We start from the raw sequence: 56,320 nt of genomic DNA on the forward strand, positions 1-56,320 counted from the left end.
GAACTTACTCCTGGGCGCTGGGCTAGGGCTCAAGGCCGAGCACTATGCCCAGGCCCTGGCGTGCAACGCCGAAGGCCTGTGGTACGAGGTCCATCCGGAAAACTACATGGTCGGCGGCCCGCGCCTGGCCTGGCTGCAGCGCATGGCCGAGCGCCATCCGCTGTCGCTGCATGGCGTGGCACTGTCACTGGCAGCGGACGCCGAGCCGGATGCCGCCCACCTGCGCCGCTTGCGCACGCTGATCGACCAGGTAAAGCCGGCGCTGGTGTCCGAGCACCTGGCCTGGTCCACCTGGCGCGGCCAGTACCACCCCGACCTGCTGCCGTTTCCCCGCAGCCGCGAAGCGCTAACGCGCATCAGCGACAATATCCTGCGCACCCAGGAGGCACTGGGACGGTCAATCGCCCTGGAAAACCCCAGCCACTACCTGCAGGTGCAAGGGCATGACTGGGACGAGATCGATTTTCTCGACGAGCTGGTGCGCCGCACTGGGTGCACCCTGCTGCTGGACGTCAACAACGTGCATGTCAGCGCACACAACCTAGGTTTCGACGCCGCAGCCTATCTCGACCGCTTCCCTGCCCAGGCCATCAGCGAAGTGCACCTGGCCGGGCACAGCCACGACACGCAGGGCGCGCTTCTGATCGACTCGCACGATGCCGCGATTGCCGAACCTGTATGGGCGCTGTTTCGCCGCTTGATTGCGCGTATCGGCCCACGCCCGACGCTGATTGAGCGCGACGGCAACCTGCCGGCGTTCGATGACTTGCTTGGCGAACGCGGCATCGCCCAAACCACCCTCACGTCTTCGGGAGCCTTGCCATGAACATGCCCCTCGGCCAGTTCCAGGACGCCTTCATCGACGCGCTCTACCAGCGCCCTGCCCCGGCGCTGCAAAGCCTGACCGGGCAAGCGGCGTTCGCGGTCTACCGCAATACCGTGCTGGCCGGTTGCGTCGACGCGCTGCGGGCCAACTTCCCCAGCGTCGAGACCTTGGTCGGCGCCGATTGGATGCAGGAGGCCGCGACCGCCTACGCCCAGCAGTCCCCCCCGGACGATGCCCGGCTGATCCACTACGGTGCGGGCTTTGCGGCGTTTCTGGAACAGTTGCAGGCTAGCCATGGGCTGCCCTACCTGGCCGATGTGGCACGCCTGGACTTCTACTGGAGTGAAGCGTTCAGCGCTACCGAAGACCCTTGCCTGGCGCTCACCGACTTGGCTGGCATGACCGCCAGCGACTTGATGCACAGCTACCTGGCCCCACGCCAGAGCGTGCGCTGGCAGTGGTTCGATCCGCACCCGGTGCTCAGCCTGTGGCGCTGCAGCCGTGAAGGCCTGCCGTGGTCGGGCGCGCAACCGTGGGTGGCCGAAGGCGTGCTGCTCAGCGGCGGCCTCGACGGCGTCAGCCATCAGCCACTGGAAGCCGGTGGTTGCGCCTTTCTGGATGCCTGCGCGGCAGGCCATACGCTGGAAACCGCTTCGCAATGCGCCCAGCAACGCCAACCCGACCTGGACTTCGGCGACCTGCTCGGCCGACTGATGCAAGCCCGGGTCTTTCGCCCACTCTCATTCGGATGAAGGAATGGCCATGGACACCCTGCGCCCCACTGCCCCGGCAATCAGCCTGCGCCAACGCTGGAACAGCCTGGCCGAACGCCTGCAATTACTGCTCAACGACACCGTGCTGTGCCTGGTCGCGCGCCTGGGTATCGCCTCGGTGTTTTTCATGTCTGGCCGGACCAAGGTCGAGGGCCTTCTGAGCATCACGCCCAGTACCTATGAGTTGTTCCAGAGCGAGTATGCGCTGCCACTGGTCTCACCCTGGCTCGCGGCCCACCTGGCGACCTATGCCGAGCACCTGTTCCCGCTGCTGCTGGTGCTTGGCCTGTTTACGCGGCTTTCGGCGCTGGCCCTGCTGGGCATGACCACGGTGATCGAGGTGTTCGTCTACCCGGACGCCTGGCCTACGCACCTGTCCTGGGCGGGCCTGCTGCTGTTGCTGGTGGCCAAGGGCGCTGGCGCGCTGTCACTGGACCGCGTATTGCGGCTGCGCTGAACGCCGCCTGTTTAGGCTCTGTACGAAACGTTTTGTGGGAGCGGGCTTGCCCCGCGAATGGGGCTACGCGGTGTATGGCACCGGCTTCGCCGGTGTTCGCGGGGCAAGCCCGCTCCCACGTGCGTCAATGTTTAGAAATTGCGCAACAAAGCCTAAGATCTAGGGCAACCCGACACACTGGCACGCACGGCGCTGGCGAGCTTCTGCAGGTTGGCCTGCTGGGCGCCAACCAGGCTGCCGACGCTGTTTTGCGCGGGGGTCTGCACGGAGGTGCGGCAGGTCATCTCGTCCTGCCCAGGGCGCTTCAGCCGCCACACCGCCTCCAGCAGTGCGTACTGGCCAGGGACCGAGTCAAAGCGCTGCACATCCACCCTAAGCAGGGCGCGGGGCGTGCCGCCGACCGGCCCGCCTAGCTGGTCCTGCAAGGCGCTGCGGAACTCATCGACCAGGTTGGCGCCCCACCACTCGGTTTCCAGGATTACCAAGCTGCTCGTGCCCTGGCGGATCACCAACTGCGGGCGGTCCACCTGCGGCGGCATGCTGACCCGCTCGACCAGGATCTTCTCGCCCGCCGCGTGGCTGGGCTGCGCAGCGACCAACGTGTGGTAGTTATTGGGCGCGCTGCGACAGCCCGCGGTCAGCACCACCAGCGTGGCCAGCAACAGGGTAGGCAACGTGCGCATCGGCTCTCACTCCTTGGGCGTGGTCAGGGTTGCACGTCGTCCGCGCCTGCCGCTTTTGGCCGGCCGCGAATGAGCGATTCGGGATGACGGCCGAGGTAATCCGCCAGGTCCCTCAGCGAACGGGACATACGCTCCAGCTCCTGCAGCGTGTCACCGAGTTTTTCCCGCTGCGGCGAGTTCTCGGAGATCGCTGAATTGGCCGTGCGCAGGGTTTTCTGCAGTTCATCCAGTGTGGTCGTCAGCCCAGGCAGGGTTTGCCCATCGACGCGCTTGGCCGCGCTGCGCAGTTCGCGCAGCGTGCCGTCTAGATTTCCGGCAATGCTTTCGAGCGGCAGCTTGCCGATGCGCTCGACCACACCCTGCAACTGCTCCTGGAGTTTTTCCAGGCTGCCGGGCACGGTGGGGATGACGATCGGGTCGGCGCTCATGTCGAAGGCGACCTTCGGCGCCTCGGGGTAGAAGTCCAGCGAGATGTACATCTGCCCGGTGATCAGGTTGCCACTGCGCGCCTGGGCACGCAGGCCGTGCTCGACGAACGTGCCGATCAGTTGCCGGGCACCGGCGGCGTCGCCTTCGGTGTGCTTGAACACCTTGAGCATTTTCTGGTGCACCGGCCCCAGGCGTTTCGGGTAGATCGCCGCATCGACCACCACAGGGAAGATCTGTTTCTTCGGGTCGTAATCCAACGTAATCGACGTCACCCTGCCAAATTCAACCCCTTTGAACTCCACCGGCGCGCCCACCGTCAGCCCGCGCATCGACTGGTCGAAGCGCAGGCGCAAGTACTGCGGGCTGCCCGTTGGCGGTGCGAGGGCCGCATCGCGGTCGGCGAACAGCTCGAACGCCTGCTGGTCGGCGGCGGGCTCGGCTGCAACGGCATATTCGGGCGTGCCGAAGGCCAAGCCGCCCATAAGGATCGACGACAACGACTGCGTCTCGACCTTCAGCCCGTTGGCGCCAATCTGCATGTCGATGCCGCTGGCGTTCCAGAACCGCGTATCGAGGGTGACGAAGGCGTCGTAGGGGGCCTGCACGAAAACGTCGATGTCCACGCCCCTGCCATCGGACTGCAGCGCGTAGGACACCACCTCGCCCACCTGGATCCGGCGAAAATAGATCGATGAGCCGATATCCAGGGAGCCGAGGTCATTGGCGCTGATCACGAAGCGCTTGCCCTTCTCGCCATAGGTGATGGCCGGCGGTGATTCCAGGCCGACGAAGGTCTTCGCGGGCTTTTTCGACTCGCCGGCATCGGCGCCGATGAAACTGCCCGACAGCAAGGTGTCGACCCCAGATATGCCACCGGCGCCGATACGCGGGCGCACCACCCAGTAGCGGGCGCTTTCGGTGGCAAACGACTCCGCCTCTTTCGACAGCTCCACCTTGGCCACCACGCTCTTGTGGTCCGCCGCCAACTCCACCGAGGTGACTTCGCCGATCACCACGCTGCGGTAGCGCACCTGGGTCTTGTGCGCCACCAGCCCCTCGCCGCTGCGAAAGGAAATCGAGATCACTGGCCCCTGTTCCATCCAATTGCGCACCACCAGCGAGGCGCCCACCAGCAGTGCCAAAATCGGCACGATCCACACCAGCGAGACACTGAAGCGGCGTGTGCGTACCTGCGCTTGGCCGGGCCCAGCACGGTTCTCAGTCTCCAGCGCCATCGTGGTGCTCCCCGTGGTGTGGTTGGTCGTCCCAGATCAGGCGTGGGTCGAAGCTCATGGCCGAGAGCATGGTCAGTACCACCACCAGGCCGAAGAACAGGATGCCAGGCCGCGGCTCGATGGTGCCCAGCCCGCGCAGTTGCACCAGCGCGGCCACCAACGCCACCACCATGACGTCGAGCATCGACCAGTAGCCGATCAGCTCGACGAAGCGAAACAGTTGCGAACGCTGGCGGCGCGCCCACTGGCTGCGGCGCTGGGCAGTGAACAGCAGCAGGCCAAGGGACACGAACTTGATGCCCGGCACACCGATACTGGCGATAAAGATGATCAGGGCGATGTCCCAGGCGCCCGCCTCCCAGAACTCCAGCACCCCGCCAACGATGGTGCTGTCGCTGCCCTGGCCGAGCATCTCGGTGCGCATCACCGGCAGCGCATTGGCCGGCACGTAGAAGATCAGCGCGGCAAACAGAAATGCCCAGCCCCGGGCGATCGGGTTGGCCTTGCGCCGGTGCAGCGGCGCGCCGCAGCGGTCGCACTGGTGCAGGCCTTGGCGCAGGTCGCAGGCCTGGCCGCAGCCGTGGCACAGGCACAGGTGCAGTTGGTCGGCCAGCGCCGGGGCGCTCATACCTGCACCCACAAGTCGCGAATATCGCGGCCGGCAATGAAGATCATCAACACGCTCAACGCCGCCAGCGCGATCAGCCCAATCCCCGGGATCACCTCGAGCAGCCCCGCCAGCTTGATCACCGCCACCATGGCGCCCAGCAAGCACACCTCCAGCATGCTCCAGGGCCGCAACCCCTCCAGCGCCCGCATGCAGGCGGCAAAGCCCGGCGCGCGGCGCCTGCCCAGGGCAAACCCTAGCACCCAGCACAACAGGGCAATCTGCAACACCGGGGCGAAGATGATCGACAGCGCCAATACCAGGGCGATAAAGGTGATGCTGCCGTGGCTGAGGATCTGCACCGAATCCCACAAGGTGGCCGAATTGCTCAAGCCGCTCATGCTGATGGTCATCACCGGGTAGGCGTTGGCGAAGACCAGCAGTACCCCGCCGGTGATGCACAACGCCAGACGCTGCTGCACATTCAGTGGGTTGTGGCGATAAAGCACGCCGCCGCAGCGCTGGCAGCAGGCACTTTGATGACGGTGCAATGGCGTGCGCCGGTACACGGCGTCGCAGTACTCGCAAATGATTACATCATCCGCCTGGGCCATGCGTGCCCCCCGAATTGGCGCTTACCTGGCAGATAGCGTAGACAACGGGTCGGCAATCTGCTCAAGCACCTTGCTCAGGCGAAATTTGCTTGCTGGGGATCTTGGCAGCTATTACGCGCCGCACATTCGAACTCGGCTTCGGCGCGCGTCGAAAAGCTCAGGCTGAGGCGGACTTTTTCTTGCGTATCGTAAAGGTCATAGCCCTCCCCCAAGGCACTGGGAAAACCAATGCGCCGAGGGAAGATCTCTTTATGGCGAGGTACCGCGGGAACCACAACGAAGCGCATGTGCATAATCAGCCCTCTCCGGCAGTTCTTTAGTATTAGTCTGCATATGGGAAAGACTCAAGCTGGCTCATGCAAAGAATGTGGTTAAACCCAAAAAGCTTAGGATTATTGGAGCCATAAATACCGGGCCGGCGGTTGTTCAGGCGTTTTGTCAGAATCCCCAACAATAAATGCACCAGCCAAGATTGCCTCGAAGTCACAACTGAACACAGACCTTCCTGTGTGTGAACAGAGGTATGCAGTCATGGCGAACAATCAAGACTGGGGTGCAAACCAAGGCGGCAACGCCAATACCGGTGCCGGCGATGCCGGTCAGAAAGGCGGCCAAGGTGCCGGGGGCGACATGCCCGACAAACAGAAAGGCGGCCAGCAACCAGGACAGAAACCTGAAGACAAGATGAACAAGGACTGGGACCGCTCAACTGACACGGGGCGCCAAGGTGGGCAGCCCGGCACTGACCAAGCCAACCGCCAAGACCCCGCCGACAAGGGCCGCATGGGTGGCCAGGCCGACCAAGGGGATGCTCAGCAACGGGATGAAGACCGCTGATGCCTTTGGCCCCGGGGTGGCAATACGGCCCTGGGGCTAAAGTTTGAAACGCACATGGATCGTGCTTTTTGCTTGCGCACGGTCAACCGTGATCGCCTGGTTGCCATAACCCGAATAGCTTTTAACCAAGCGCATACCCAGGCCGGTACCCGTTGGTTTTGGGTAGGACTCCGGAAAACCCTCGCCCTCGTCGGTGACGGTGATCAGCGCATGATCCCCTTGGCCACTCACGCTGACTTCCACCGTGCCTTTGCCATACTTCAAGGCGTTGGTGATGAGTTCGGAAATCACCAAACCCAGTGGCGCCATCCGTTCGGCGGGTAGGATGAACGTGTCCGCGTTGAGCAAGATTCTGCGCTCGGCCAAGGCTTTGCCCAAATCCCCCAATAACGCCGCAAGGTAGTCACAGGCCCGCACGGCTTGGGCCTCGGCGTTCTGATAAAGGCGTTCATGCACGCTGGCGATAGTCAACACCCGAGTCGCCGCCGTCTCAAGCTGCAGCTTTACCGCTTCATCCTGGGCCATGTTTGCCTGCAGCAACAGCAACGTGTTGACCAGGTGCAGGCTGTTTTTGACCCGGTGATGGATTTCTTCCAGGTACAGGTCGCTTTTGCTCAGCTTGATGTTCTGCGCGTCGATCAACGACAGCAACTGGGCTTCATGATGACGTCGCTCGGTGATGTCGCGTGAAACAGCGATCATCTTTTGAAAGTCCCCTTGCTCGCCAAAAATCGGCGCAACCGTCACGTCCCACCACTTAGGCTCCTGTTGCTGGGTTGGGCAAAAAGCCTCGAACCGGGTCGACTCGCCGCCTGTGACTTTACTGATCGCTTCCAGCACCAGGTTTCGGGATTCGTCAGGCCATAGCTGCGGCCACGCCACACCGCGAACCTGGGCCAAGTCGCCGATGTGCATCAGGCACATGCCGGCATCGTTCATGAATTCTATGTCGCCGCTCGCGGACAGGATCTTCACGCAATCGGGGCTGGCGTTGAGCACGCTCTCCGAATAAGGGTCGGACGAATGCATCTCCGAGCTTGCAGAAATTCGCTCGACCGCCATGGAGATGACGTTGGAGATGCCCTCCAGGAACACCAGGTCGCTTTCGATGAAGTCTTCGCCATTGCTGCTGTCGGCTTCGAGCACGCCGAACGGGGCGGATGGCCCGCGAATGGGTACGTTGATCGCACGCTCGATGCCGTATTTTTTAAGCAGTGAGGGGGTTCTGAAGCGTTGCTCCTGGCCCAGGTGGTTGGACAGCACCGGCCGGTAGGTGGAAATGGCATAGCCTGCGGGGCTGGCGATGTCCCCGCCCACCGTGGCATGCCCGATGTCAGCTTCATCCCAACCCACACCATGGGACAGCAAAAACTCGTCGCTGTCCGCTATGGGCGTGAGCACCTTGGCGAATGGCGTCTCCATGCCCTTGGCCACGACATCGCACGCCAGCGTCAGCAGCGCATCCAGGTTAGACGACTTCAGTGACATGACGCCGTACTCGACGACCAGTTCGTGCTGCCGCCGCAGCCTGGCATGCGACTTCTGCAGCGCGGCGCGAATGGTTTCGTCGGGAGATTGATGCTGCATGGGGACTATTTCCAGAAACGAGATAAAGATGCACGCTGAAGCGCTTTCGCCAGTGCGTCAGCACTGTGGTTTACACCGCGCATTGCCCTGATGCAACAACGAAATCAGTCTAACCCCGCCGCTCATGCACGCCGAACACATGGCAGGTCATCTGTTCAACTCACCAAGATGGCCTGATGGTGTTCGATAGAGGGTATGGATACCTCCTCTCGGCGGGCGGCAAGCCACGCCCGCATGCGCTCAGTATCGAAAATCTGACCCTCCTCCATCATCACTAGAATGAGTGATTGAGACATTCTGTAACACCCGCATTGCGAGCAGCGTCGCTCTTCCCACCCGAGCGGGCATTCGACGGAATCAGCATGTCCAGCGCAAATCAGACAACTCATGAAGCCCCCTTATGCTCTTTTTGGCGTGGGAAGTTGTTTACAGGTCGACAGGATGGGTCGCATAACGGTTAAGCATGAGATTTTCATGCCAACTTTAAATTCCCTTTATGTCATGACCGCGCATCGAGGTGTTCGACTTGTGCTAGCCAAGGTTAAGCCGCACCTTGTCGAGCAGATCACCGATCTGGAACGGTTTGATCAACAGGTCCATCCCAGTGTCCAGAAACGCCTGCCGATCCAGCGCGGTCTCGGCATAACCGGTCATGAACAAAACCGGCAGCCCTGGGCGGTAAGTACGCGCCATGTCGGCCAGTTCGCGGCCACTCATGCCCGGCAGCCCGACATCGGTCAGCAACAACTCGATGTCGGCATCTTCGCGCAGGTGGTCCAGCGCTTGCTCGATGGTTTCGGCCAGGGTGCAGCGATAACCCGCGTCAGCAAGCACTTCTGCCACCGACAGGCGCACAGAGGCCATGTCTTCGACCACCAGCACATGCTCGCCAGCGCCGCGCTGGTCCAATTGTGGCACCTGTGCCTCACAGGTGACCTGGTGGCTGCTGGCCGGCAACATCAACGTCACCTCGGTCCCCTGCCCTGGCACGCTGCAGATCGACACATGCCCACCCGACTGGCGGGCGAAGCCATAGATGGTCGATAGCCCAAGCCCGGTCCCTTGGCCTACCGGCTTGGTGGTGAAGAACGGGTCGAACACCCGCTCCAGCACCTCCGGTTCGATGCCGCCGCCATCATCGCGCACGCTCACCGCCACATAGGGGCCGTCCTGCAGGTAAGGGTTGCCATGCGACCAGCTCGCCGCGGTGTTGACCCAGATATGCCCGCCTTTGGCCAGGGCATCGCGGGCGTTGATCACCAGGTTGAGCACCGCGCTCTCTAGCTGGATCGGGTCGACCAGGGCGATGGTCGGCTCGCTGGAAAGCTCCAATACCAGCACGATCCGTTCGCCGATAGTGCGGGTGATCAGCTCTTCCAGCGAGCGCACGCGCTCGTTGATGTCCACCGGGCGGGTGTCCAGCGGCTGCTGACGGGCAAATGCCAGCAGCCGGTGGGTCAGCGAAGCGGCGCTCATGGCTGAACTGAGCGCGGCGTCTGCGTAACTCGGGATCTTTTCCAGACGGTTCTGCGCCACCCGTTTGCGGATCAGCTCCAGGCTGGTGATGATGCCGGTCAGCAGGTTGTTGAAATCGTGGGCGATCCCTCCTGTCAGGCTGCCCAAAGCGTCCATCTTTTGTAACTGCAGCAGTTGCGCCTCGGTCTGCGCCCGCTGGGCCATTTCTCGCGCCAGCTGGGTGTTGGCGTCATCCAGGCGTGCCAGGTGCGAGCGTTCGCGGTGGCGGTGTTCGGTGACGTCCTCGACGAACACCAGGCAGAACCCTGGCGCTCGGTAGGGCGAAAGCTGCCACTCGGTGTCCCGTGGCTGGCCGTGCACGCTCATGCCCAGCGTGCCACGCCAGCGCTGGCCAGCGGCCAGGTGCTGGCGCAAGGCGGCGATAGCGGTTTGCTGACCGTCGACAAAGCACTCCTGCAGCGCCTTGGGGTTACGGTTGTCTTGGGTCAGCTGGGCGAATGCATGGTTGCACTCATGCACCTTGAGCTCGGCATCGAGCACGGCGATGGGTGCCGAGACATTGGTGAAAATTTCCCGAAAGTTGGCCTCGCTTGCACGCAGCGCCCGCTCGGTATCGCGCACCCGCATCAGGGTCCGCAGGGTCGCCACCAGCACATCCGGGTCCACTGGATGCACCAAGTAAGCGTCGGCACCGGCGTCGAGCCCGGTAATGATGTCACCGGTCTGGATCGACGCCGCCGACACGTGAATCACCGGCAGCAGTGCAGTCTCAGGGTCCGCGCGCAGCAACCGGACGATATCGAAACCGCTCATGTCCGGCAGGTTGACGTCGAGGATCAGCCCGTCTATCTGCTCGCTGCCGATCATGGCCAGCCCTTCGCCACCGGTGCCCGCCTCCAGCACCTGGTAGCCATGCTGGGCCAGGCGGCGACGCAGCGCATAACGCGTGGCGACGTTGTCGTCGACAATTAGCAGGCGAATGTCAGGGTTCATCAACGCTCTCCTGGGCCAGCGCCAGCGGGATGACGACAAAGAACGACGACCCTTCGCCCGGCACACTGTCCACCCCTACTTCACCGCCCAGCAAGGCCGCGAAGCGCTTGCACAGTGACAAGCCGAGGCCAGTGCCGCGCAGGCGTTTCTGCAGCGGCGAGTCGATTTGGGCGAAGTCTTCGAACAGCCCGCCCAGCAGCTCAGGTGCGATGCCGATGCCCGTGTCGGTCACAGCAAAACGAATCTGGTCGTTGCCCTGCAAGTGCGCCGACACCCGCACTTCGCCACGGGTGGTGAACTTCAGCGCGTTGGAGATGAAGTTGCGCAGGATCTGCGCCAGCTTCTTGTCATCGGTATACATCTTCGGCAGCCCGTGTGGCTCTTCGAAGATGAGGTCTACCGAGCCCATGTCGACGATCGGGCGGAACATCCCGCGCAAGGCAGCGAACAGGTCGAGCATGTCGAACCAGGCCGGCGAAATGGTGATGCGACCGGCTTCGATCTTGGCCAGGTCGAGCAAGTCGTCGACCATGTCGCTGAGTTCGCGCGTGGCGTTGCTGACGAAGGCCACCTGCAATTGCTGCTCCTTGCTCAGCGGCCCGTCCACTTCGTCGGCCAACAGGCTAGTGATGCTCAGGATCGAGCCCAGCGGCGTGCGGAACTCGTGGCTCATGTAGGACAGGAAGCGGCTTTTAAGGTCCGACGCCTGGCGCAACTGTTCGGCCTGGGTATCGAGCTCGGCATACAGCGCCAGCACACCCTGGTTGGTTTCTTCCAGCTCAGCGCGCAGGGCTTGGTTTTCGGCTTGCAGGTGTGCCATGCAGGCAGCCTGCTCGGCCCGGTTGTCGTCAGGCATGCACCGTCTCCAGATCGAGGACCAGCACGGTCACATCGTCCCGCCCACGGCAGAAGTCGCGGTGCAATACCGCCGCGATCACGGCCGGGTGGCGAAGCACGAGGCCCGGGTAAGCTTGAAGGTTCCAACGGGACTGTAGGCCGTCACTGAACATGATCAACAGGTTTCCCCTCACGTGAGCGTAGTCGAACACTTGCCCCTTGCGGTACTGCCCTCCAACGATGCCGGGGTGCGAGGCCAGGCCCCGCGGGCGTTCGCCGCCGACCAGGGTGGCGCCGATGTTGCCGATACCGATGAACGCCACACTGTCACGCGCGCCCTCGTACTGGGCAATCGCGACGGCCCCGCCGCGCGTGCCGGCCATGGCCTGGTGCAGCTCGCCCAGCAGCTGCTGGGGCGCGCTGAAGGGGCTTTGGGCAAAAGCCTGCGCGCCCGCCTTGGCGGCGCGTTCCGCTTCTTCGCCATGGCCCAGGCCGTCGATCAACAAGGCACTCACGCGCTGCTCGCCGAGGGTCACGTGCCACGTATCGCCACAGGCTGGGTCGTCATGCAATGAATGCTGGCTGACGCCCAGGCGAATGTCCTTGGGCGTGCCGTCTTGTTTATAGACCCGCGCCAGTACCACTGCGCCTTGTGCGTCTGTGTGCACATCGAACACCTGTGCCAGACGGCTCACAGCGCCCAGGCCGATACCTTGGGTGCCCCCGGTGGAATAGCCATCGACCAGGCAGTTGGCCAGGTCGAAGCCATGGCCGCGGTCCACCGCCAGCAACTCGATGCCAGGCTGGTCGCCATGGGCAAGCACGCGCAGGTGCAGTTCGCCGCGTGCGGCGTGCTTGAGCACATTGCTGGCAAGTTCGGTGGCGACGAGGGCTGCCCGGCCTGCATCAGCGGCGTCGAAGCCCTGCTGTTCGGCAAGTTTCTGCACCACACGTCGGGCGTGCCCGACCTGGCTGGCATCGTCGAGGCGCAGCACCTGGGTCAGGCTTGCGCTCAGGCTCATATCCATCGGGTGATCATTACCCGGGTACCTTGCCCGGGCGCGGTGTCCAGCTCGAATTCGTCGACCAGGCGTCGTGCGCCGGTCAGGCCAAGGCCCAGGCCGCCGCCCGAGGTCCAGCCATCGGTCAGGGCCAGTTTGATGTCGGCAATGCCCGGCCCTTCGTCACGGAACACCAGGCGTACGCCGACGCGGCCGGCCTCTTCGATGACCTCCCAGTCCATGTCACCGCCCCCGCCGTACACCACCGTGTTGCGGGCCAGTTCACTGACGGCGGTGACCAGTTTGGTCAAGTCGACCAGGCGCATGCCGCAATCGCTGGCGATTTTTCGCGTCAATTGGCGGGCCAGCACCACGTCCTGCTCGATGCGTACCGGCTGGCTGCCACGCTCACGAAGGCTCATGAGTGGCCTACCCGCTTGCGCAACAGGTGCATGCCGCGGTCGACATTGAGCGCAGTGCTGACACCCGGCAGTGTCAGCCCTAACTCCACCAGGGTGATCGCCACCGCTGGCTGCATGCCGACCAGCACGGTCTCGGCATCCATGATGCGCGACAGCCCCGAGATAGTGGCAATCATGCGGCCGATGAACGAGTCGACCATGTCCAGTGCCGAGATGTCGATCAGCACGCCACGGGCCGAGGTGTGTTCGATGCGATCGGTCAGGTCGTCCTGCAGGCGCAGCGCCAGTTGGTCATGCATATCGACCTGGATGGTCACCAGCAGGAATTCGCCCATTTGCAAGATGGGGATTCGTTCCATGGGCTCAGCCCCGCTCGCCAGCAGCGGTACCCAGGCGCGCCAGCGCCAGCTTCAGGGCATCGGCGAGGTTGGATTTGGTGGTCAGCGTGCCCAGGTCCAGGCCCAGGTGCACGATGGTTTGCGCAATTTGCGGGCGCACGCCGCTGATAATGCAGTCGGCGCCCATGAGGCGGATGGCGGTCACGGTCTTGAGCAGGTGCTGGGCCACCAAGGTATCGACTGTTGGCACGCCCGTGATGTCGATAATGGCGATCTCGGAGCCTGTGTCGACGATGCGTTGCAACAGCGACTCCATCACGGTCTGGCTGCGATGGGAGTCCAGGGTGCCAATCAGTGGCAACGCCAGGACGCCTTCCCACAACTTGACCACGGGGGTCGACAGCTCCAGCAACTCTTCCTGCTGACGCTTGATCACGGCTTCGCGATTCTTCTGGTAAGTGCGGATGGTGTGCAGGCCGAAGGCATCGAACAGCGACGAAATCTCCCACAGCTGCTCGGCCAGCAGCGCGGGCTGCTCGCGGTAATGGGTTTGCAGCAAGTTGAACAGCGGGCCCTTCAGCGCAAAGATGAAGAATGCCGTCTGATGGGACTCTTGGCCCACCTGGGCGCGGCTGGCAGACAGCTTCTCGAGGAAGCGGCGTGTCTCTTCCCAGCCTTCGGCAGCAATGTTGGTGCCGCTTTCATTGCGCAAGCCATCGACCACCAACTGGAGGAACTCACGGGTTTCCTGGCGCAGGTCCTGTTCGCGGATATTACGCGTCGCCCCGTTGGCTTCGAGTGAGGCGTGCCACTCACTCAGCAGCTGCGCCTGATTGCTGACAATCGCTTCCAACGTACTGTTTTGCAGTGCTGCCATGTCGAGTTAGCTCCGTAAAATGCGTGGCCGGTGCCCCATAATTCGTACCGGCTCCGAGAAGTGACATTTGCCGAGGGAAATAGTTGTGGCGACTGGCAATTAATTGCATTGCGCCATCGCACGTGCCGCTAACTCTAGGCCAAGATTGCCTGGCGCGTTGCGAATCGAAGCCCGCCTACACCGGCAACTCGGTGGTGAGCTTGATTTTCTCCATGGGCACTTCGGTCTTGACGTTTTGCACCACGCTCAGGCTGGTCAAGTGAGCGATCTGGAAGCGGCGATAGGCCTCAAGGTCCGCTGCTACCACCCGCAACAGCAAGTCGCAGTCACCCGCCATGACGTGGCACTCCACCACTTCGGGCAGCAGCCGCACTGCCTCGACGAACTCATCGGTGGTGTCCTGGTCCTGGCGCTTGAGCCACACCCGCACAAACAAGGTCAGGCCCAGCGCTACCTTGGCCGGGTCCACCAGCGCCACATAGCGCTCGATAACGCCGGCTTCTTCCAGCAGGCGCACCCGCCGCAGGCACGGTGAGGGCGATAACCCCACCTGTTTGGCCAGCTCCTGGTTCTGTAGTCGGCCGTCGCGTTGCAGCGCCCGCAGGATACGTCGATCGATGGCGTCGAGCTTGATTGGCATTGAAAACCTTTGATTGGAATATTTCGGCAGCAGATGCCAAATACTCACGCCAGTAGAGCCACTACGCAACCCTATTTCAGCGATTCATTGGAATAATCCCTCCCACTGGAGGTGACCATGAATGCCCTTGAATCCGTAGTTGAAGATCCCCCTGCAACGCCAGACCGCGAATGCTCCGCTGCCGCGACCACCGAATCGCCACCCCAATCGAGCCCGCGCACCGGCTCCACTTCGAGGGGGTGTCAGTGGGTGGCCTGGGTCAGCTTCATCACGCTCGGCGCGTTGATCGGGCCGCTGCTGGGTGACCTGCACCCCTACGGCTTGGACACGGCATTAGCCGCCGTCTTGCTGGTACTGCTCAAGGGCCTGTGGAATGGGGTGCACGCCGCCCTGCCCTGGCTGTTCAGCCTGGTGACTGCAGGGCTGTTCTACCTGCTGATTCCCGGTGGCGGGTACGTGCTGGCGGGCACGCTGGCCGGCCTGGTCAGCGCGTACCTGTGGGCCAAGCCATCCACCCAGGTGCTCAACGCCGCCCCTGGCTGCGTGCTGGTTGCCGTGATCGCACCCGCCTTCGTTTCTGGCCACCCCGCAGACCTCATCGCCCTGGCACTTACCGCTTATGCCGCTTCACGGTTTTCAATCTTGCCAGTGATGCTGTTCGCCCTCGCCGTGACCGCTGCGATACGTGCGCTACTGCCCGCCTGACGCCAGCACGCCGGCAGCCGGCAAGCTGTCGAGAAACGCGGCAATCTGTTGGCTGCCACGCACGTGCACGACAGGCACCTGCGGCCCTTTCGCCAGGCGCTGCGCCTCGATGCCTGGGCGGTAGCCGCGATCGAAGTTCCACACGAAGTTCAGGAAAGTCAGGAACGCCCGGTCGAGTTTCTCTGTGCAACCGGCGGGTAGGTCTGGACGGGGCCGGTTCATGACGCTGCGCAGGATCACCCGGGTGAAACAGGTAAGCCGGGGCGTATCGAGCCAGATGACCAGGTCGGCACGGGGCAGGCGCAGGTCGAATGTGCGCCGGGCGTAGTTGCCTTCACACACCCAGCTGTCCCCTGCTGTCGCCTCGCCGACCCGCTGGCGGAACTGCTCGGCGTCCGGTTCGACCCAGCCGGGCTCCCAGAACAGGGTATCCAGGTGAACCACCGGCACCCCGAGCCGCTTGCCCACGGCACGAGCAAGGGTGGATTTACCACTGCCGGCATTTCCCAGAATCACAATCCGTTGCATGGCGGCTTCCTGTCGCGAAAAAAGCCGGCAATTGTGCAGGTTCTGGAGGGGCAGTCCAATCCCTACACAAAAATAGACTTCATTGGTTTAGCCGGCTTCCATAGGACAGCACATAACTTAGTGGTTTAGCAGGGACCTGTGGGAGCTACTGTCTTGTAGTGCTTGTTCCGGCCTCATCGCTGGCAAGCCAGCTCCCACAGGTCCGGCGCTAGACTTGGAGGCTACATAGTTCGGGTGGGAGCTGGCTTGCCAGCGATCACCGGCGAAGCCGGTGCCATGCACCGCGGTGCCTGCGTCGCCGGCAAGCCGGCTCCCACAGGATTGGGGGCTTGCTACAGACTGTTCCCCTACACCCCCATGTGCATCTCGCGAATCAGCTTCTTGTTGATCTTGCCGATGCTGGTCTTGGGGATGTCAGTAACGAAGTGCACCTGCCGGGGGATCGCCCACTTGTTGATCTGGCCCCGATCGACGAACTGTTTGAGGTGCGCCTCGAGCATCGGCTGGTCAAGGCTGTCACCCGGCGCGCGGACCACCAGGGCAATCGGCCGCTCACCCCACTGTTCATCGGGAATGCCGACCACCGCCACGGCGCTGACCGCCTGGTGCTGGCTGATCAGGTTTTCCAGGGTCAGCGAGCTGATCCATTCGCCGCCGGTCTTGATCACGTCCTTGATGCGGTCCTTGATCTCCAGCACGCCGTGGCGGTCGATCGAGCCCATGTCACCGGTGTGCAACCAGCCGTCCTGCCACAGCTCGGCGCCTTTCTGCGGTTCGTGCAGGTAGCCCTGGGTCAACCAGGGCGAGCGCACCACGATTTCCCCCAGCGACTCACCGTCGTGGGGCATGTCGTTGCCTTGCGCATCGACGATACGCAAGTCGACCATCGCCACCGGGGCGCCGGTCCTGATGCGCTGCGCGACCTGCTCGCCCATGGGCAAGGCCAGGTCTTGTTCGCGCAAGTGGGTCAGGGTCAGCAGCGGGCAGGTCTCCGACATGCCGTAGCCACTGTAGATCAGCATGCCGCGCTCGCTGGCCTGTCGGGCCAGGCCGTGGGTCAGCGCGCTGCCACCGAGCAGAATCTTCCAGCGGCTGAAATCGGTGTGCCGGCCTTGCTCGCAGTCCAGCATCATCTGCAACAGGGTCGGCACACAGTGCGAGAACGTCACCCCCTCGTCGCGGTACAGCCGGACCAGCGTGTTCGGCTCGTAGCGCCCCGGGTACACCTGCTTGACCCCCAGCACCGTGGCCACGTACGGCACACCCCAGGCGTGCACATGGAACATCGGCGTGATCGGCATGTACACGTCGCTCGAACGTAACAGCGGCTGGCCGTCGTAAGCGGCAAAGGTGCCCAGTTCGTTGAGGGTGTGCAGCACCAACTGACGGTGGGAGAAATACACCCCCTTGGGGTTGCCCGTGGTGCCGGTGGTGTAGAACAAGGTGGCCACCGAGTGCTCGTCGAAATCGTCGAACTCGGCCTGGCAACTGGCGCTGGCCAGCAGCGCCTCGTACTCGCCCAGCACTGGCAGCGTGGTGGCCGTGGCCTGTTCGTCGGTCAGTTGCAGGTAACCTCGCACTGTGCCCAGCTGGCCCTGAATCTGCTCCAGCAGCGGCACGAAGTCGTCGTGCACCAGCACCAGGTCGTCTTGCGCATGGTTCATGGTGTAGGCGACCTGCTCCGGCGATAGCCGCACGTTCACTGTGTGCAGCACGGCGCCTAGCATCGGCACGGCAAAAAAGCACTCCAGCGAGCGGTGGCTGTCCCAGTCCAGCAGCGCCACGGTGTCGCCCGCCTGCACCCCGGCAGCACGCAACACATTGGCCAGGCGCCGAACCCGCTGGTCGAGGTCGCGGTAGGTGTAGCGCAGCCTGTCGGCGTAGACGATCTCCTGCTCAGGATGCTGCCGTACCCCCGACATCAGCAGGCGCTTGATCAGCAAGGGATAGGCATAGGCACCGGCTGCCGGCGGCATTATTTTTGTCTTGGCCATGAAGGTAGATTCCAGTTTCCGTGTTCGTTTCAACTAATAGGGCGCTCAAGCGCTCATCCGTGTGTGCGCCCGGGGTTCGCTCACCTGCTCACCCGGCGGCGCGGTAGGCGCGCAGGGTTGGGGAGCAGCGGCGACAAAGCGTTTGTCCGGCAGCAGGAAGTACGACAGCGCGGGGATCAGCACCAGGGCGCCGAGCATGTTCCACAGGAACATGAAGGTCAGCAGGATGCCCATGTCGGCCTGGAACTTGATCGGCGACCACGCCCAGCCGACCACCCCCGCCGCCAGCGTAATGCCGACCAGCCCCACCACCCGGCCGGTGAAGGCCACGGCGTTCTGGTAGGCCTCGCCCAGCGAACGACCTTGGCGTTGGTAATGCAGCTGCACGCTGAGCAGGTACAAGGCGTAATCCACACCAATGCCGACGCCCAGGGCGATAACCGGCAACGTGGCCACTTTCACGCCAATGCCCATCACCACCATCAAGGCCTCGCACAGCACCGAGGTCAGCACCAGCGGCAACAGCGCCACCAGGGTCGCCCGCCAGCTGCGGAAGGTGATCAGGCAGAACAGCGTCACCGCCAGGTAGACGAACAGCAACATGGTGCGGTTGGCTTCACGGACCACAATGTTGGTTGCCGCCTCGATGCCGGCACTGCCGGCCGCGAGCATGAACTGGCGGTCGGGGCTGCTGTTATCGCGGGCAAAGCGGTCGGCGATGGCCACCACGTCGTCCAGGGTCTGGGCCTTGTGGTCTTTGAGGTAGGCGATCACCGGCATCATCGAGCAGTCGGTGTTGAACAGCTCCGGCGCATTGACCGACGCTTGCTGGGCGGCGTAGTTGAGCATGTCTTGGTTGCGTTGCAGGCTGCTCATCTTCGGGTTGCCCTCGAATGAACCCGCCGTGATCTGGCGCACGGCATTCACCAGCGACACCGTGGTCTGCACGCCCGGGTACTGCTGCAGCTCCCAGGCCAGGCGGTCGGCGAGCATCAGCGTCTGGTAGCTGAGGCAGCCTTCCGGCGGGGTCTTGATCATCACCGCGAACAGGTCGCTGGACAGCGTGTAATGCTGGGTGATGTAAGCGTTGTCGCGGTTGTAGCGGGAATCGGCGCGCAACTCTGGCGCCCCGCTGTCGAGGTCACCGATCTTCAACTGCAGGCTCACCCAGAACCCACCCACGCCCATCAGCGTGGCCACCAGCACGGCGCCCGTGGCCCACTTGCGCGTGGTGAAACGGTCGAGCGCATCCCACAGTTTGCCGAAGCCGCGGTGCTCGGCAGCGCGCTGGTCGATGCACAGCGCCCGTGCGGCGGCCTTGCGGCCCACGCCGACGTAGGACAACGCCACCGGTATCAACAGCAACGAGGTGAAGATCAGCACCGCGACACCAATACTGGCGGTGATTGCCAGGTCCTTGATCACCGGGATGTCGATCAGCATCAGCACGGCAAAGCCCACGGCGTCGGCCAGCAACGCAGTGACCCCGGCCACGAACAGGCGGCGGAATGTGTAACGCGCGGCGACCTGCCGGTGCGTGCCACGGCCAATGTCCTGCATGATGCCGTTCATCTTCTGCGCCGCATGGGACACGCCGATGGCGAAAATCAGGAACGGCACCAGGATCGAATAAGGGTCGATGGCATAGCCCAGCCAGCCGACAATACCCAGTTGCCACACCACCGCCGTGAGCGAACAGAACACCACCAGCAAGGTACTGCGCACACAGCGGGTGTACAGGAAGATGATCACCAGCGACGTGAGCACCGCCAGAGCAAAGAACATCATCACTTGGACCAGCCCGTCGCTCAGGTCGCCCATTAGCTTGGCAAACCCGATGACCCGCACCTTGTACTTGCCATGGCCCTCTTCGCCGGCCTTGCGCGCCGTGCTGTCCCCGGCGTACTCGTACTTGTCGCGCAGCTGCTGCTCGAGCATCTGCGAGAACTGCCGGTAATCAATGCCGCGGCCGGTGGCCAGGTCGTGGTCGAGCAGTGGCACCACCAGCATGCTCGATTTGAAATCGGTCGCCACCAGGCTACCGACGATGCCAGCGCGGTTGATGTTCTGGCGCAGTTGATCGATGTCGGCGGGCTTGCCCTGGTAATCGTCGGGCATCACCGGGCCACCCTGGAAGCCTTCCTCGGTGACTTCGGTCCAGCGCACCCCTGGGCTCCACAACGACTTCATCCAGGCGCGGTCTACGCCCTGGGCCAGAAACAGCTCGTCGTTGATCTGCTTGAGCACGTTCAGGTATTCAGGGTCGTAGATATCGCCCTGGGTGTTCTCCACCACAACCCGCACCGCGTTGCCCAAACCGCGCAGCGACTTGCGGTTGTCGAGGTAATTCTGGATGTAAGGCTGGCTCTGCGGGATCATTTTTTCGAAGCTGGGACGCAGCTCCAGGCGGGTCAGCGCCAGATACCCCAACACCCCCGTGACCAGCACCATGAACAGCATGAACAGCGGGCGGTAGTTGAAGACCATGCGCTCCAGCACGTTGCCGGAACGCGGGTCGAAATCCCTCAGGTCGCGGATGACCGGCAGGGTGTCTTGCTTGATGTTGGCCATCACTGGGTTCTCTTGGAATGCTTGGAGGCTTATCGGGCGGGCAGCACGCGTACACCGCGCTCGCCTACCAGCACGGTGGCATTTGCGCCGGTCTGCAGGGCGCCGGCCACCGGTGCCGGCGGCACCTGCGGTTGCACGGCAAAGCTCAGGCCGCCGTCGCGGCTGCGCAGCACCTGCCCGCCCTGGCTGAACAGCCAGTAGTCACCGTGGCTGTCGAGGCTGGCGGCGGTGATGCTCTGGGTCACCCCGGTGTCCACCTTGGCCCAGCTCTGGCCGCCATCTAGGCTGCGTGCCACATGGCCGCGCAGGCCATAGGCGAGCACCTCGCCAGGCTTGCCGAACACGCCAAACCAGGTACCTGGGTAGGGGCTGGGCAAGGCGACGAAGCGCTGCTGGCCGGCATCCCACTTCAGCAGCAGGCCCTGTTCGCCAACCAGGTACAGCGCATCGCCGACGGCGCGGATCGCATTCAGGTGAAAGCCTTGCGGGTTGTCGGTGCGGTCTTGCATCGGCACCCAGGTGCTGCCGCCGTCGTCAGTGCGCAGGATCAGGTTGAACACCCCCACCGCGTAGCCGTGGCGGGCGTCGGCGAACCACACACCGAGCAACGGCTTGTCGGCGCCCTCCTGCTCCAGGCGCTGGCCCTCGGCAGCGAACTGCGCCCATTGCGCGTCCTCGGGATGGGCCTTGGCCAAGGCCTGGTAATGGGCCGCCACCAAAGCGCCAATCTGCCGGCCATCGAGCTGTACCGCCCAGTTGGCGCCGCCGTCACGGCTGTGCAGGATCACCCCATCGTTGCCCACCGCCCAACCTTCCAGCGCAGTGGGGAACACCAAAGCATTAAGGTCGGCACTGACCGGCACGTTGGCCTGGTGCCAATCCTGGCCCTGGTTGTCGGAATACACGATATGGCCACGCGGCCCTACCGCGACCAGCCGCTCACCGGCCAGTGCTACATCGCGCAGCGCACTGTGTACCACCAACGCACTGGTTTTGGCCGGCAAGTCCAATACATCGACATAGGCCGCCTGGGCCCCACCGCAAGCGCCGCCCAAAGTGAGCGCGACGGCCAGCGCCCACGGCGTAAACGTGTTCAAAGTAGCCATGCCACATCCTCTGCAAACCCTGCCGGCGGCCACCTGTGGCCAGCCGGCAGGCTGATCGTCGGGGTCAGCGAATACCGGCGCCGGCCAGGGCTTCCGGCGACCACTGCGCCTTGGACAGAGGGGCGATGTACTCGATACCGCCGTGCGGGCCAATCAGGCCATTGACGTTGTAGCTGCCACCCACCAGGTCGTAGACCACATGCGGGTTGTTGTTGGGGATCTGCACGTCGTAGCTCTGCGTGAAGAAGCTGAACGAGCCGCGATACAACTGGCCACGGGCGTCGTACTGGTCGGAGGCCAGGGCGAACCAGCTGTCCTCGTCGAGGTAGAAGCGGCGCTTGGCATAGATGTGCCGCGCATTGCCCTTGAGCGTGCCTTCCACTACCCACACGCGGTGCTTCTCCCAACGCACCTGGTCAGGCGCCAGGTGGTTCGGCGTGGTCAGGGTTTTCGGGTCGTGGATGTAGGTCAGCCGGTAGGTGTTGTACGGCACGTACATCTCGCGCTTGCCTACCAGGTGCCAGTCGTAGCGGTCCAACGCGCCGTTGAACACGTACACGTCATCGAACGTACCCGAGCCGGCGGTGCCCGGGTTGGGGGTGTCGTAGGCCAGGTTCGGCGCCAGCTTCACTCGGCGCTGCCCCGGCAGGTACTGCCAGGCGCGACGTTCTTGCACCAGCGGGTTGGCGGCGTCCTTGAGCATCATCGACTCACCGGCACGGCGCGCCGGGCCTTCGAAGTACAGCTTGGTCTGGAAGTAGATGTCCTTGGCTTCGATGACCTTGTTCAGGTCTTCGTAGATCGGGTAGGCGTTATAGGCCAGGCCCGTGGTCGCCAGGGCCGCGACACCGGCAGCGTCGACGTTCCAGGAGTCGTACTTGGCCTTCTGCGCCACGCCCTGGTAGCGCAGCAGGTGGTTCCACATCGCCTCGGCACCCGATTGCGGCACTGGGAACGGCACGCCGGGAAGGACATTTTCGATGGCCAAGCCGTCCTGCAGGGACTTGGCATTGGCGGCGTTCTTCAGGGTGTTGTCGAGCAGTGCCTTGGGCAACGCGGCAGTGCGGTGGCTGGGGTAGACGTCGATGTGGAAGGTGGGGAAGCGCTTGGCCAGCTCCACCGTGGTGGCGGTCAGCGCGTCCTTGTACTGGTCGACGTTCTTGCCGTCGATCACCAGCAGCGGCTTTTCAGTGGCAAAGGGGTCGGGGCGCAGGGTATCGCCTTGCTTGAAGCCCGCGGGCGGGGTGTTCAGGCCGCCCTGGTAGGCCGGGATCGAACCGTCGGCGTTGCCCGCCTTGTCAGCACCCACCGCGGTCAGGTCCTTGCCCAGCCGGGCGACATCCTGGGCCGGGGCGGCCGCTTGGGCGCCCCCGGCGATAACGACCGCAAGCGAGGCCGACAGCAGGCTATTGAGATACTTCATCAGGTTTCTCCGCTTGTTGTTGTAATGGAGTTTCAGAAGGTGGTCTTGAACGAGGCAGTGACCATGCCGCGGTCCTTGAGCAGCGGCGCCAGGCCGGCCTGCGACGTGATCTGCCCGGGGATGCACTGGTAGCGCCCGTTGGTGCCTGGGGTGTTGTTGTCGGTACCGCTCGAGCAGGTATCGAACTTGCCGAAGGAGTCGACGTACTTCAGGTCGAATTTGTATTTTTGGTAGACATCGGCGGCGATCCCCACCGAGTAGCTGCCAGAGTCCTCGTTACCGCCCAGCTGGATGGCCGAGTTGCCCTTGAGGCCGACGTTGTAGGACAGCGGCATCGACACATCGACCCCCGGCAGCGCCTGGAACCAGGTCGGGGTGAAGTTGACCGCCAGGGTGTAGGCGTTGGTGGTGACCTTGTCGACGCCGTGGTAGGTGGAGTCGCCCTTGAAGGTCTGCTCACCCTTGTCGACGCTGACCAGGTGGGTCATCGCGCCCTCCACGGCCAACGACGATGCATTCCACAGCGGCGTGGCACCAAACGACACCAGGCCATTGAGCACCACATGGAAGGTTTTACCGCGGGCCAGCCCGGTTTCACCGTGGCCTGGCACCTCGCCGATCAGGTTGGTGCCGCCGGCGGTGCCGGCCAAGGCCTCGTACAGTGGCCCGTTGATGGTGCTGAAGTTGCTGATCAGCGGCATGTTCTCGCGGTAGTTGACGTCCAACCCCACGCTGACCGGGCCGACGCTCTTCGCCAGGCTGATGCCGTAGATGTCGATATCGTCGGCGTAAGCGGCCATGTAGCTGCTGCCGGCCAGGCTGCCGGTGTGCAGGTTGGGGGCGTTGATCAGCACGGCCGGGGTCGGGTCGGAGGTGTTGCGGTAGTAGAAGCCCAGGGTGCCGTCGAGCCATTCCGGGCTCCACTTGGCCATCAAGCCGAAGTCACCCGTGTTGTGGGGGCGAATGTCATGCCCGCGCGGCGCGCCGTAGAAGGCACCGGCACCGCCGACGGCATTGGGCACCGGCAACCAGAAGATCTCACCGCCATCGCCCAGCATGTCATAGGCACCCATGTAGGTACCGCCTTCGGGCAGGCGCGAGTTCTCGAACTCGAGGAAGTACTGCGCCGCCAGGGTCAGTTCAGGGTTGACCGTGTAGCTCAGCGACAACTGCTTGCGCGGCAGGAACAGTTCTTTGGTTTCGGTACCCGGCACGTTGTACAGCTTGGCCAGGTCCAGGGCCGACTGGCCATAGTTGATGCCGTTGGCGGCGTTGAACAGGGTCTCGCCCCAGTACACCGAGTGCCAGCCCAGCTTGCCGCTCAGCATCGACTCGTCGCCGATTTCGGTGTTGTAGAACACGAAGGCATCCAGAAACTCGCCCGACGGCCCGTTGTAGTAACGGTCGCTGTAACGGCTCAGGCCATGGTGGCGTGCCGGGCCACCGGCCAGCACGGTACCCGCCGGCAAGCCACCGGCCGGGCGTGCCAGCACCAGGTTGCCAGCGTTACCCGCTTGGCCGGGGAACGGGTTGGAATTGGACCCCACGTCGTCATAGGCATGGTCGTACCAGCTGGCCGCGCTGACGCGCATGCCCATGGTGTTCTGATAGACCACATCCAGCTCGGTGAGCAGGTCGAGGCGCTGGGTGACCGCGCTACCGACGCTGAAATTCTTGTCGCCGTCATTGAGGTTGGCGGTGCGGGCGATCTTGGCGTTTTCGCCTTCGACCCGCTGGCCATAGCTGAGCTTGGCGGTGTTGTCGAAGCGCACGCTCCAGTCGGGGTTGGCGATGTCCAGCTGGAATGCCTGGGCAGCCGGCGCACCGGCGACCAGCAGCAACGTAGCCATCACGTTACGGCGGGGAAGGCAGAAGAGAACGTTTTTATTGTTGTTCATGCGATGTCTCTGCGTGGGGGTTAGGCGCGGCTCAGCGATCGAGTTGCTGTATCAGGGCCTCGGCTTGGGGCCACGGGCCGTAGCCCGAGGCAGGGTTGAGGTGGCCAACGGCACCGAGTTCGACCAGCGCGCTGCCCCACTGCGTGGCCAGGCCGGCGACTGCGCTCAGGCTGGCCAGGTGGTCGTTGCTGCTGGCGGCTACCAGGCTGGGGAACGGCAGCGGGCCGCCTGGCAATGGCGCCCAACCGTGGGCGCGCAGGGAATCCGGGGTGGGATAGCCTTGTGGCCAATCGCTGTGCAGGTCTGGCGGTGCGGCCAGCAAGGCGCCCTTGATCGGCCGCTGATAGCGCGCCGCCCAGTGCGCCACCATCAGCACGCCGGCGCTGTGCGCGACCAGGATCACCGGGCCCTCGATTTGCGCCAGCTCACGCTCGATCGCTTCGACCCGTGCCGTGCAACTCAGCTTGTCGGTTTCCAGTGGCGGCACCGCACGCACCTTGGCCAGGCGCGCCTGCAACAGGGTCTGCCAGTGTTCAGGTACATGGTCGCGCAGACCGGGAACGATCAGCACGGTGGCGGCGGTTTGCAGTTTTTCCATGTCAGGGCCCTTGCTCTGTTCACTCGGTCGATTGCCGACTGCTTGAGGGCCAGAGTAATGAGTCGGTCCGGCACACGCTTTACATTGCGCGTCACGGATTTTTCAGTTGATGACACGGCCGACGCGGCCGCCCGCAGCCCCCTCGCCACGGGCGACCAACGGCAGGAAAATGGCTTTGCATCTGATGACACAGGCGCTATAAGTGACTACCCGCCAGCGCAGCGGGATGCCCATCAAGAACACGTGGAAAACAACAATATGACCGTGCTCGCCCGAGCGGCTTCGCTCACCAATTACCTGGAAGTTTCCCGCCACCTGGGCCTCAACGGCCATGGCCTGCTGGCCCAGGCTGGCCTCAGTGCGTCCTTGCTCGAAGCGCCTGATCAGCGCATCCCGGTGGCTGCCGCCATCAGCGTACTTGAAGAATCGGCGCGGCTGAGCGGCTGCGAAGCCTTCGGCCTGCGCATGGCCGAACTGCGCCAGTTGTCGGATTTTGGTGAGGTCAGCCTGCTGATCAGCCACCAGCATTCGCTGCGCGATGCGCTGCAGGTGATCGTGCAGTACCGCCATGTGCTCAACAATGCGCTGGCGATCCACATCGAAGAAACCGGCAAGACGGTGATCATCCGCCAGGAGGTCATCACCGAGCAGCCGATACACAGCCGCCAGGCCATCGAGCTGGCCATCGGTGTGATGCACCGCTTCTGCTCAGCGCTGCTGGGCGCCCACTGGCACCCGATCAGCGTCAACTTCACCCATGCCGCCCCTGCCGACGTGGCCATCCACCGGCGCATTTTTGGCTGCAAGCTTGAGTTCAACAGCGACTTCAACGGCATCGTCTGCTCGGCCTCCGACCTGGACACGGCCAACCCGCAGGCCAACGAAGCCATGGCGCGGCTCGCCCAGCGCTACGTGTGTACGCTGCAGGATGACGGCAACCCCTCCCTGGTGCACGAGGTGCGCAAGTCGATCTTTTTGCTGATGCCCATGGGCCGCGCCACCATCGAACACATCGCCCAGACCCAAGGCATGAACGTGCGCACCTTGCAGCGCCGGCTGGAAGAAGAAGGCGCCACCTTCAGCGAGCTGGTCAACGGCGTGCGCCGCGACCTGGTGCTGCGCTACCTGGAAAGCCCCGGCTATTCGCTGGGGCGTATCGCCGACATGCTCGGCTATTCCATGCACAGTTCGTTCACCCGCTGGTTCATCAGCCAGTTCGGCCAGCCACCGGCCACCTGGCGTGTTCAGCATGACCTGCCCACGCCACTCAAACGCGCCCGCAGCGCGGCCCAGGGGCCAGTCACCACGCGCTGAGCGCGTGGTGTTACAAGCCGAAGCGCAACAGCACCAGCACCAGCGCCACCAAGAACACCGTCTCGCCGACCATCAGCAAAATCGGCTTGATGCCCACGGCGGCCAGCTCCTTGAGCTGGGTCTTCATGCCCAGGGCACTGATCGACACCACCAGGCACCAGCGCGACAGCTCGTTGACCCCACCCTGCACGGCCAACGGCACCCAACCGGTGCTGTTGATGCAGGCCAGCGCCAGAAACCCCACCGCGAACCAGGGCAACAATGGCGGGCGCTTGCCTGCGGTGTCGGTACCCTGGCGGCGCGAGATCATGGCCGCGACAACAATCACCGGCACCAGCATGGCGACGCGCATCAGCTTGACCACCGTGGCGGTGTCGCCGGTTTCGGGCGACATGCTGTAGCCCGCCCCCACTACCTGGGCGACGTCATGGATCGTCGCGCCAAGAAAGACCCCGGCAGCCTGTGGCGACAGGCCGAGCGCGTTGGCGATCATTGGGTAGAGGATCATCGCCAGGGTCGACAACGCCGACACACCGATGACGGTGAACAGCGTCGCCCGCTCTTTTTGCGGGTGGCTGGGCAGCGCAGCGGCCAGCGCCAACGCCGCCGAGGCGCCGCAGATCGCCGTGGCGCCACCGGTGAGCATGCCGAACAGGCGCTGGAACCCCAGGGCCTTGGCCGCCACCATCGACACGCCGATGGTCACCACCACCAGGATCACCACCAGTGCGACGGCCTTCCAGCCCAGGCCTGCCATCTGCTCCAGGGTGATACGCATGCCCAGCAATGCCACGCCCAGGCGCAATACCGTGCGTGCGGTGAATTCGATGCCGGCTTTGCATTTGCCATCGCTGGCCAGAAAATTCAGTGCCAGGCCTAGTAGCAGGGCGAACAGCATGACCGGCGCGCCATAATGCTCCGCCAGAAAGCTCGCCGCCCCAGCGGCAATCAGGCTGACGCTAAGCCCCGGCGCCAACTCCCGCGCGCGGTGGTTGACCTGGGCAAGCGCAAGGGTGCTCATGACACCACCTCCTGGCCGGCGATGACGATAAAGACTTGGTCGCCCTCCACCTCCACCGGGTAGCTGGCCACTTTGAGTGCCTTGGAGTTGAGCAGGTAGCCGCTGGCAAGGTCAAAGCGCAGGCCATGGGCGCGGCACTGGATCACGGCGCCGTCCAGTTGCCCGGCGCACAACGATGAGCCCTGGTGCGGGCAGCTGTCGTCGATGGCCAGCAAACGCCCGTCGACATTGAACAACGCCAGGCTTTTGCCCCCATGTTCGAACAGCACACGCTCGCCGACGCCGGGCACGCGCTGGGCCGGTACCTCGATACGCCCGTTCACGCCTGCACCCCCGCCGAACGCGACAGCGCCACGTGCATGGCGTCGAGCAGTTGTTCTGCCGGCTGGGCACCGAACACGCGCAGGTGGTCGTCGAAGACGAAACACGGCACGCCCCTGCTGGCGATGTCGGCGCTGGCACTGATGAATGGCCGGCCATCAGCGCTCAGGCTCCCGGCCAGCGCGGCAGGCGTAAAGCCGCACTGTTCGGCGATGCGCAACAGGGTGTCGCGATCGCCCAAGTCTTCGCCCTCGCGGAAATACGCGGCAAACAGCCGCTCCAGTAGCGCCTCGACCTGTTGCTCGCTGCCCAGCTCGACCGCATGCAGCAGCAGGCGATGGGCGTCGGCAGTATTGGGCATGTGCGCGATGCGGCTGAAGTCGATCAGCTCGCCCACGGCACGCGCAGCCTCCTGCACTTGCCCTTGGCGTTGCCGCACCGCCTCGTCGCTGCCCAGGCGGCGGCGGTAGAAATCGGCGAACGGCTGGCCGGTTGCGGGCATGTCGGGCAACAGCTGCACGCCGTGCCAGGCCAGGGTGACCTCGACCTCGGGCCGGGCTTCGCGCAACTGAGCCAGCGCGGTTTGCAGTTGCCGCTTGCCGATCAGGCACCACGGGCATATGAGATCGAAATACACGTCTATCGACAGCGAATGCTTCACGTACGGGCCTCCAGTACAGGCTCGACAGGCGCTTGCGGGCTATTGCCACAGGCCAGGCGCGCCATGTCAGGGTGGTAGTGGCGCTTGGCGTAGAAAAACACCGCGGCGGCGGCGATGCTGATCAACGGCACCAGTTGAAAGGCGGCTTGCAGGCCGATCAGGTCGGACACCTTGCCGGTGATCAACGGGCCAGTGGCCAGGCCGAGCAGGTTGTTGCTCAGGGTCAGGGTGGCGAATGCCGTGCCATGCACCGTGTAGTGGGTCAGGTTGGCGACCATGGCACTGGACGGGCCATTGGTGCCTGCGGCAATCATCATGCCCAGGCAGATCAGGACCAGTTGCGGCAGGCCCGCCGGCATGGCGAAGGCCACTGACAGCAGCACACAGCTGCCCAGGCAGTAGGCGATGGCCAGGCTGATCTTGCGATCAGGGCGATCGCGCCCCATGCGGTCGCACAACATGCCGCACAGCACGATGCCGACGCCGCTGCACAGCACGATGATTGCTGCCACGGCGCCGGCCCGGTCGGTGCTCATGGCGTAGTAGCGGTTCAGGTAGCTGGGGATCCAGACGATCACCGTGCCGCCGACGAACAGCTGCAAGCCGCTGCCGACATAGGCGCTGATCACTGAGCGGCTTGAATAGAGCGTGCGCAGTGGGCGCAATGCCTTCAAGGCCGCCTTGTCGCTGGCGCTCGCCTGATTTTTCGGGGCAATGCGCGCCTCGCGCACGATCAGCGGGTAGAGCAGCGCCAGGGCCAGGCCGAAAAACGCCATGCCAGCGAACGCCCAGCGCCAACCCAGGTGCTGAGCCATCACCCCGCCCAGGGCCATGCCCAGCACCGAGCCGAACATGCCACCGGCCATGAACGACCCAGCCAAGGTGGCACGCATCTCACGCGGGAACACCGCCACCACCACGGCAATACCGACGCTGCCATAGGCAGCTTCGCCGACACCGACCAGAAAGCGCGCGATGAACATCTGCTGGTAGTTTTCAGCAACTGCGCAGCCCAGCGTGGCCAGGCTCCACATCACCGCCATGAAGGTCAGGCTCTTGATGCGGCCGATGCGGTCGGCGAGCAATGACAGCGGAAAGGTCAGCAGCCCGACCATCAGGGCGACGATGCCGCTGAGCAGGCCGAGCTGGCTGTCGCTGAGCTGCCATTCCTGCTTCAACAGGGGGAACACGGCGTTGAGCACCTGCCGCGACATGTAGTCGGAGATCAACAGGCCGAAGGTCAGGGCAAAGACGATCCAGGCATAGCGCCGGGGGATGCCCAGTGATGTATCCGTGCCTGGGTCCGTCGCACCGGTGTGATAGGTGGCCATGCTGCCTCCTCGGGTATCTGGCTTGGGTTGTTTTTGTTGTTATGAACAAATGCCAAAATCTGTGCTGCGGGTACTGGCCTCATGCCTCGCGTCAGACGCGCGCCCCTTGTAGGAGCAGCCTTGCGCTGCGAAGAGGCCAGTGAAAGAACCGCAAATCGTCGCAGTAATGACGGGCCTCTTCGCAGCGCAAGGCTGCTCCTACAGGGAGTGAGGCCAGTGCCTTAGGCGCGCTGTGGCACGCCCTTCTGGCCCGGCCGGCGGTTCGGCGCCATGCCGTTGGCCAGCAAGGTTTCCTCGACGGATGCGTACTGCTCGCCGATCCGGTAGATCGCCCGGGCTTCCTTGCCATTGGCCACTTCACGCCCCAGCTCATGCGCCACGCGCACGGTCTGCTGGATCTGCTGCACCGAGGTGAACGGCTTGCCGTGCTGGTCGATGATGGTGTCTTCGATGCCACAGCGCGGGTGCAAGCCCATGGCCAGGGCCATGGTGTTGAACGGCAGCACGTTCTTGAGCAGCGACTCTGCGGTCAGGGTGCAGCCATCTGGCGCACGGTGCACAAAATTGAAGAAGTTGAACGGGTTCGGGCCATCGAAACCGCCACCAATGCCGATCCAGGTCAGGTTCAGCGGGCCTTTGTAAACGCCCTTGCGCACCAGGCGCTCGAGGGTTTCCAGGGCATGCATGCCGGTCAGCTGGAAATGCGGCTGGATATTGCTGGCCTGCAGCCGACGCAGGTGCTCCTCGACCCAGGCCGGCCCGGCGGGCACGGTCATTTCACTATAGGCGGCCTGGATCCCAGGGTTGGCCAGCGATGTGCCTTCCAGATATTCGGGGTACAGCAGCTCCATGATGTTCATCTGGGTGGTGTTGATCGCCACCGTCACCTGGTCAGGCTTTGGGGTCAGCTCGGCCAGCATGTGGCGGGTGTCGTCGCTCAGCCACTTGGCCGCTTCACCCTCGCCTTCGGGTGCGAACGAAATCGAGCCGCCGACCTGGATGATCATGTCCGGCACCGCTTCACGCACCCCGGCGATCAGCTCGTTGAACTTGGACAGGCGCTTGGAGCCGGTGCCATCGAGTTCACGCACATGCAGGTGCAGTACAGTGGCGCCGGCTTCGTAGCAATCGACTGCCTTTTGCACCTGCTCGTCCATGGTCACCGGAATGTCCTGGGGGAAATCGTCGGGCATCCACTCGGGGCCATAGGGGGCCACGGTGATGACTACCTTTTCCATGTTTTCCGGGTGCAGCGAGTCGTCGAAGAATTGCATGTCTGATCCTCAGTCTTGTTCTTGTCTGTTCAGAAAGTGCTGTCGCCCATGATCCCGGCTCGCTCCATCTTGCGGTGGCAGGCCGGGTAGTCCATGACGGCGTAGTGCTGGGTGCTGCGGTTGTCCCAGATGGCGATGCTGTTGGGTGACCAGCGCCAGCGCACCTGGTACTCGGGGATGTACACCTGGCTCACCAGGTAGCGCAGCAGGTCGGCGGCGCCGGGGTTGGCGTCCTGGCCAAAGCGCACGCGCTCGGGGGTGTGGTAGTTGGTGAAGTGGGTGGCGAAGGCATTGACGAACAGCACCTTCTCGCCGGTTTCCGGGTGGGTGCGCACCACCGGGTGCTCGGCATCGGGGTAGCGGGCCTTGAGCGCCAGGCGCTTGTCGGTCGGCATGGCGGCGCCGAAGCTGGCCTCGATGCTGTGGCGGGCGCGCAAGCCCTCGATGCGGGCCTTGATCTCGGCCGGCAGGTTGTCGTAGGCCAGCACCATGTTCGCCCACATGGTGTCGCCGCCCACCGGCGGGCACTCCACGCAGCGCAGCACGCAGCCCATTGGCGGGGTTTCGCGCCAGGTGGCGTCGGTGTGCCAGGCATTTTCGTAGCGGTCGGCCGGTTGGTCGGGGCGTTTGTAGATTTGCACCAGGCCCGGGTGCTCCGGGTCGCTGCCAGCGACGGGGTGATCCTCCAGTTCACCGAAGCGACGGGCGAACGCCACGTGCTCGGCGCGGCTAATGGCCTGGTCGCGCAAAAACAGCACCCGGTGCTTGAGCAGCTGGGCGCGAATATCGGCGAACAGGCCGTCATCGTGAATGGCATCGGCCAGCCTGACGCCGACCAGTTCGGCACCGATGGCGCAGGTCAGTTGTTCGACTTGCATGGCAGTGCCCTCAGATGACGAAGATCGACGAGCCGGTGGTCTTGCGCGACTCCAGGTCACGGTGCGCCTGCACCGCATCCTGCAAGGCGTAGTGCTGGTTGATCTCGATGCGGATACGGCCGCTGCTGACATGGTCGAACAGCTCGGTGGCCAGGCGGGTCTTCTCTGCCGGGTCGGCGATGTAGTCGGCCAGGGCCGGCCGGGTCATGAACAACGAGCCTTTGATCGCCAACAACTGCGGGTCGAACGGTTCGATCTTGCCGGACGCGGTGCCCACGCACACCATCAGGCCACGGCGCTTGAGCGAGTCCAGCGAGCCCATGAAGGTGTTGCGCCCGACACTGTCGAACACCACGTTGACGCCTACGCCATCGGTCAGCTCGCGCACGCGCTGGGCGACGTCTTCGTGGCTGTAGTTGATGGTGTGGTCGCAGCCATGGGCGCGGGCCACAGCCGCCTTGGCGTCGGTGGAGACGGTGCCGATCACGGTCAGGCCGAGCAGCTTGGCCCACTGCGAAACGATCAGGCCGACGCCACCCGCTGCCGCGTGCAGCAGGATGCTGTCACCGGGCTTGAAGTCGTACAGGCGGCGCATCAGGTACGAGGCCGTCAGGCCGCGCATGGTCATGGCGGCCGCCGTCTCGAAGGAGATGGTTTCCGGCAGTTTGATCAACGGCGCGGCGGGGATCAGGCGCTCGGTGCTGTAGGCGCCAAGGGTGTTGAGGAAGCCGGTGTAGGTCACCCGGTCGCCGACCACCACATGGCTGACGCCCTCGCCTACCGCCTGCACCACACCCGACGCTTCCACGCCCATGCCGTTGGGCAGCGGGATCGGGTAGGTGCCATTGCGAAAATAAGTGTCGGCGTAGTTCAGGCCAACCGCCACGTGGCGCAGGCGCACCTGCCCAGGGCCGGGCTCGCCGACGTCGACGTCTTCGTAACGCAGGACCTCAGGCCCTCCGGTTTCGTAGAAACGTACCGCTTTGGCCATGCCAATCTCCCTTCTTGTCATTGTTGTTGAGCACACAAAGTGCGTCTTGAGGGGCAATTTAGGCCGTTGCGCCAAGCGCCGCTTATCATCGGACGACAACGGTTTTACAGTTGATGACAGCGCGCCTGGCGCAGGGGCTCAGAATGCCGAAAGGCCGCCGTCGACAGCGATGGCCACCTGATTCTGATAGCTGTCGTGCTTCATTTGGCGGCCCCCGTGGCCGCGCGGGCGAGGATCTTTTTCGCCAGGCTCATGCGGTGCACTTCGTTGGGGCCGTCATAGATGCGGAAGCTGCGGGCATCGCGGAAGATCCGCTCGACGATTGACTCGCCGGTAACACCCTGCCCGCCCAGCACCTGCACACTGCGGTCGATCACCCGCCAGATCGCCTCCGAGCTGAGCACCTTGGCCATGCTCGACTCGACGTTACCCCGCTCGCCCTGGTCCAACACCCAGGCGCAATGCCAGATCGCCAGGCGCGTGGCATGCAGGTCCATCTCGTTGTCGGCGAGCATGAAGCCCACCCCCTGGTGCTCGCCCAGCGGCTTGCCGAACGAGACCCGGCGGTTGGCGTAGGCACAGGCCTCGTCATGGGCGCGGCGGGCCTGGCCCAGCCAGCGCATGCAGTGGGTCAGGCGCGCTGGCGCCAGGCGCACCTGGGCGTAACGGAAGCCTTTGCCCACTTCGCCGAGCACATCGCTGGCCGGCACCCGCAGGTTTTCGAAACGCAACACTCCATGGCCGCCGGCGAAGCAGCTGTCCAGCGAGTCCATCATGCGCTCCAAGATGAAGCCCGGGCGGTCGGTGTCGGTCAGGAACATCGTCGCGCTGCCGTCTTCCATGCGCGCCATGATGATCGCCAGCTGCGCGCCTTCAGCCCCGGTGATGAACCATTTCTGGCCATTGATGATGTAGTCGTCACCGTCACGCACGGCCAAGGTGGTCAGCATCGAGGGGTCGGAGCCGGCGCCCGGGCTGGGCTCGGTCATGGCGAAGCACGAGCGAATATGGCCCTGCACCAGTGGCCGCAGCCAGCGGTCTTTTTGCGCCGGCGTGGCCACCTGCTCCAACAGGTGGATATTGCCCTCGTCCGGGGCGTGGATGTTCAGGGCCACCGGGCCGAGTGGCGAATAACCCGCTTCTTCGAAAATGATCGCCTTCTCGACATGGCTCAAGCCCAGGCCACCCATTTCACGCGCGGCATGCGGGGTCAGCAGGCCGTGCTCGCGGGCCCGATCGAGCAGCGCCTGGCGCAGTTCGGGCGAGGGGCCGTGGGCGGTCTGGCGGCGGTCGTGCTCCAGGGGTATGACGCTTTCGGCAATGAACTGCCGGGTCTTGGTTTGCAGGGCGAGCAGTTCGGCGGAAAGGGCGAAATGCATGGTGGGGTTCCTTGTAGAGGGAAAGGCTCAGGCGTGCAGGCGGCGCGGGTCGATGGCGGCATGCAGGTGCTCCATCACGGTTTTGTCGATCGAGGCCTTGCCGGGGTCGTACGGGGTGTAGTTGAGGGTGCGGATGAACGCGTGCTGTGCTTGCGTGCCGGCCATGTCGATATCGACGATGTTCAGGCAAGCAGGGTCTTGTTCGAAGGCGGCCAGCCCGCCCAGCCCCGCGCCGCTGGCCCAGGCCAGGAGGATGCGGTTGACGGCGTCGTGGCTGACCAGCAGCAACGATGTCCAGCCGGGCTCGGCCAGCAATTGCTGGAAGCTGTCCAGCACCCGTTGCTGGAACGCCACCCAAGGTTCGCCGCGCAAAAAGGCGGCGCCGGGGCGGTCGGCCAGGTGATAGGCCTGGGCCACTTCGCGGTGCAGGCAGCCTGGGGGTATTTCCCGCAGGCGGCCGGCCCGCACCTCGCGCAAGGCGGCGCGCTGCTCCACCGCCAAGGTGCGCGGACCCAGCAGTTGGTCGAGGGTCTGGCGGGTGCGCGGGTAGTCCGAACACACCGCCCGGTCGAACCGGGTGTGCGCCAGCACCTGGCCCAACGCCTGGGCCTGGGCCACGCCTTGCGCGGACAGCGGCACATGGCGCGGGTCGAGGGGCCGGCCATCGGCGTCGAAGTAATCGACATGGCCATGCCGAACCAGGTAGCAGCGGCGACGCTGGGCGGGCTGGTCAGTCATGGGCCAGCACCTTCGGGTTGCTGATGCTCAACTGCGCCCGGTTGATCGCCCGCAGCGCCGCCAGTAAACGTGTTGGGTCCTGATCGTAGGCGCCTTGGCGAATGCGCCGCGCCAGCAACGCACGGGCCTGTTCAAGCCCCGTCGCTGCCTGGCCGTGCTGCGCCAGCAAGGCCTCCAGGGCCTGGCGCTCGACCTCGGCACAGTCCGCCGCCTGCGCCAGTTCGCGGCTGGCGATCAACATGGCGCTGGCGACCATCCGGCCTTGATAGTGCAACCCTTTCGGCAACGCCGGCAGTAGATGGGTGAGCAGGGTGTCGCGCGCCGTCACAAGCAGGTCGCGGGCATCGGGCTGGTTCATGCGTGGCCTCCACGGGTGAGCAAGAGGATTTCCTGTTCGAGTTCGCTGACCATCCGCCCGGTCAGCGCCAGCTCCAGCGAGCGTTGCTGGCCAGACACATGGCGTTCGGCCTGCTGCAGGGCGATTACCGCCCAGCGCAGGTGGGCCATGACCTGCCAGAAGCGCAGCGCCTGGCTGTCCAGTTCCAGCGCCGACACGCTGCGGTATCCGGCGAGCAAGTCCTGCAGATGGCCGATGCCGCCCGCCTCCAGGTCCGGCCGGCCGAAGCGCCAGCAGCGCGCGGTGAACCAGCCCAGGTCTTCACGCGGGTCACCCCAGCCAGCGAACTCCCAATCCAGTACGCCGGTCAGTGCACCGGCCTCGACCATGTAGTTGCCAGTGCGGTAGTCGCGGTGCAGCAGGCACGTGGGCAAGGGCGCAGGCTTGTTCAGCTCACACCAGCGCAAGCCCCACTCCAGCACCGGGTGGCTGCCTGGCAAGGCATCCAGAAACTGGCGGTACTGGTCGACGCTGGCTTGCACCGTGTCGGGTGCAGCGGCGGGCAGAAACGCCAGCGCCTGCTGCGGCGGGCGTACCTGATGCAGGCGCGCCAGGTTGGCGCCCAACTGCCGGCACAGTGCCGGGTTGCCCTGGGGCGCGTCTTGTGCGGACGTCAGGCGGTGGCCACTAGCAGTGCCGGCCAGCGCCTGCATGATGAAAAAGTCGCGGCCGATGACCTGCGGGTCCTGGCACAGCCAAAGGGGCTTGGGTACGTTGACACCGGCTTGGTGGACCACGTCGAGCACCGCGAACTCCTGCTCGCGGGTCATGCTGGCGGCTACTGCGGAAGCAGCGTCGGTGCGCAGTACCCAACGCTGTGGTTGGCCTGCGACTTCGGCCTCGAGCAGCCAGTTTTCCTGGATGGCACCGCCTGACAATCGCTCGCTGCGGGTGAGGGTCACGGGGTGGCTGGCGAGTTGGTTTTGTAGGTAGGTAGAGAGCTTTGAACGGGCGTCTGGGATGTCGATGCGAGCGCTGGGGGGGAGCGCGGGATGGGTGATGGGCATGGTGGGTCCAATTGGCTGGTCGTTCGTGGGCTAGCCGATTGCAAGATGATTGCCAGGTCGTTTATTGGTTTTATTATTTGTTATTAATCAATGGTTTATTTCGATTTTTTGGCTTGATTTCATGGCGGATTTGACCGGGGGCGGTTCAAATTTGAACGGGTTTTTCAGGGCTGATGTGTTCGCCACAACATTTGCAGCGCCTGGGAGATCGAGCGCCGCCCGCGCGGCGCTTCGCAGCACAAGGCTGCTCCCACATCTGTTTCGGGCCAGTGAGGCCTGTGAGATTTGCGCGCGACCGCCTTAGGAATAATTGGCCCGAGAAAAATGTAGGAGCAGCCTTGTGCTGCGAAGCGCCGCGCGGGCGGCGCTCGATCTCCCAGGCACCAAAAATGTTGTGACAAACACCCCCCACCCCCTACGATACCTGGCTGACCCGACGGAGCACTGCTCGCCATGCACCTTCCCGCGCTCAAACCCAACCAGCTGCGCCCACCCGCCGAACCACCCAGGGCCTTACAGCGCACCCGGTTGCTCGACCACCTGGCCAGCGCGCTGGACGACGGCGCTGTCATCCTCCTGCAAGCGCCCTTGGGCTACGGCAAAAGCACCCTGCTCGGCCAGTTCGCCCGCCGCCTCACCAGCCCCTTTGCATGGCTGCGCCTGACCCGCGCCGAAAACCAGCCCCTGGCCCTGCTGCTGCACCTGCACGCCGCCCTTCAATTGCCGGCGTCACACCGCGAATCCCCCCAGGCCGAACCGCTGTGGAGCCACATCCTCGCCGACCTCGAAGCCCGCCAGGCCCCGGTAACGTTACTGCTCGACGACCTGCACCTGCTCAACGCCGCCCAGGCCTGGCAGTACCTCGACACCCTGCTGCACGACCCGCCACCAGCACTGCGCCTGCTCGCCGCCAGCGAAGGCCCGCCGGCGTTACCCCTGGCCCACCTGCGCCGCGACGGCCGGCTGGCCGTGCTAAGCGCGCGTGAACTGGCCCTGGACAGCGAAGAGACCGGCCAGCTGGCACTGGCCCGTGACGTCCGCCTGGGCAGCGACGCGCTGTACCAACTGCGCGCCGGCAGCGAGGGCTGGCCCAGCGGCGTGCTGTTCTGGTTCGAGGCCTACCGCGAAGCGCTGCAGAGCACCGGCCAGCCGCCCGGCGACCTGCGCCCGATCACGCGTCAGGCCTACGCCCATGCCCGGCAGTTTCTGGAAGAAGAACGCCTGCAGCGCTTGCCCACCGCCTTGCGCGGCTTTCTTGAACACACCGCCGTGGCCCAGGTGTTCGATGCGGGGCTGGCCGGTGAATTGGCCACCGATACCGATGTGACGGCGGCGCTGCGCCACTTGCAGCGGCTGGACCTGATCATCGAAATGCCCCAGGCCAGCCACGCCGAATACCGCTACCACCCTGCCCTGCGCAACAGCCTTTACCAACGCCTCGAACAACGCGACCCGCAGCGCCTGCGGCAACTGCACCGCCAAGCCGCGAACTGGCTGCTGGCGCAGCGCCGCTTCACCGAGGCGATCTACCAGTACGGCCGGGCCAGGGACCTGGACGCCGTGCTCGGCATCGTCGACCGGCATGGCTTCGAGCTGTTACGCGAAGGTAAGGTCAACACCCTGGTCGATGTGCTCGACGAGGTGGCCGGCCATGCCGGCAACGACAGCTTCACCCTGGCCGTGACCGAAGCCTCCACGGTGATGGTCACCAACGACATCGCCCAGGCCTGCCAATGCCTGCGCCAGCTGTATGCCCTGCAGCGCCGCCACGCTGTGCCGCGCCACCCCGAGCGGGTGCAGCAGACGGTGATGTTCCTGCGTAGCCGCCTGGCCTACCTGGGCGGCAACCTGGCGCACGGCCTGGCCTTGGCTGCACGGGCATTGCAGCAGTTTGGGCAGCACAACGCTGCGCGCTCGGTGCTGTATTTCGACCGGGCCAACTGCCTGGCGGCCTTGGGTGAGCTGCAACCGGCCCACGCCGAAGCCAGCCGCGCCCTGGTCGAACTGCAAGGCTTCGGGCTGAGCGGCTACACCAACTTGCTGCAACTGCTGCTGGGCCAGATCGAACTGGCCCAAGGCGCCAGCGAAGCGGCCTGGGAACGCCTGCAAGGCATGGCCGAGCAGCCCGCTGCCGGCAGTTCGGGGCGTTTCTATGAGCTGTTCCGCCACTTGGGCAAAGGCCTGGCCCTGCTGCAAGCCAACCAGCTGAGCCAGGCGCGCCACGCCCTGGCCCAGGCCGAAGTACTGGCGCTGGGCTTCCCGCACAGCGCCGCGCTGCCCTGGGTGTTCCACCACCAGGCCTGCCTGCACTGGGCGCTGGGCGAGACCGCCCAGGCCAAGGCGCGCTGGCAAGAAGTGCGCCGGCTGGCCTTGCAGTTCCGCCTGTTCACCCTGTACCGCCAGGCCGGGGCCTGGCTGGCGCGCCTGGCGCTGCGTGACAACGACACCGACTACCTGCCCGGCTGGCTTGACCAGTGGCACTGGTGCAGCCGCCAGTATGACCAGCAGTTGCTGCCTGAAGAGTGGCTGGCCTATGCCTGGGTGCAGCGCCACCTGGGGCAGCGCGACAAGGCGCGGCAGATCCAGGCGACACTGCACACCCAGGCTGAGGCGAACACCAACCGCCGCCTGTTGCTCGACACCCTGTTGCTCGACGCAGCCCTGCACCAGGACCGTGGCGCCCACGACCAGGCCCTGCACAGCCTCGAACAGGCCTTGCAACTGGCGTGTGAATACGGCTTCGGGCAATTGTTGCAGTACGAAGGCGAAGCGTGCCTTGAAGCCTTGCGCGAGTTGCTGCTGCCACAGGTTCGCGAGCGCCTGGCCTTGGCGGTCCCGCCACCGTCACGCGAGCGCCTCAATGCCCTGTTCCGCCCCCTGCTGGCAGGGCGAGACAGCACCGACAGCGCGTTGATCGTGCCGCTGTCGCGCCGTGAACTGGAGGTGCTGCAACGCATGGCACGCGGGCAAAGCAACGGGCAGATTGCCGAGGCGATGTTCATCAGCCTGAGCACGGTCAAGACCCACATCAACAACCTGTTCCGCAAACTCGACGTGGCCGACCGCGACAGCGCCTTGTGCTCAGCGCGCGAATTGCAATTGCTGAACTGACCTCCACCCGCACGCCACGCCGATTCCACCCCCCATTCCACCGGGGGGGTGGACGCGGCGCGCGGGGCCTGCCTGCTACAACATGCCGAATCCACCCAGCCAGGAGTCCGGCATGCCCAGCTACACCGCCCCGTTGCGCGATATCACCTTCGTTGCCCAGGAGCTGCTCGACCTGAGCGGCCACTATCAACAGCTGTCTGGCTGCGAAGCCCCCGACGCGGACACTTTCGCCGCCATCGTCGAGGAAGGCGCCAAGTTCGCCGAGCAGGAACTGGCACCGCTCAACGCCGTGGGCGACCAGCACGGGTGCCAATGGCAGGATGGCAAGGTCAGCACCCCGCCGGGCTTCGCCGAGGCCTTCAAGCGCTTTGCCGCCAACGGCTGGCTGGGCCTGGACAAAGACCCGGCCTACGGCGGCCAGGGCTTGCCGCCCTCGCTGGGCTTCGTCAACCACGAGATGATCTGCAGCGCCAACCACGCCTGGGGCATGTACGGCAACCTCACCGGCGGCGCTATCAGCACCCTCAGCGAGCATGCCGACGAGGCCCTGCGCCAGCGTTTTCTGCCGCCAATGATCGCCGGCCGCTGGAGCGGCACCATGTGCCTGACCGAGGCCCATTGCGGCTCGGACCTCGGCCTGCTGCGTACCAGCGCCCGGCCCCAGGCCGACGGCAGCTACCGCATCAACGGCAGCAAGATCTTCATCTCGGCCGGTGAGCACGACCTGACAGAAAACATCGTGCACCTGGTGCTGGCGCGCATCGAAGGCGCACCGGCCGGGGTCAAGGGCATTTCGCTGTTTGCCGTGCCAAAGGTCCAGGTCGATGCTGATGGCAGCCTGGGCGCCCCCAACGGCGTCAGCTGCGGGTCTATCGAACACAAGATGGGCATCCACGGCAACGCCACCTGCGTGCTCAACTTCGACGGCGCCACAGGCTACCTGCTGGGCGAAGCCAACCGTGGCCTGAACGCCATGTTCACCTACATCAACGAATCGCGCCTGGCAGTTTCACAGCAGGCTCAGGCCCACGCCGAAGCCTCGTTCCAGGGGGCCTTGGCCTATGCCCGCGACCGCGTGCAGATGCGTGCCACACCGCGCCTGCGCGACGACCAGGCCGCCGACCCGATCATCGGCCATGCCGATGTCCGGCGCATGCTGCTGACCCAAAAGGCCTATGCCGAAGGCGGTCGCATGCTCGCCTACACCTGCGCCAAGGGCGTCGACCTGCTGCACCACGGCGCCACCCCAGGTGTGCGCCAGGCCGCGGCTCGCCGGCTGGCCTTGCTCACCCCAATTGCCAAGGGCTTTTTGACCGAAACCGGCAACGAAGCTGCGCAGTTGGGCATCCAGGTCTTCGGCGGCCACGGTTTCATCCGCGAATGGGGCATGGAGCAGATCGCCCGCGATGTGCGCATCACTGCGATCTACGAAGGCACCAACACCATCCAGGGCATCGACCTGCTGACCCGCAAAGTGCTGGCCGATGGCGGTGAAGCCCTGGACGAACTGCTCAGCGAAATAGAAGCCTTCATTCAGAACACCTCGGCCTCAGCCGACCTCGCCCAGGCCTTGCAACAGCGCGTCAGCGCCTGGCGCGACGTCAGCGAATGGCTGCGCGACGCCAGCAGCACCGACGCCAACCTGATCGGCGCCAGCGCCTTCGACTACCTGATGCTCTGCGGCTACACCCTGATCGGCTACCTGTGGCTGCGCGCCGCCTGCGTCGCTGAACAGGCACTGGCGGCCGGCAGCGACGACGTCGCGTTCTACCAGGGCAAGCGCGAGACCGCGCGTTTCTACCTGCAGCGCCTGCTGCCGCGGGCCAGCCTGCACGAGACGCTGATCCGCACGGGCAGTGACAACCTGATGAACATCAGCGACGCCGCCTTCGCCCGCTGACCCTGCCTGGCAGGCTCCGCTGCCGAGTCCCCCAGGGCAGCGGGTTTTTCGGCGGTGGCCAACGCTCCGGGCCGCCGCCTCGTTTTTTTCAGGACACCAACAGGAAGGTTCCCATGCCGCTGATCGACTATCGCCGCGATAACCAACTGGCCTTGATCGGCCTGTGCCACGCCCCCGTCAATGCCCTGGGCCACGACCTGCGCCAGGCACTGCTACAGGCCTGCACCCAGGCCGCCAGCGACCCTGAGGTCAAGGCAGTCATCCTGCATGGGCGCTCACTGCCGTTCAGTGCTGGCGCCGACATCAGCGAGTTCGGCAGCCCACGCACCTGGCAGGCACCCGCCCTGCCCGAATTGCTAGAAACGCTGACCACCCTTGCCAAGCCACTGATCGCCGCCATCGATGGCGTGGCGCTGGGCGGCGGGCTGGAACTGGCCCTGGCCTGCAGCCATCGCGTTGCCAGCGCCACTGCCCGCCTGGGCCTGCCGGAGGTACGCCTGGGCCTGCTGCCCGGTGCCGGCGGTACCCAGCGCCTGCCACGGCTGATCGGCGTGGCGCCCGCGCTGGAGCTGATGCTCGGCGGCGAACCGATCGATGCCCGCCAAGGCCTGGCACTGGGGCTGGTAGACCGCTTGGTCGAACCCGGCCAGGACCTGCTCGACCAAGCGTGCGCCTTTGCCCACGAGCAGCTCGCCCACCCCGCCCCGCCAAGGGTTACACCCGCGCACCCAGCCGAGGGCCTGTTCGCCACGCACGAGGCCCAGCTGGCTGCCCGCAAACCTGGCCAACGGGCGCCACTGCGGGTACTGGCAGCCGTGCGCGCGGCCTGCGAACTGCCGTTGGCCGAAGGCCTGGCCCGCGAACAGGCGCTGTTCCGCGAAGCGCTGCAAGACCCCCAGGCCACTGCACTGCGCCATCTGTTTTTTGCTGAACGCGAGGCGCTGCGCATTCCCGGTGTCGACGCGGCCACCGCGCTGCGCCACATCGCCCAGGTTGCCGTGATCGGAGCCGGCACCATGGGCGCCGGCATCGCCATGAATTTCATCAACGCCGGCCTCCCCGTGCGCTTGCTGGAGCTCAAGCCCGAGGCCCTGGACCGCGGCTTGGCGCAGATCCGCAAACACTACGAAAGCGCCATCAAGCGCGGCAAGCTCACCGCCGAGCAACTCGAACAGCGCATGAGCCTGCTGCAAGGCACCCTCGATTACGCCGACCTGGCTGACGCTGACCTGGTGATCGAAGCGGTGTTCGAAGACCTGTCGATCAAACAGTCGGTGTTCCGCACCCTCGACCGGGTGTGCAAGCCCGGCGCGATCCTGGCCAGCAACACCTCGACCCTGGATGTCGACCGCATCGCCGCCTGCACCCGCCGCCCGCAGGACGTGGTCGGCCTGCACTTCTTCAGCCCAGCGCATGTCATGCGCCTGCTCGAAGTGGTGCGCGGCCGGGCCACGGCGCCAGACGTGCTGGCCACTACGCTGAAAATCGCCAAGCGCATCGGCAAACTGCCGGTGGTGTCTGGCGTGTGCTTCGGCTTCATCGGCAACCGCATGCTCGAACCTTATGCCCGCGAGGCCCACCGCCTGGTCCTCGAAGGCGCCTCACCGGCCCAGGTGGACAAGGTGCTGACCGACCTCGGCCTGGCCATGGGCGTCTTCGCCATGTACGACCTGGCCGGCATCGACGTCGGTTACCTGGTGCGCCAGGCGCGGCGCAGCGAGATCGCCCACGACCGGAGCTACTTCCGCTTGGCCGACGAACTCTACACGCTGGGCCGCCACGGGCAGAAAAGCGGGCGCGGCTTCTACCGCTACGAGGGCCGCGAACGCATCGAAGACCCCGAGGTGGTGCAGCTCGCGGCGCAACTGGCCGCCAAGCTGGGCATCACCCGGCGCACCATCAGCGACGCAGAAATCCACGACCGCTGCCTGTTCATGCTGATCAACGAAGGCCTGCAGTTGCTCGACGAAGGCATCGCCCTGCGCAGTGGTGACATCGACCTGGTGTGGGTCAACGGCTACGGCTTCCCGGGCTGGCGTGGTGGGCCGCTGCATTACGCCCGCGACATCGGCCTGGACACCGTGCTGGCTGGCATCGAGCAATTGCGCGATCGCCTGGGTGCCTACGGCCACCTGTGGTTGCAGCCAGCCCCCTTGCTGCGGCGCCTGGCGAGCAGCACCGGCAAGCTGCGCGCGCAACACCGTTGAGCTGCCCTCTTCTGGCCATCAAGGAACCCCGTTCATGAAAGACGCCGTCATTCTCTCCACCGCCCGCACCCCGATCGGCAAGGCCTTTCGCGGTGCCCTCAACAACCTGCGCTCGCCCAGCCTGGCCGCCCATGCCATCCAGGCTGCCGTATCACGGGCCGGCATCGCTGCCGACGAAATCGAAGACCTGGTGATGGGCACCGCCATGCCCGCTGGCACCGCCGGCTGGAACCTGGGGCGTATGAGCGCGCTGGCGGCCGGGCTGCCCGTGTCGGTCAGCGGCCAAACCCTCGACCGCCAGTGCGCCTCCGGGCTGATGGCGATCGCCACCGCCGCCAAGCAGATCATCGTCGATGGCATGCACGTCACCGTTGGCGCCGGCCACGAAAACATCAGCGCGGTACAAGTGCGCAACCTCGAATGGGCGCTGGGCGAGCAGGACAACGCGGTTATCCAGCAGGTGCCGCACGCCTACATGCCGATGCTGCACACCGCCGAGCACGTCGCCCGGCGCTACGGCATCAGCCGTGACGCGCAAGATGCCTATGCGCTGCAATCGCAGCTGCGCACTGCCGCCGCCCAGCAGGCTGGGTTGTTCGAGGCCGAGATCGTGCCGGTAACTGCGCAGCAAAGGGTCAAGGACAAGCACACCGGCGAGATCAGCTACCGCCAGGTAACCCTGGCGCAGGACGAGGGCAACCGCCCGCAAACCCGCCTGGACGACCTGGCGCGCTTGCAGCCGGTGCTCGACGGTGGCTGCATCACGGCCGGCAACGCCAGCCAGCTGTCCGACGGTGCCAGCGCTTGCGTGCTGATGGACGCGCGCCTGGCCGAGCAGCGCAACCTCAGGCCGCTGGGCCTGTACCGGGGCATCGCCGTGGCCGGCCTGGCGCCGGAAGAGATGGGCATCGGCCCGGTGTACGCGGTGCCGCGCCTGCTCAGGCAGCATGGGCTGAACGTCGACGATATCGGCCTGTGGGAGCTGAACGAAGCCTTCGCCTGCCAGGTGTTGTATTGCCGCGACACCCTGGGCATCGACCCTGAGCGCCTGAACGTCAACGGCGGTGCCATCGCTATTGGCCACCCTTATGGCATGAGTGGCGCGCGGATGGTCGGGCATGCGCTGCTCGAAGGTAAACGGCGCCGGGTGCGGTATGTGGTGGTGACCATGTGCGTGGGCGGTGGCATGGGGGCGGCGGGCCTGTTTGAAGTGCTGTGAACACAACCGGACCGCAAGGGCTCCCACACCGCCCCTGCCCACTCACTGAATGATGAGGAACGCTCCATGCTAGCAACCCCTTTTTCCCTGGCCGGCAAGACTGTTTTGGTAACCGGCGCCTCCAGCGGCCTGGGTGCCCACTTCGCACGCTTGGCCCAGGCCGCTGGCGCCCGTGTGGTGCTGGCGGCGCGGCGGGTCGAACGCTTGCAGGCGCTGGTCGAGCAACTTGAAACCCAAGGCGGCGAAGCGTTGGCCGTGGCGCTCGACGTCACTCAACGCGACAGTGTCGAACAGGCCTTCGACCAGGCCGAGGCCCGCTTCGGTGTGGTCGATGTGGTCATCAACAACGCCGGCATCGGCGACCCTGGGCGCTTTCTCGAACTGAGCGGGCAGGACTGGCAGCGCATGCTCTCGACCAACCTCGATGGCGTGTTCCATGTCGCCCAATGTGCTGGCCAGCGCCTGGTCAAGGCCGGCCGCGCCGGAAGCATCGTCAACATCGCCTCGATCCTGGGCCTGCGCGTAGGGGCCGGGCTGAGCCACTACTGCACGGCCAAGGCCGGTGTGGTGCAGTTGACCAAGGCCATGGCGCTGGAGCTGGCCCGCTACCGGATCCGCGTCAATGCCATCGCCCCCGGTTACTTCAAGACCGAGATGAACGAGGCCTACTTCGACAGCGAGGCCGGCCAGGGTTACATCAAAGACCACGTGCCGATGCGCCGCCTGGGCCAATTGAGCGAGCTCGACGGCCCCTTGCTGTTGCTGGCCAGTGACGCCGGTGCATTCATGACCGGCAGCGTCCTCGCCGTGGATGGCGGGCACTTGGTCAACCCTTTGTAACAAGGAGCCTGCATGCCCACCGCCGCTTACCTGCCCCGCGTGGTCGCGCTGGTCACCCACTTGCGTTGCCCTGGAGCACCCAGCCCCATGGCCCGGCTGATCGAGCAGGTCAGCGCCGACTACCGGCAGCAGGCCCATGTCGAGGTGATTGAAACCACCCTCGGCAAGCTGCTGCCGCTGGCGCGCGAGCTGGAGAGGCGCCAGCAGGCCGACGTCATCCTGTGTTCCGGGGCCGCCGCCGACTACTTGCGCCAGCACTTGTCGACCTCGGTGCAGGCCCTGCACCTGGGCGAGCACGACCTGATCCGCGCCCTCGCCCTAGCCCACACGCGCACCCGGCGCGTCGGCGTGCTCAGCTTTGGCCAGCCCCACCCCGGGCTGGCGACGATGCAAGCGTTGCTCAACCTCAAGGTCCACGAGCACACCTATACCCGCCTGGAACAGGCCCGAGCGCAGGTCGCGCAGCTGGTCGCAGACGGTGTCCAGGTCATCATCGGGTCGCCGACGGTGTGCCAGCTGGCCGACGCGGCCGGTGCTCAGGGGGTGCTGGCCCTGGACAGCGACAGCCTGCGCCATGCGTTCGACAACCTGCGCATTCAGCCCCGGCGCAGCCGCAAGCCGCCTGCCGCGCAGCCGTTCATGACGCGCTATCGTTTCGATCAGTTGCTGGGTGATGCCCCGGCGTTCCGCGCGACCGTGCGGCTGGCGCAGCGCTACGCCGCGACCGACGCGACGGTACTGATCACCGGTGAAAGCGGCACGGGCAAGGAGTTGCTCGCACAAAGCCTGCACCACGCCAGCGCCCGCCAGCAGGGGCCGTTCGTGGCGATCAACTGCGCGGCCCTGCCGGAGTCGCTGCTCGAGAGCGAGCTGTTTGGCTTTGAAGACGGCGCGTTCACCGGCTCGCGCAAGGGGGGCAAACCCGGCCTGATCGAGCTGGCGCACGGTGGCACATTGTTCCTCGACGAAGTCGGCGACATGCCCGCGCCGCTGCAAACCCGTTTACTGCGTGTGTTGCAGGAGCGCGAGGTGCTGCGCCTGGGTGGCTGCGCGCCGACACCGGTGGACATCCGCGTGATTGCCGCCACCCATTGCGACTTGCCAGCACGCATCGCCAACGGGCAGTTTCGCGCCGACCTGTTCTACCGCCTAAACATCCTGCGCCTTGCCGTGCCGCCCCTGCGCGATCGGCTCCAAGACATCCTGCCCCTGTTCGAGGCGCTGCTCGCACGGCACGGCGCAACACCGCTCGCCACACCGCAGCTGCAACCGCTGCTGCCCCTGCTGCTGCGCCACCGCTGGCCGGGGAACATTCGCGAGCTCGACAACATCGCCGAGCGCGCCGCGCTGTGCGCCCAAGCCTTGGTGGGCGCCGATGGCATCGACCTGGCCACGCTCTTCCCGGAATTTTTCGAGCATGTGCAGGCCGCCGCACAGCCGCTGCCCGCTAGCGACAACCTGCGCAGCCTGGGCAAGGCCGCCGAGGCGGCGCACGCCCGGCGCATGCTGGACAGCTGCGACGGCAACATGGACCAGGCTGCGCGTTGCCTGGGTGTCAGCCGCAGCACCCTGTGGCGGCGTTTGCGCGCATCCTGCGGATGACTTATCGCGAGGCGCCCGATACCCTTGGCCTCTGGTGGCCTGACGGTTTCGGGCCCAATCCTTTCTGCGCAGACGAGCATGTCATGAAAACCGCCGCAGGTTTGCTGCTGTCGGCCATCGAGCTGGACCGTGCCAGTGCCATCCCCCTGTACCGCCAGCTGTACCTGCAGATTCGCAAGCAGATACTCAATGGCAGGATCCAAGGTGGCGTGCGCCTGCCCTCGACCCGCACCTTGAGCAACGAGTTGGGGTTGTCGCGGATCACCATTCTCAATGCGTTCGATCAACTGATTGCCGAAGGCTTCCTGGCCTCGCGCACCGGCGCCGGCACCTATGTCGGCACGGAATGGGAAAGCCGCGGCAGCGAGCCCGAGCAGCCCCAGCCGCCGCCGCGCCTGTCCGACCTGAGCCAGTCGATGCTGTCGCTGCGCAGCGATCATTTTCGCGGCGTCTCGTACACCGACTGGGACCCGGCCACCCCGACCTCGTTCCTGCCCAGCCACAGCACCTACGAAGCCTTCCCCCAGGCGATATGGCGGCGGCTGATGAACCAGCACCTGCTTAAGCCCACCAAGGCGATGCTGGGCTACGGTGAGCTGCAAGGTTTGCAGGCCTTGCGCAGCGCCATTGCCGAGTATGTGTTCGATGCCCGTGGCATCGACTGCGATGCCGGGCAGGTGGTGATCGTGTCTGGCGCGCAGCAAGCGTTCAACTTGCTGGGCATGTTGCTGCTCAACCCCCAGGACAGTGTATGGATGGAAGACCCGGGGCACATCGCCGCGCGCATTGCCTTGCAGGCGCAAGGGGCGCGGGTGACCGCGTTGCGTGTCGATGAACACGGGATCGACGTGGAGCAAGGCCTGTGCGAATGCCCTGAGGCCCGGTTAGTGTTCTGCACCCCCTCGCGCCAGCACCCATTAGGCGTCACCTTGAGTTACGCGCGGCGCCAGGCCTTGATCGACTGGGCCGCGCAACAACAAAGCTGGATCATCGAAGACGATTGCGACAGCGAGTTCCGCTACGGTGGCCGTCTGCTGCCCGCCCTGTATGCCCTGGACCAGATGGCCCGGGTGATCTATGTCGGCACCTTCAGCAAAGTGCTGTTTCCGTCACTCCGGCTGGGCTACGTGATCCTGCCGCCGGCGCTGGTCGAACCCTTCTGCACCCTGCGTGCGGTCATGGACCGCAGCCCGCCCACACTGCTGCAGGCCACCACCGCTGACTTCATGGCGCAAGGCCATTTCATTGGCCACATCCGCCGCATGCGCGCGTTGTACAAGGCACGCCAGCAAGCCTTGATCGCACAGCTCGAACAGCACATGGGCGGCTTCTTCACCCTCACCCCGGCCGATGCGGGCATGCACCTGATCGCCTGGCTGCCCCCTGAGCTCAACGATGCCGACATCGCCCGGCAACTGGCTGAGCACGGCATCCACACCTACCCCTTGAGCGACTACAGCATCCAGCATGCGCAACCACCTGCACTGCTGATCGGCTTTGCCGGCACGCCGGAAAACCAGGCCGCAGCGCGCGTCCAGGCACTGGCCCAGGCCTTGCGCACACTGGGGTACCTGCCCGCAAACACCTGAGGCCAGGCAAGTGGTCCTATCGATTGGCGGATAATGGATCTATCGAACGTTCCTCACTGGCGCGATAAAGGTTGCGCCGGTAGACCCCGGCGTCTGAACCAGGAACGACGCTAATGAACAATAAGATCCAGGAACGTTTCAACGCCTTGCTGAGCCACAACGTGGTGGAACAGGCGCCAGCCCCCGTGCTGACCCAGGCACTGGCCCAGCGCTTGCTCGAACGCCTCGGGCAACTGCGCCTGTTTGCTCATGCCTACCCGCTGCTGACCAACCTCACCCACGGCCGGGTCACTCCCGCCGACCTGCTCGACTTCGCCTATCGCCACGAGCTGCAAGGCCTGAGCCTGCACGTGCTCGACGGCGAGCAGAACAGCCTGAGCCAGATGACACCCGCCCAGCTTCAGGCATTTGCCGACAAGGCCAAGGCGCTGGGGCTGGACGTGCATGTGGAAATCAGCAGCACGCTGAAGAAAGACGTCGACCAGGTGATCGCCATCGCCAAGGCCCTGGGGGTGCGCAACATCCGCGTCTACTCGCGTTACGAGGGCACACTGTCGCGGGTCATGGACATCATCGAGAGCGACCTGCACTACCTGGCGCAGCAGGCCGACGCCCACGACCTGTACTTTGACTTCGAGCAACACGAAGAGCTCAAGAGCGACGAGATCGCCCAGTTGCTCAAACGCCTCGACCACCCTCGCCTGCATGCCCTGTTCGACTTTGGCAACATGATCAATGCCTGCGAACAGCCCCTGCAGGCCCTGCGCAACCTGGCGCCGCACATCCGCCAAAGCCACCTCAAGGGTGTGCGCATCGTGGCCGAACACAACGGCTTCGGCCATTACGGCGTGCTGCAAGGCAGCGCCGATGACGACCTGCCCAGTGCCCGCATGCTGTTCGAGCTACTGATGCTGGGCGACACCGCCCCGCAGGTGATCGCCTTCATCCTCGAGCAGGAAAACCACTACGTGGCCCCGGCCTTCCGCCAACAGCAAGAAGCGGCCGACCCCTTCATCGCATATCGGGAAATGAGCGACACCCCCCTGCCGGCCGGCTTCACCCTGGAACGCATGCTGGCTGACGAACACCGTTGGGCGAACAACCAGGTGGCCTACGTGCGCGGCCTGCTGAACGAGTTTCGCACCCTGGCCGAGCTGACCTTGGCCAACGCTTGAACCTGGCGACCCGACTACCTGCGGAGAACAACAATGACAGCCCAGAACAAAGCCAAATGGCTCCGATTCCTGATCCTCGTCCTTGGCGGCGGTACCGTCTACAAGCTGGCGAACCTCAAGGATGCCTTCTACGTCCCCATGCAGGCATTCATGGGCCTGAGCCACACTGAAATCGGCCTGCTACTCAGCGCCAACGCGATCATCGCCACCGCACTGTTCGTGGTCGGCGGCATGCTCGCCGACCGCTTCGAGACGCGCAGGCTGATCCCCCTGGGCCTGATCGGCACCGGCTGCCTGGGTGTGTACCTGGCCACCTTCCCGCCGTTCAGCAGCTTGCTGATCGTGTTCAGCCTGCTGGCCGTGTGTGCCGACTGCCTGTTCTGGCCATCGCTGCTCAAGGCCATCCGCAACCTGGGTAACGACCAGGAACAAGGGCGCCTGTTCGGCCTGCTCGAAGGCGGGCGCGGCGTGGTCGATACGCTGGTCGCGTTTGCCGCACTGGGGGTGTTCGTGGCCATGGGCTCGGGCGAAAGCGGCCTGAAGTCAGCGATCCTGTTCTACTCGATCATCGACCTGCTGGCCGGCACCCTCACCTGGTTCCTGCTCAAGGGCGACAGCGCGCCGTCGCTGGCCAAGCCGAAAAATGGCCTGGCCAACCTGATGGAGGCGATCAAGGTGCCGGGTATCTGGCTGGTCAGCCTGAATGTGTTCATGGTCTACATCGTTTATTGCGGCCTGACCTACTTCATTCCCTACCTGAAGGAGATGTACGGCTTGCCGGTGGCGCTGGTGGGTGCCTACGGCATCATCAACCAGTATTTCCTGAAGATTCTGGGCGGGCCTGCCGGCGGGTTCATTGCCGACAAGCAGTTCAAGAGCACCAGCCGCTACCTGAAGTGGGCCTTTCTGGCACTGTTGCCGCTGATGGCGGTGATCATGCTGATTCCGAAAAGCCCGACCTTCATCTATGCCGGCATGGCCGCCACCCTGTCCTTTGCGTTGATCGTGTTCTCCATGCGCGGCGTGTTCTGGGCGCCGATGGGCGAAGTCGGTATTCCCCAGCACATCACCGGTTCCGCCTTCGGCATCGGCTGCCTGATCGGTTACGCGCCGGGCATGTTTGCCTACGTCATCTACGGTGCGATCCTCGACCACTTCCCCGGCCAGCAGGGGTACAACTGGGTCTTCACCTTGATGAGTATCCTGGCCGTTGCAGGGTTCATGGTGTCCAGCCTGCTGTACCGGGCCGTTAGAAAGAATGCCCTGGCTGCAGGTGGGATGAGTGCGGCGCAAGCATGAAGCATGAACACCCTCGGCCAGCTTCGACGGTGGCGGCTGGCCTAGGGTTCCCTAGGGGTAAGGTTTGCATGTCGGTCTGGCGCCTGACGCCCGCACGGGGTACAACTGGACCTTTTAGGAGGCCACCATGCTCCGTGTGTTTGAACGACGGCTAGACCCCTTCCCACCCGACGAGGCCCCGCCGCCACCGGTCGGCCTGCTGCGTTTTCTGTGGGCCTGCACGCGTGGCGCGCGTGGTTACGTACTGGCGCTGGCGCTGCTCAGCGCCGGTGTGTCGATCTACGAAGCCTGGCTGTTTTCCTTTCTCGGCCAGGTCGTCGACCTGCTCTCGACCTGGCAAACGGGCGGCGCTGAAGCGGCTCAGGAAAGCCGCGTGCTATGGGGCATTGGCATCGTATTGCTGACCAGCATCGGGCTGGTGGCGCTGCGCACGATGGTGCAGCACCAGGTACTGGCGATTAATCTGCCGCTGCGGCTGCGCTGGGACTTCCATCGGCTGATGCTGCGGCAAAGCCTTTCTTTCTTTTCTGACGAGTTTTCCGGCCGTGTCACCACCAAGGTGATGCAGACCGCACTGGCCGTGCGCGAAGTGCTGTTCACCCTGATCGAAATCGCCCCCGGCATTGGCGTGTACTTCATCGCCATCATCGCGCTGGCGGGCGGTTTTGCCTTGAAGCTGATGCTGCCGTTCATTGCCTGGGTTGCGCTGTTTGGGCTGGCCTTGCTGTACTTCGTGCCGCGCCTGGGCAAAGTCGGCCAGGAACAGGCCCATGCGCGCTCATCGATGACCGGGCGCATCTCGGACGCCTACACCAACATCACCACCGTGAAGCTGTTTTCGCATTCCAAACGCGAAGCGCACTTCGCGCGCGCGGCGATGGAGGACTTCAAACAGACCGGTTTTCGCCAGATGCGCCTGGTCAGCCAGTTCGAAATCGTCAATCAGGCCTTGGTGGTCGGGTTGATCATCGGCGCTGGCGGCTATGCCCTGTGGTTGTGGCACCAAGGCGAAGTCGGCACCGGTGCGGTGGCAGCGATTACCGCCATGGCCTTGCGCATCAACGGCATGTCGCACTGGATCATGTGGCAGATGACCTCACTGTTCGAGAACATCGGCACCGTGCAGGACGGCATGGCCACCTTGACCCGCGGCCCCAAGGTGCAAGATGCGCCGAATGCCGGGGTGTTGCTGACGTCGGGCGGCGCGGTGAGCTTCGACACTGTCAGCTTCAACTACAACGGTGAGCGGCAGGTGCTCGATGGCCTGAGCCTGAACATTCGCGCCGGTGAGAAAGTCGGCCTGGTGGGGCGGTCCGGTGCGGGCAAGTCGACGCTGATCAACCTGCTACTGCGCTTTTACGACGTGGACCACGGCGCCATTCGCATCGATGGGCAAAACATTGCCCAGGTGACCCAGGACAGCCTGCGCAGCGCCATCGGCATGGTCACGCAGGACACCTCCCTGCTGCACCGCTCGATTCGCGACAACATCGCCTACGGCCGCCCCGACGCGAGCGACGCGCAAATCCGCGAGGCCGCCGCCAATGCCCAGGCCGACGGGTTCATCAACCAGCTGAGCGACCGCCAAGGCCACAGCGGCTACGACACGCTGGTGGGTGAGCGCGGCATCAAGCTGTCCGGTGGCCAACGTCAGCGCATTGCCATCGCCCGGGTAATGCTCAAGAACGCCCCGATCCTGCTGCTCGACGAGGCGACCAGTGCGTTGGACTCCGAGGTCGAAGTCGCTATCCAGGAAAGCCTCAATGAGATGATGCACGGCAAGACCGTCATCGCCATCGCCCATCGGCTGTCCACAATTGCTGCCATGGACCGGCTGATCGTGATGGATGAAGGGCGGATCATCGAACAAGGCACCCACGCCGAACTGCTGGCCCGCAACGGCACCTATGCACGGCTTTGGCAGCACCAGAGTGGCGGCTTCTTGGGTGAAGACCAAGGCGTAGCGGAGGCCATGGAGTGAGCCTGCGGGGTGGCAGCCGGTTGCGGCTACCACCTGCCCTGCGCTGTTTGCATCGGGTCAGCATCGGTTATACTTCTTAATCATTTTTTTACCCTTACCGTCGCTGACACACGAGATCGCATGAACACATCCCCTGCACTGCAACCGGGCGCCGACAGCAGCGAGGCCACTGCGCCGACCGACCTGAATGATCTGGTTGGCTACGCCTTGCGCCGCGTGCAGATGAAGGTGTTTCAGCACCTTGTCGAGTGCCTGACGCCCTACGACCTGCGGCCTGCACAGTTTTCTGCGTTGGCCATCATCGCGCAAAACCCAGGCCCTACGCAGGCCGAGCTGGCCAAGGCGTTGAACATCGAGCCGCCCCAAGTGGTGCCGCTGCTCAACAAGCTTGAAGAAGCGGGCCTGGCCCTGCGCGTGCGCAGCAAGGCAGACAAGCGCTCTTATGGCCTGTACCTGAGCAAAGCGGGTGAGAAGCTGCTGAAAACGCTGTATGGGGTAGCTGAAGAGAGTGACCGTGCCGCTACGGCCAATCTGGATGATGACGAGCGGCGGCAGTTGCTTGCCCTGCTGCGCAAGGTCTACTAGGCCCTGTACGCCTGCGCCTTAACGCATCCCCAATTCGGCATCATCCATCAGCGCCTTGGCCAAGGCGCTTAAGTAATGTGAGGCCCAGATCAGCTGCGGGTTGTCGTCCATTACGCCGGCGATGGTCAGGTCTCGCACAACGCCCATCAGTTCTGAGGCTTGCTCACGGGCGTCTTGGCAAGGGATGCCGGGTTCGATGCAGAACAGCGGCTGGGTCTTTTTTTCGCCCTGGTAGAACTTGGTCTTGCCGACCGTGGTTGGGGCTTTTGCAATGTCCGTGGTCATTGTTCACTCTCTTCGAAGTTTTACAGCCGGGCCTCTTCGCAGTGCAAGCCCACTCCCCCGCCGGTCCAGCGCGTTTCAGTGTAGGAGCAGCCTTGTGCTGCGAAGAGGCCGGTGGCAGCCCTGAAGATTCCCGGTTTGGTCACCGGCCTCTTCGCAGCACAAGGCTGCTCCTACACTGGAATGCGTAAGCCGCGAGGATCAAACAACGCGTTAGCTGTGGCTTAGTGCTGAGTCCGTGGCTGATGCGCCGGCATCTGCACCTGGATCAACGCCGACTCCAGCAGCACACGCAGTGCCTCCAGCTCATGCATCGTCGCCATCATCAAGATCGACACGGGTGATTTGGGCTGTAGGAGAATGGCCTGATTTGCCACGGACTGTGCGCACAAGGCGTAGTCCGCTGCCTGGATGAGGGTGTCTTCTAGGGAATGGTGGTTGTGGGGTGGATCGGGGACTATTTTTAGCATCACTTAATCCTTTCATGGTGCAGCCACCTGCCTGCTGTCAAACAGAAGGGTGGCAGCTGTACGTGGGTTGACAGACCGGCGGATTAAGCAAAGTTCCGGCGCACGCAAGCGTGCCCGCACGTACAGCCGCCATTGAAGCGAGCTATATGCTTAATACCGTCGCGGCCTGTCAAAGCCGATCGCTGTTTTCAGCGACACGCCGAGACTAGAGCGCTGCCTGAACAGCCGCAACGGAAAAAAGGCGGCAGGAGTATGTTTGGGAAATGCCCTACAAGGAAGGGGTTAAATCTGATTTTCTCTCTCCGAAGTTTCACAGCTGAGCCTCTTCGCAGCGGTCACGCACGGTCTGGGTAGGAGCAGCCTTGTGCTGCGAAGAGGCCGGTGGCAGCCCTGAAGATTCCCGGTTTGGTCACGGGCCTCTTCGCAGCACAAGGCTGCTCCTACACTGATATGCGTAAGCGTTGAGGACCAAATGACTTTGTGGGAGCGGGTTAACCCGCGAAGAGGCCAGACCTGGCAACGCAGTAGCTGTGCTTTAGTGCTGGGGGCGCAGCCTCCTGTACCGCGCTGTCGCTTGATCACTTGGAGTGGATGTTCAACTTTAGCTCGTCGGCACCTGCTTCGGCTCATTCACCGGGTCGCCGTTGCAGTACACGTACGGCGAGCCATTTTGAGTAGCAAGCAGACCTGCACCCGCAGGCACCTGATAGCGGTGCAGCTGCCCATCGTACAAACGATCACCATTGCCCAAGTGGTACAAGCTCAAAGGGTTAAGCGGTTCGCCTTTAAAACCCAGCCAGGTAGTGGATGCTAAGTCGCGAACACGAAACCCATAGGGCAGGTAGCTGTAATAGTCCGGGGCGGTAGATTGGCCGTGCTTAAGGCTGGCGAACACGGTGCCCGCAGCATCGCGCAGTTCGAACGTGCAGGTCGTTGAGTCCCACACGTCTTCAGTGGCCTCTGTGATTTGCTGCAAAAAGCACGAGGGGCTTTTATTGAGCAGCACCATCCGCCGTTTCGCTGCCTTGCCGGTAAAGTGATCGCCCAGTTGTTGAACGGCATAGATCGACCCTTCCCGGTAGTGATACACCTCACGCTGCTCACCTAGCACCACTTCCCTGATCCGCCCCTGAATGTCATAGGCAAACTGGTAATCCGCGCCCTCCCCCCCTGCCTGGCTGCTGTATGACTTGATCTGTCCATTCGCGTGATAACCGAGCTTGCGCTTGCTGCGTTTCAAGGTGCGGCCGCGTTGATCGTTGACTTGCGGGTCGCCGTTCGATGAGATCAGTG

At 64.4% G+C, this 56,320-nt stretch carries 50 protein-coding genes and 1 pseudogene (2 of these 51 cut by a window edge); 17 read left to right on the forward strand and 34 right to left on the reverse strand.

All coding sequences use genetic code 11. From position 1 onward, the window contains the following. The 3 genes in view from bufB to QOS90_RS07645 are tightly spaced (at most 10 nt apart) and all read left to right on the forward strand, a layout consistent with a single transcriptional unit that may run on beyond the window. Positions 1–826: the 3' portion of an MNIO family bufferin maturase gene (gene bufB, locus QOS90_RS07635; protein ID WP_085273814.1), read on the forward strand. It extends 8 nt beyond the left edge of the window; only the last 826 of its 834 coding nucleotides appear in the window; its start codon lies off the left edge, out of view; its stop codon occupies positions 824–826. Continuing rightward, positions 823–1,578: an HvfC/BufC N-terminal domain-containing protein gene (locus tag QOS90_RS07640; RefSeq protein WP_085273815.1), complete on the forward strand. Its 756-nt coding sequence runs from the start codon at positions 823–825 to the stop codon at positions 1,576–1,578. The genes bufB and QOS90_RS07640 overlap by 4 nt, the downstream gene beginning before the upstream one ends. Before the next feature lie 10 nt (positions 1,579–1,588). Next, on the forward strand, positions 1,589–2,056 hold the full coding sequence (locus QOS90_RS07645; RefSeq protein WP_027596417.1) for a DoxX family protein: 468 nt from the start codon (positions 1,589–1,591) through the stop codon (positions 2,054–2,056). 152 nt (positions 2,057–2,208) lie between these two features. On the opposite strand, the gene QOS90_RS07650 is transcribed toward QOS90_RS07645, so the two are convergent. The 5 genes from QOS90_RS07650 to QOS90_RS07670 form a co-directional block, all read right to left on the reverse strand. After that, a complete protein-coding gene (locus tag QOS90_RS07650) occupies positions 2,209–2,739 on the reverse strand; it encodes a PqiC family protein (protein ID WP_027596416.1) in 531 nt (176 codons plus the stop codon). A gap of 23 nt (positions 2,740–2,762) precedes the next feature. Next, positions 2,763–4,403 (reverse strand): PqiB family protein, encoded by a 1,641-nt coding sequence (locus tag QOS90_RS07655; RefSeq protein ID WP_085273816.1) that lies wholly within the window; start codon positions 4,401–4,403, stop codon positions 2,763–2,765. Then, on the reverse strand, positions 4,387–5,031 hold the full coding sequence (locus tag QOS90_RS07660) for a paraquat-inducible protein A (protein WP_027596414.1): 645 nt from the start codon (positions 5,029–5,031) through the stop codon (positions 4,387–4,389). The genes QOS90_RS07655 and QOS90_RS07660 overlap by 17 nt, the downstream gene beginning before the upstream one ends. Continuing rightward, positions 5,028–5,624: a paraquat-inducible protein A gene (locus QOS90_RS07665; RefSeq protein ID WP_027596413.1), complete on the reverse strand. Its 597-nt coding sequence runs from the start codon at positions 5,622–5,624 to the stop codon at positions 5,028–5,030. The genes QOS90_RS07660 and QOS90_RS07665 overlap by 4 nt, the downstream gene beginning before the upstream one ends. 74 nt (positions 5,625–5,698) lie before the next feature. Beyond that, a complete protein-coding gene (locus QOS90_RS07670) occupies positions 5,699–5,923 on the reverse strand; it encodes a hypothetical protein (protein WP_027596412.1) in 225 nt (74 codons plus the stop codon). A gap of 232 nt (positions 5,924–6,155) precedes the next feature. Between QOS90_RS07670 and QOS90_RS07675 the strand changes: the two genes are divergently transcribed. Beyond that, positions 6,156–6,461 carry a hypothetical protein gene (locus QOS90_RS07675; protein WP_085273817.1) on the forward strand — a complete coding sequence of 102 codons (306 nt, stop codon included), beginning with the start codon at positions 6,156–6,158 and terminating at the stop codon, positions 6,459–6,461. Between the two features lie 36 nt (positions 6,462–6,497). On the opposite strand, the gene QOS90_RS07680 is transcribed toward QOS90_RS07675, so the two are convergent. The 8 genes from QOS90_RS07680 to QOS90_RS07715 all read right to left on the reverse strand — a co-directional run bounded on the left by QOS90_RS07680 (position 6,498) and on the right by QOS90_RS07715 (position 14,632). After that, positions 6,498–8,048 carry a sensor histidine kinase gene (locus tag QOS90_RS07680; RefSeq protein ID WP_085273818.1) on the reverse strand — a complete coding sequence of 517 codons (1,551 nt, stop codon included), beginning with the start codon at positions 8,046–8,048 and terminating at the stop codon, positions 6,498–6,500. Between the two features lie 531 nt (positions 8,049–8,579). Further along, complete coding sequence (locus tag QOS90_RS07685; RefSeq protein WP_085273819.1) at positions 8,580–10,517, reverse strand: PAS domain-containing hybrid sensor histidine kinase/response regulator; 1,938 nt, start codon at positions 10,515–10,517, stop codon at positions 8,580–8,582. Next, a complete protein-coding gene (locus QOS90_RS07690) occupies positions 10,507–11,373 on the reverse strand; it encodes a sensor histidine kinase (RefSeq protein ID WP_027596408.1) in 867 nt (288 codons plus the stop codon). The genes QOS90_RS07685 and QOS90_RS07690 overlap by 11 nt, the downstream gene beginning before the upstream one ends. Next, the gene (locus tag QOS90_RS07695) at positions 11,366–12,382 is read right to left on the reverse strand and encodes an ATP-binding protein (protein WP_027596407.1); all 1,017 of its coding nucleotides are present in this window, start codon (positions 12,380–12,382) and stop codon (positions 11,366–11,368) included. Before QOS90_RS07695 ends, QOS90_RS07690 begins: the two co-directional genes overlap by 8 nt. Beyond that, positions 12,373–12,777 (reverse strand): anti-sigma regulatory factor, encoded by a 405-nt coding sequence (locus QOS90_RS07700; RefSeq protein WP_027596406.1) that lies wholly within the window; start codon positions 12,775–12,777, stop codon positions 12,373–12,375. The genes QOS90_RS07695 and QOS90_RS07700 overlap by 10 nt, the downstream gene beginning before the upstream one ends. Next, entirely contained in the window at positions 12,774–13,136 is a 363-nt protein-coding gene (locus tag QOS90_RS07705) for an STAS domain-containing protein (protein WP_027596405.1), read from the reverse strand. The genes QOS90_RS07700 and QOS90_RS07705 overlap by 4 nt, the downstream gene beginning before the upstream one ends. Before the next feature lie 4 nt (positions 13,137–13,140). Further along, positions 13,141–13,992 carry an STAS domain-containing protein gene (locus QOS90_RS07710; RefSeq protein WP_027596404.1) on the reverse strand — a complete coding sequence of 284 codons (852 nt, stop codon included), beginning with the start codon at positions 13,990–13,992 and terminating at the stop codon, positions 13,141–13,143. Between the two features lie 175 nt (positions 13,993–14,167). Further along, complete coding sequence (locus tag QOS90_RS07715; RefSeq protein ID WP_081717555.1) at positions 14,168–14,632, reverse strand: Lrp/AsnC family transcriptional regulator; 465 nt, start codon at positions 14,630–14,632, stop codon at positions 14,168–14,170. Between the two features lie 513 nt (positions 14,633–15,145). On the opposite strand from QOS90_RS07715, the pseudogene QOS90_RS07720 reads away from it, so the two are divergent. Further along, positions 15,146–15,337, forward strand: a pseudogene (locus QOS90_RS07720) (AzlD family protein); the annotation flags it as partial. Here QOS90_RS07720 and QOS90_RS07725 read toward each other — a convergent pair. The 7 genes from QOS90_RS07725 to QOS90_RS07755 form a co-directional block, all read right to left on the reverse strand. Then, entirely contained in the window at positions 15,323–15,865 is a 543-nt protein-coding gene (locus QOS90_RS07725) for an AAA family ATPase (RefSeq protein WP_027596402.1), read from the reverse strand. The pseudogene QOS90_RS07720 and the gene QOS90_RS07725 sit on opposite strands and share 15 nt — an antisense overlap. A gap of 347 nt (positions 15,866–16,212) precedes the next feature. Beyond that, positions 16,213–17,859, reverse strand: a complete 1,647-nt coding sequence (locus tag QOS90_RS07730; protein ID WP_027596401.1) for a fatty acid--CoA ligase — start codon at positions 17,857–17,859, stop codon at positions 16,213–16,215. 45 nt (positions 17,860–17,904) lie between these two features. Beyond that, a complete protein-coding gene (locus QOS90_RS07735; protein ID WP_027596400.1) occupies positions 17,905–20,430 on the reverse strand; it encodes an efflux RND transporter permease subunit in 2,526 nt (841 codons plus the stop codon). A gap of 29 nt (positions 20,431–20,459) precedes the next feature. Continuing rightward, complete coding sequence (locus QOS90_RS07740) at positions 20,460–21,536, reverse strand: WD40/YVTN/BNR-like repeat-containing protein (protein ID WP_027596399.1); 1,077 nt, start codon at positions 21,534–21,536, stop codon at positions 20,460–20,462. 64 nt (positions 21,537–21,600) lie between these two features. Next, the gene (locus tag QOS90_RS07745) at positions 21,601–22,959 is read right to left on the reverse strand and encodes a DUF1329 domain-containing protein (protein WP_027596398.1); all 1,359 of its coding nucleotides are present in this window, start codon (positions 22,957–22,959) and stop codon (positions 21,601–21,603) included. A gap of 32 nt (positions 22,960–22,991) precedes the next feature. After that, positions 22,992–24,857: a DUF1302 domain-containing protein gene (locus QOS90_RS07750; protein ID WP_027596397.1), complete on the reverse strand. Its 1,866-nt coding sequence runs from the start codon at positions 24,855–24,857 to the stop codon at positions 22,992–22,994. Between the two features lie 31 nt (positions 24,858–24,888). Continuing rightward, complete coding sequence (locus QOS90_RS07755) at positions 24,889–25,455, reverse strand: RBBP9/YdeN family alpha/beta hydrolase (RefSeq protein WP_027596396.1); 567 nt, start codon at positions 25,453–25,455, stop codon at positions 24,889–24,891. 258 nt (positions 25,456–25,713) lie between these two features. On the opposite strand from QOS90_RS07755, the gene QOS90_RS07760 reads away from it, so the two are divergent. Further along, positions 25,714–26,769, forward strand: a complete 1,056-nt coding sequence (locus tag QOS90_RS07760; RefSeq protein ID WP_027596395.1) for an AraC family transcriptional regulator — start codon at positions 25,714–25,716, stop codon at positions 26,767–26,769. A gap of 10 nt (positions 26,770–26,779) precedes the next feature. On the opposite strand, the gene QOS90_RS07765 is transcribed toward QOS90_RS07760, so the two are convergent. The 11 genes from QOS90_RS07765 to QOS90_RS07815 all read right to left on the reverse strand — a co-directional run bounded on the left by QOS90_RS07765 (position 26,780) and on the right by QOS90_RS07815 (position 36,767). After that, the gene (locus QOS90_RS07765; RefSeq protein ID WP_027596394.1) at positions 26,780–27,790 is read right to left on the reverse strand and encodes a YeiH family protein; all 1,011 of its coding nucleotides are present in this window, start codon (positions 27,788–27,790) and stop codon (positions 26,780–26,782) included. Continuing rightward, entirely contained in the window at positions 27,787–28,113 is a 327-nt protein-coding gene (locus tag QOS90_RS07770) for a Rieske (2Fe-2S) protein (RefSeq protein WP_085273820.1), read from the reverse strand. The genes QOS90_RS07765 and QOS90_RS07770 overlap by 4 nt, the downstream gene beginning before the upstream one ends. Beyond that, positions 28,110–28,772 carry a DsbA family oxidoreductase gene (locus QOS90_RS07775; RefSeq protein ID WP_027596392.1) on the reverse strand — a complete coding sequence of 221 codons (663 nt, stop codon included), beginning with the start codon at positions 28,770–28,772 and terminating at the stop codon, positions 28,110–28,112. The genes QOS90_RS07770 and QOS90_RS07775 overlap by 4 nt, the downstream gene beginning before the upstream one ends. Next, entirely contained in the window at positions 28,769–30,103 is a 1,335-nt protein-coding gene (locus QOS90_RS07780) for an MFS transporter (RefSeq protein WP_085273821.1), read from the reverse strand. The genes QOS90_RS07775 and QOS90_RS07780 overlap by 4 nt, the downstream gene beginning before the upstream one ends. A gap of 221 nt (positions 30,104–30,324) precedes the next feature. Continuing rightward, positions 30,325–31,377 carry a beta-keto acid cleavage family enzyme gene (locus QOS90_RS07785; RefSeq protein ID WP_027596390.1) on the reverse strand — a complete coding sequence of 351 codons (1,053 nt, stop codon included), beginning with the start codon at positions 31,375–31,377 and terminating at the stop codon, positions 30,325–30,327. Positions 31,378–31,406: 29 nt separating this feature from the next. Beyond that, entirely contained in the window at positions 31,407–32,255 is an 849-nt protein-coding gene (locus QOS90_RS07790) for a TauD/TfdA dioxygenase family protein (RefSeq protein WP_085273822.1), read from the reverse strand. A 10-nt stretch (positions 32,256–32,265) separates the two neighbouring features. Beyond that, complete coding sequence (locus QOS90_RS07795) at positions 32,266–33,246, reverse strand: quinone oxidoreductase family protein (protein WP_085273823.1); 981 nt, start codon at positions 33,244–33,246, stop codon at positions 32,266–32,268. A gap of 200 nt (positions 33,247–33,446) precedes the next feature. Beyond that, positions 33,447–34,625 carry an acyl-CoA dehydrogenase family protein gene (locus QOS90_RS07800; RefSeq protein ID WP_085273824.1) on the reverse strand — a complete coding sequence of 393 codons (1,179 nt, stop codon included), beginning with the start codon at positions 34,623–34,625 and terminating at the stop codon, positions 33,447–33,449. A gap of 27 nt (positions 34,626–34,652) precedes the next feature. After that, on the reverse strand, positions 34,653–35,363 hold the full coding sequence (locus QOS90_RS07805; protein ID WP_027596386.1) for a histidine phosphatase family protein: 711 nt from the start codon (positions 35,361–35,363) through the stop codon (positions 34,653–34,655). After that, positions 35,356–35,721, reverse strand: a complete 366-nt coding sequence (locus QOS90_RS07810; protein WP_027596385.1) for a DUF6285 domain-containing protein — start codon at positions 35,719–35,721, stop codon at positions 35,356–35,358. Before QOS90_RS07810 ends, QOS90_RS07805 begins: the two co-directional genes overlap by 8 nt. Beyond that, positions 35,718–36,767, reverse strand: coding sequence for a phosphotransferase family protein (locus QOS90_RS07815; protein ID WP_033694343.1), 1,050 nt, complete (start codon positions 36,765–36,767; stop codon positions 35,718–35,720). Before QOS90_RS07815 ends, QOS90_RS07810 begins: the two co-directional genes overlap by 4 nt. Before the next feature lie 453 nt (positions 36,768–37,220). Between QOS90_RS07815 and QOS90_RS07820 the strand changes: the two genes are divergently transcribed. The 11 genes from QOS90_RS07820 (at position 37,221) to QOS90_RS07870 (ending at position 54,275) form a co-directional block, all read left to right on the forward strand. Then, positions 37,221–39,878 carry a LuxR C-terminal-related transcriptional regulator gene (locus QOS90_RS07820; RefSeq protein ID WP_027596383.1) on the forward strand — a complete coding sequence of 886 codons (2,658 nt, stop codon included), beginning with the start codon at positions 37,221–37,223 and terminating at the stop codon, positions 39,876–39,878. Positions 39,879–39,990: 112 nt separating this feature from the next. Continuing rightward, positions 39,991–41,778 (forward strand): acyl-CoA dehydrogenase C-terminal domain-containing protein, encoded by a 1,788-nt coding sequence (locus tag QOS90_RS07825; protein WP_027596382.1) that lies wholly within the window; start codon positions 39,991–39,993, stop codon positions 41,776–41,778. A 113-nt stretch (positions 41,779–41,891) separates the two neighbouring features. Next, positions 41,892–43,985 (forward strand): 3-hydroxyacyl-CoA dehydrogenase NAD-binding domain-containing protein, encoded by a 2,094-nt coding sequence (locus QOS90_RS07830; RefSeq protein WP_027596381.1) that lies wholly within the window; start codon positions 41,892–41,894, stop codon positions 43,983–43,985. Positions 43,986–44,019: 34 nt separating this feature from the next. Next, on the forward strand, positions 44,020–45,204 hold the full coding sequence (locus tag QOS90_RS07835; RefSeq protein WP_027596380.1) for an acetyl-CoA C-acyltransferase: 1,185 nt from the start codon (positions 44,020–44,022) through the stop codon (positions 45,202–45,204). A gap of 66 nt (positions 45,205–45,270) precedes the next feature. After that, positions 45,271–46,044 carry an SDR family NAD(P)-dependent oxidoreductase gene (locus QOS90_RS07840; protein ID WP_027596379.1) on the forward strand — a complete coding sequence of 258 codons (774 nt, stop codon included), beginning with the start codon at positions 45,271–45,273 and terminating at the stop codon, positions 46,042–46,044. Positions 46,045–46,056: 12 nt separating this feature from the next. Further along, entirely contained in the window at positions 46,057–47,646 is a 1,590-nt protein-coding gene (gene prpR / locus QOS90_RS07845) for a propionate catabolism operon regulatory protein PrpR (protein ID WP_027596378.1), read from the forward strand. 83 nt (positions 47,647–47,729) lie between these two features. Continuing rightward, positions 47,730–49,235, forward strand: coding sequence for a MocR-like pyridoxine biosynthesis transcription factor PdxR (gene pdxR / locus QOS90_RS07850; RefSeq protein ID WP_027596377.1), 1,506 nt, complete (start codon positions 47,730–47,732; stop codon positions 49,233–49,235). A 113-nt stretch (positions 49,236–49,348) separates the two neighbouring features. Then, positions 49,349–50,410 (forward strand): sugar phosphate isomerase/epimerase family protein, encoded by a 1,062-nt coding sequence (locus QOS90_RS07855; RefSeq protein WP_027596376.1) that lies wholly within the window; start codon positions 49,349–49,351, stop codon positions 50,408–50,410. A gap of 33 nt (positions 50,411–50,443) precedes the next feature. After that, entirely contained in the window at positions 50,444–51,709 is a 1,266-nt protein-coding gene (locus QOS90_RS07860) for an MFS transporter (protein ID WP_027596375.1), read from the forward strand. 127 nt (positions 51,710–51,836) lie between these two features. Next, positions 51,837–53,690, forward strand: a complete 1,854-nt coding sequence (locus tag QOS90_RS07865) for an ABC transporter ATP-binding protein (RefSeq protein ID WP_027596374.1) — start codon at positions 51,837–51,839, stop codon at positions 53,688–53,690. A 120-nt stretch (positions 53,691–53,810) separates the two neighbouring features. Beyond that, a complete protein-coding gene (locus QOS90_RS07870; protein ID WP_050580787.1) occupies positions 53,811–54,275 on the forward strand; it encodes a MarR family winged helix-turn-helix transcriptional regulator in 465 nt (154 codons plus the stop codon). A gap of 18 nt (positions 54,276–54,293) precedes the next feature. Here QOS90_RS07870 and QOS90_RS07875 read toward each other — a convergent pair whose 3' ends face one another. The 3 genes from QOS90_RS07875 to QOS90_RS07885 all read right to left on the reverse strand — a co-directional run. Further along, positions 54,294–54,560, reverse strand: a complete 267-nt coding sequence (locus tag QOS90_RS07875) for a DUF3077 domain-containing protein (RefSeq protein ID WP_027596372.1) — start codon at positions 54,558–54,560, stop codon at positions 54,294–54,296. Positions 54,561–54,781: 221 nt separating this feature from the next. Beyond that, entirely contained in the window at positions 54,782–55,027 is a 246-nt protein-coding gene (locus QOS90_RS07880; RefSeq protein ID WP_027596371.1) for a hypothetical protein, read from the reverse strand. A gap of 601 nt (positions 55,028–55,628) precedes the next feature. Further along, positions 55,629–56,320 carry the 3' portion of an RHS repeat domain-containing protein gene (locus QOS90_RS07885; protein ID WP_081717554.1) on the reverse strand. The gene runs 814 nt beyond the window's last position, so only the last 692 of its 1,506 coding nucleotides appear in the window; its start codon lies beyond the right edge, outside the window — the gene reads right to left on this strand; the stop codon is at positions 55,629–55,631.

It is taken from the genome of Pseudomonas sp. LAIL14HWK12:I10, from assembly GCF_900184205.1.
GTDB classification, from domain to species: Bacteria; Pseudomonadota; Gammaproteobacteria; order Pseudomonadales; family Pseudomonadaceae; genus Aquipseudomonas; species Aquipseudomonas kermanshahensis.

What these genes read in the sequence shown, in the direction of transcription:
- QOS90_RS07640 (WP_085273815.1), top strand. Translation starts at nt 823, where the DNA reads ATGAACATGCCCCTCGGCCAGTTCCAGGACGCCTTCATCGACGCGCTC.
- QOS90_RS07645 (WP_027596417.1), top strand. Translation starts at nt 1,589, where the DNA reads ATGGACACCCTGCGCCCCACTGCCCCGGCAATCAGCCTGCGCCAACGC.
- QOS90_RS07650 (WP_027596416.1), bottom strand. Translation starts at nt 2,739, where the DNA reads ATGCGCACGTTGCCTACCCTGTTGCTGGCCACGCTGGTGGTGCTGACC.
- QOS90_RS07655 (WP_085273816.1), bottom strand. Translation starts at nt 4,403, where the DNA reads ATGGCGCTGGAGACTGAGAACCGTGCTGGGCCCGGCCAAGCGCAGGTA.
- QOS90_RS07660 (WP_027596414.1), bottom strand. Translation starts at nt 5,031, where the DNA reads ATGAGCGCCCCGGCGCTGGCCGACCAACTGCACCTGTGCCTGTGCCAC.
- QOS90_RS07665 (WP_027596413.1), bottom strand. Translation starts at nt 5,624, where the DNA reads ATGGCCCAGGCGGATGATGTAATCATTTGCGAGTACTGCGACGCCGTG.
- QOS90_RS07675 (WP_085273817.1), top strand. Translation starts at nt 6,156, where the DNA reads ATGGCGAACAATCAAGACTGGGGTGCAAACCAAGGCGGCAACGCCAAT.
- QOS90_RS07680 (WP_085273818.1), bottom strand. Translation starts at nt 8,048, where the DNA reads ATGCAGCATCAATCTCCCGACGAAACCATTCGCGCCGCGCTGCAGAAG.
- QOS90_RS07685 (WP_085273819.1), bottom strand. Translation starts at nt 10,517, where the DNA reads ATGAACCCTGACATTCGCCTGCTAATTGTCGACGACAACGTCGCCACG.
- QOS90_RS07690 (WP_027596408.1), bottom strand. Translation starts at nt 11,373, where the DNA reads ATGCCTGACGACAACCGGGCCGAGCAGGCTGCCTGCATGGCACACCTG.
- QOS90_RS07695 (WP_027596407.1), bottom strand. Translation starts at nt 12,382, where the DNA reads ATGGATATGAGCCTGAGCGCAAGCCTGACCCAGGTGCTGCGCCTCGAC.
- QOS90_RS07700 (WP_027596406.1), bottom strand. Translation starts at nt 12,777, where the DNA reads ATGAGCCTTCGTGAGCGTGGCAGCCAGCCGGTACGCATCGAGCAGGAC.
- QOS90_RS07705 (WP_027596405.1), bottom strand. Translation starts at nt 13,136, where the DNA reads ATGGAACGAATCCCCATCTTGCAAATGGGCGAATTCCTGCTGGTGACC.
- QOS90_RS07710 (WP_027596404.1), bottom strand. Translation starts at nt 13,992, where the DNA reads ATGGCAGCACTGCAAAACAGTACGTTGGAAGCGATTGTCAGCAATCAG.
- QOS90_RS07715 (WP_081717555.1), bottom strand. Translation starts at nt 14,632, where the DNA reads ATGCCAATCAAGCTCGACGCCATCGATCGACGTATCCTGCGGGCGCTG.
- QOS90_RS07725 (WP_027596402.1), bottom strand. Translation starts at nt 15,865, where the DNA reads ATGCAACGGATTGTGATTCTGGGAAATGCCGGCAGTGGTAAATCCACC.
- QOS90_RS07730 (WP_027596401.1), bottom strand. Translation starts at nt 17,859, where the DNA reads ATGGCCAAGACAAAAATAATGCCGCCGGCAGCCGGTGCCTATGCCTAT.
- QOS90_RS07735 (WP_027596400.1), bottom strand. Translation starts at nt 20,430, where the DNA reads ATGGCCAACATCAAGCAAGACACCCTGCCGGTCATCCGCGACCTGAGG.
- QOS90_RS07740 (WP_027596399.1), bottom strand. Translation starts at nt 21,536, where the DNA reads ATGGCTACTTTGAACACGTTTACGCCGTGGGCGCTGGCCGTCGCGCTC.
- QOS90_RS07745 (WP_027596398.1), bottom strand. Translation starts at nt 22,959, where the DNA reads ATGAAGTATCTCAATAGCCTGCTGTCGGCCTCGCTTGCGGTCGTTATC.
- QOS90_RS07750 (WP_027596397.1), bottom strand. Translation starts at nt 24,857, where the DNA reads ATGAACAACAATAAAAACGTTCTCTTCTGCCTTCCCCGCCGTAACGTG.
- QOS90_RS07755 (WP_027596396.1), bottom strand. Translation starts at nt 25,455, where the DNA reads ATGGAAAAACTGCAAACCGCCGCCACCGTGCTGATCGTTCCCGGTCTG.
- QOS90_RS07760 (WP_027596395.1), top strand. Translation starts at nt 25,714, where the DNA reads ATGACCGTGCTCGCCCGAGCGGCTTCGCTCACCAATTACCTGGAAGTT.
- QOS90_RS07765 (WP_027596394.1), bottom strand. Translation starts at nt 27,790, where the DNA reads ATGAGCACCCTTGCGCTTGCCCAGGTCAACCACCGCGCGCGGGAGTTG.
- QOS90_RS07780 (WP_085273821.1), bottom strand. Translation starts at nt 30,103, where the DNA reads ATGGCCACCTATCACACCGGTGCGACGGACCCAGGCACGGATACATCA.
- QOS90_RS07785 (WP_027596390.1), bottom strand. Translation starts at nt 31,377, where the DNA reads ATGCAATTCTTCGACGACTCGCTGCACCCGGAAAACATGGAAAAGGTA.
- QOS90_RS07790 (WP_085273822.1), bottom strand. Translation starts at nt 32,255, where the DNA reads ATGCAAGTCGAACAACTGACCTGCGCCATCGGTGCCGAACTGGTCGGC.
- QOS90_RS07795 (WP_085273823.1), bottom strand. Translation starts at nt 33,246, where the DNA reads ATGGCCAAAGCGGTACGTTTCTACGAAACCGGAGGGCCTGAGGTCCTG.
- QOS90_RS07800 (WP_085273824.1), bottom strand. Translation starts at nt 34,625, where the DNA reads ATGCATTTCGCCCTTTCCGCCGAACTGCTCGCCCTGCAAACCAAGACC.
- QOS90_RS07805 (WP_027596386.1), bottom strand. Translation starts at nt 35,363, where the DNA reads ATGACTGACCAGCCCGCCCAGCGTCGCCGCTGCTACCTGGTTCGGCAT.
- QOS90_RS07810 (WP_027596385.1), bottom strand. Translation starts at nt 35,721, where the DNA reads ATGAACCAGCCCGATGCCCGCGACCTGCTTGTGACGGCGCGCGACACC.
- QOS90_RS07815 (WP_033694343.1), bottom strand. Translation starts at nt 36,767, where the DNA reads ATGCCCATCACCCATCCCGCGCTCCCCCCCAGCGCTCGCATCGACATC.
- QOS90_RS07820 (WP_027596383.1), top strand. Translation starts at nt 37,221, where the DNA reads ATGCACCTTCCCGCGCTCAAACCCAACCAGCTGCGCCCACCCGCCGAA.
- QOS90_RS07825 (WP_027596382.1), top strand. Translation starts at nt 39,991, where the DNA reads ATGCCCAGCTACACCGCCCCGTTGCGCGATATCACCTTCGTTGCCCAG.
- QOS90_RS07830 (WP_027596381.1), top strand. Translation starts at nt 41,892, where the DNA reads ATGCCGCTGATCGACTATCGCCGCGATAACCAACTGGCCTTGATCGGC.
- QOS90_RS07835 (WP_027596380.1), top strand. Translation starts at nt 44,020, where the DNA reads ATGAAAGACGCCGTCATTCTCTCCACCGCCCGCACCCCGATCGGCAAG.
- QOS90_RS07840 (WP_027596379.1), top strand. Translation starts at nt 45,271, where the DNA reads ATGCTAGCAACCCCTTTTTCCCTGGCCGGCAAGACTGTTTTGGTAACC.
- prpR (WP_027596378.1), top strand. Translation starts at nt 46,057, where the DNA reads ATGCCCACCGCCGCTTACCTGCCCCGCGTGGTCGCGCTGGTCACCCAC.
- pdxR (WP_027596377.1), top strand. Translation starts at nt 47,730, where the DNA reads ATGAAAACCGCCGCAGGTTTGCTGCTGTCGGCCATCGAGCTGGACCGT.
- QOS90_RS07855 (WP_027596376.1), top strand. Translation starts at nt 49,349, where the DNA reads ATGAACAATAAGATCCAGGAACGTTTCAACGCCTTGCTGAGCCACAAC.
- QOS90_RS07860 (WP_027596375.1), top strand. Translation starts at nt 50,444, where the DNA reads ATGACAGCCCAGAACAAAGCCAAATGGCTCCGATTCCTGATCCTCGTC.
- QOS90_RS07865 (WP_027596374.1), top strand. Translation starts at nt 51,837, where the DNA reads ATGCTCCGTGTGTTTGAACGACGGCTAGACCCCTTCCCACCCGACGAG.
- QOS90_RS07870 (WP_050580787.1), top strand. Translation starts at nt 53,811, where the DNA reads ATGAACACATCCCCTGCACTGCAACCGGGCGCCGACAGCAGCGAGGCC.
- QOS90_RS07875 (WP_027596372.1), bottom strand. Translation starts at nt 54,560, where the DNA reads ATGACCACGGACATTGCAAAAGCCCCAACCACGGTCGGCAAGACCAAG.
- QOS90_RS07880 (WP_027596371.1), bottom strand. Translation starts at nt 55,027, where the DNA reads ATGCTAAAAATAGTCCCCGATCCACCCCACAACCACCATTCCCTAGAA.